This is a genomic window from Luteimonas suaedae (assembly GCF_008312895.1).
Classification (GTDB): domain Bacteria; phylum Pseudomonadota; class Gammaproteobacteria; order Xanthomonadales; family Xanthomonadaceae; genus Luteimonas; species Luteimonas suaedae.
This window is the reverse complement of the sequence record NZ_VSSP01000010.1, coordinates 56,983-113,744: the sequence shown is the minus strand read 5'-3', so window position 1 is coordinate 113,744 and position 56,762 is coordinate 56,983. Positions and strand designations below refer to the sequence as shown.

49 protein-coding genes (2 of these 49 only partly in view) are annotated in these 56,762 nt (G+C 70.0%); 31 read left to right on the top strand and 18 right to left on the bottom strand.

What is annotated here, in order from left to right; genetic code table 11:
• A protein-coding gene (locus FXO19_RS14650) for a hybrid sensor histidine kinase/response regulator (RefSeq protein ID WP_149195851.1) crosses the window boundary here: on the bottom strand, positions 1 to 2,431 show its 5' portion. 209 nt of this gene lie to the left of the window's left edge; the window shows 2,431 of its 2,640 coding nt (coding positions 1-2,431); the start codon lies at positions 2,429 to 2,431; its stop codon lies beyond the left edge, outside the window.
• Positions 2,432 to 2,549: 118 nt separating this feature from the next.
• On the opposite strand from FXO19_RS14650, the gene FXO19_RS14645 reads away from it, so the two are divergent.
• From FXO19_RS14645 to FXO19_RS14630, 4 genes are all read left to right on the top strand, one after another.
• Positions 2,550 to 3,926: a dicarboxylate/amino acid:cation symporter gene (locus FXO19_RS14645; RefSeq protein ID WP_149195850.1), complete on the top strand. Its 1,377-nt coding sequence runs from the start codon at positions 2,550 to 2,552 to the stop codon at positions 3,924 to 3,926.
• Positions 3,923 to 4,954, top strand: a complete 1,032-nt coding sequence (locus FXO19_RS14640; protein WP_149195849.1) for an alpha/beta hydrolase — start codon at positions 3,923 to 3,925, stop codon at positions 4,952 to 4,954. The genes FXO19_RS14645 and FXO19_RS14640 overlap by 4 nt, the downstream gene beginning before the upstream one ends.
• A gap of 40 nt (positions 4,955 to 4,994) precedes the next feature.
• Positions 4,995 to 6,491, top strand: coding sequence for an OprO/OprP family phosphate-selective porin (locus tag FXO19_RS14635; RefSeq protein WP_149195848.1), 1,497 nt, complete (start codon positions 4,995 to 4,997; stop codon positions 6,489 to 6,491).
• A 97-nt stretch (positions 6,492 to 6,588) separates the two neighbouring features.
• Complete coding sequence (locus FXO19_RS14630; RefSeq protein ID WP_149195847.1) at positions 6,589 to 8,898, top strand: NADP-dependent malic enzyme; 2,310 nt, start codon at positions 6,589 to 6,591, stop codon at positions 8,896 to 8,898.
• 169 nt (positions 8,899 to 9,067) lie between these two features.
• Here the strand turns inward: FXO19_RS14630 and FXO19_RS14625 are convergent, their stop codons facing one another.
• Positions 9,068 to 9,508: a response regulator gene (locus tag FXO19_RS14625; RefSeq protein WP_149195846.1), complete on the bottom strand. Its 441-nt coding sequence runs from the start codon at positions 9,506 to 9,508 to the stop codon at positions 9,068 to 9,070.
• Positions 9,505 to 11,307, bottom strand: coding sequence for a sensor histidine kinase (locus tag FXO19_RS14620; protein WP_149195845.1), 1,803 nt, complete (start codon positions 11,305 to 11,307; stop codon positions 9,505 to 9,507). Before FXO19_RS14620 ends, FXO19_RS14625 begins: the two co-directional genes overlap by 4 nt.
• 794 nt (positions 11,308 to 12,101) lie before the next feature.
• On the opposite strand from FXO19_RS14620, the gene aceE reads away from it, so the two are divergent.
• Both aceE and FXO19_RS19310 read left to right on the top strand, forming a co-directional pair.
• The gene (gene aceE, locus FXO19_RS14615; RefSeq protein WP_149195844.1) at positions 12,102 to 14,792 is read left to right on the top strand and encodes a pyruvate dehydrogenase (acetyl-transferring), homodimeric type; all 2,691 of its coding nucleotides are present in this window, start codon (positions 12,102 to 12,104) and stop codon (positions 14,790 to 14,792) included.
• Positions 14,793 to 15,046: 254 nt separating this feature from the next.
• Positions 15,047 to 15,184 carry a hypothetical protein gene (locus FXO19_RS19310; RefSeq protein WP_187775802.1) on the top strand — a complete coding sequence of 46 codons (138 nt, stop codon included), beginning with the start codon at positions 15,047 to 15,049 and terminating at the stop codon, positions 15,182 to 15,184.
• A 208-nt stretch (positions 15,185 to 15,392) separates the two neighbouring features.
• On the opposite strand, the gene FXO19_RS14610 is transcribed toward FXO19_RS19310, so the two are convergent.
• The gene (locus tag FXO19_RS14610) at positions 15,393 to 15,824 is read right to left on the bottom strand and encodes a hypothetical protein (protein WP_149195843.1); all 432 of its coding nucleotides are present in this window, start codon (positions 15,822 to 15,824) and stop codon (positions 15,393 to 15,395) included.
• 417 nt (positions 15,825 to 16,241) lie between these two features.
• Between FXO19_RS14610 and FXO19_RS14605 the strand changes: the two genes are divergently transcribed.
• From FXO19_RS14605 to hemC, 7 genes are all read left to right on the top strand, one after another.
• Positions 16,242 to 16,844, top strand: a complete 603-nt coding sequence (locus FXO19_RS14605; protein ID WP_149195842.1) for a hypothetical protein — start codon at positions 16,242 to 16,244, stop codon at positions 16,842 to 16,844.
• A gap of 365 nt (positions 16,845 to 17,209) precedes the next feature.
• Positions 17,210 to 18,733 (top strand): OpgD/OpgG family glucan biosynthesis protein, encoded by a 1,524-nt coding sequence (locus FXO19_RS14600; protein ID WP_223115518.1) that lies wholly within the window; start codon positions 17,210 to 17,212, stop codon positions 18,731 to 18,733.
• Positions 18,721 to 20,604 carry a glucans biosynthesis glucosyltransferase MdoH gene (gene mdoH, locus FXO19_RS14595; RefSeq protein WP_149195840.1) on the top strand — a complete coding sequence of 628 codons (1,884 nt, stop codon included), beginning with the start codon at positions 18,721 to 18,723 and terminating at the stop codon, positions 20,602 to 20,604. The genes FXO19_RS14600 and mdoH overlap by 13 nt, the downstream gene beginning before the upstream one ends.
• Before the next feature lie 64 nt (positions 20,605 to 20,668).
• A complete protein-coding gene (locus tag FXO19_RS14590) occupies positions 20,669 to 21,334 on the top strand; it encodes an alpha/beta hydrolase (protein ID WP_149195902.1) in 666 nt (221 codons plus the stop codon).
• A gap of 69 nt (positions 21,335 to 21,403) precedes the next feature.
• A complete protein-coding gene (locus tag FXO19_RS14585; protein ID WP_149195901.1) occupies positions 21,404 to 22,381 on the top strand; it encodes a sensor histidine kinase in 978 nt (325 codons plus the stop codon).
• Between the two features lie 27 nt (positions 22,382 to 22,408).
• The gene (locus tag FXO19_RS14580; RefSeq protein ID WP_149195839.1) at positions 22,409 to 23,137 is read left to right on the top strand and encodes a LytR/AlgR family response regulator transcription factor; all 729 of its coding nucleotides are present in this window, start codon (positions 22,409 to 22,411) and stop codon (positions 23,135 to 23,137) included.
• A gap of 345 nt (positions 23,138 to 23,482) precedes the next feature.
• Positions 23,483 to 24,391: a hydroxymethylbilane synthase gene (gene hemC, locus FXO19_RS14575; protein ID WP_149195838.1), complete on the top strand. Its 909-nt coding sequence runs from the start codon at positions 23,483 to 23,485 to the stop codon at positions 24,389 to 24,391.
• 263 nt (positions 24,392 to 24,654) lie between these two features.
• Here the strand turns inward: hemC and FXO19_RS14570 are convergent, their stop codons facing one another.
• Positions 24,655 to 25,455: a DUF481 domain-containing protein gene (locus tag FXO19_RS14570; protein ID WP_149195837.1), complete on the bottom strand. Its 801-nt coding sequence runs from the start codon at positions 25,453 to 25,455 to the stop codon at positions 24,655 to 24,657.
• 78 nt (positions 25,456 to 25,533) lie between these two features.
• Here FXO19_RS14570 and FXO19_RS14565 point away from each other — a divergent pair, with 78 nt between their 5' ends.
• Positions 25,534 to 25,824: a hypothetical protein gene (locus FXO19_RS14565; protein ID WP_149195836.1), complete on the top strand. Its 291-nt coding sequence runs from the start codon at positions 25,534 to 25,536 to the stop codon at positions 25,822 to 25,824.
• Here the strand turns inward: FXO19_RS14565 and FXO19_RS14560 are convergent.
• From FXO19_RS14560 to FXO19_RS14535, 5 genes are all read right to left on the bottom strand, one after another.
• Positions 25,818 to 26,777 (bottom strand): dimethyl sulfoxide reductase anchor subunit family protein, encoded by a 960-nt coding sequence (locus tag FXO19_RS14560; protein ID WP_149195835.1) that lies wholly within the window; start codon positions 26,775 to 26,777, stop codon positions 25,818 to 25,820. The genes FXO19_RS14565 and FXO19_RS14560 overlap by 7 nt on opposite strands.
• 349 nt (positions 26,778 to 27,126) lie before the next feature.
• Entirely contained in the window at positions 27,127 to 27,996 is an 870-nt protein-coding gene (locus FXO19_RS19635) for a 4Fe-4S dicluster domain-containing protein (protein WP_305067723.1), read from the bottom strand.
• Between the two features lie 16 nt (positions 27,997 to 28,012).
• Positions 28,013 to 29,776, bottom strand: a complete 1,764-nt coding sequence (locus FXO19_RS14545; RefSeq protein WP_149195834.1) for an SLC13 family permease — start codon at positions 29,774 to 29,776, stop codon at positions 28,013 to 28,015.
• A complete protein-coding gene (locus FXO19_RS14540; protein ID WP_149195833.1) occupies positions 29,773 to 32,946 on the bottom strand; it encodes a molybdopterin oxidoreductase family protein in 3,174 nt (1,057 codons plus the stop codon). The genes FXO19_RS14545 and FXO19_RS14540 overlap by 4 nt, the downstream gene beginning before the upstream one ends.
• A 184-nt stretch (positions 32,947 to 33,130) precedes the next feature.
• Complete coding sequence (locus FXO19_RS14535; RefSeq protein WP_149195832.1) at positions 33,131 to 33,784, bottom strand: hypothetical protein; 654 nt, start codon at positions 33,782 to 33,784, stop codon at positions 33,131 to 33,133.
• A gap of 393 nt (positions 33,785 to 34,177) precedes the next feature.
• Between FXO19_RS14535 and FXO19_RS14530 the strand changes: the two genes are divergently transcribed.
• From FXO19_RS14530 to FXO19_RS14460, 15 genes are all read left to right on the top strand, one after another.
• Entirely contained in the window at positions 34,178 to 35,149 is a 972-nt protein-coding gene (locus tag FXO19_RS14530; protein WP_149195831.1) for a helix-turn-helix transcriptional regulator, read from the top strand.
• Positions 35,149 to 36,042, top strand: coding sequence for a patatin-like phospholipase family protein (locus tag FXO19_RS14525; protein ID WP_149195830.1), 894 nt, complete (start codon positions 35,149 to 35,151; stop codon positions 36,040 to 36,042). Before FXO19_RS14530 ends, FXO19_RS14525 begins: the two co-directional genes overlap by 1 nt.
• A gap of 345 nt (positions 36,043 to 36,387) precedes the next feature.
• Positions 36,388 to 36,717: a hypothetical protein gene (locus FXO19_RS14520; RefSeq protein ID WP_255516449.1), complete on the top strand. Its 330-nt coding sequence runs from the start codon at positions 36,388 to 36,390 to the stop codon at positions 36,715 to 36,717.
• Between the two features lie 507 nt (positions 36,718 to 37,224).
• Positions 37,225 to 39,333, top strand: a complete 2,109-nt coding sequence (locus FXO19_RS14515; protein ID WP_149195829.1) for a prolyl oligopeptidase family serine peptidase — start codon at positions 37,225 to 37,227, stop codon at positions 39,331 to 39,333.
• Positions 39,334 to 39,413: 80 nt separating this feature from the next.
• Positions 39,414 to 41,570: a S9 family peptidase gene (locus FXO19_RS14510; protein ID WP_149195828.1), complete on the top strand. Its 2,157-nt coding sequence runs from the start codon at positions 39,414 to 39,416 to the stop codon at positions 41,568 to 41,570.
• A gap of 97 nt (positions 41,571 to 41,667) precedes the next feature.
• Positions 41,668 to 42,066: a YbaN family protein gene (locus FXO19_RS14505; protein WP_149195827.1), complete on the top strand. Its 399-nt coding sequence runs from the start codon at positions 41,668 to 41,670 to the stop codon at positions 42,064 to 42,066.
• A 52-nt stretch (positions 42,067 to 42,118) separates the two neighbouring features.
• Entirely contained in the window at positions 42,119 to 42,406 is a 288-nt protein-coding gene (lptM, locus tag FXO19_RS14500) for an LPS translocon maturation chaperone LptM (RefSeq protein ID WP_149195826.1), read from the top strand.
• Positions 42,407 to 42,410: 4 nt separating this feature from the next.
• Positions 42,411 to 43,277: a diaminopimelate epimerase gene (gene dapF, locus FXO19_RS14495; protein WP_255516451.1), complete on the top strand. Its 867-nt coding sequence runs from the start codon at positions 42,411 to 42,413 to the stop codon at positions 43,275 to 43,277.
• Positions 43,274 to 43,948 (top strand): DUF484 family protein, encoded by a 675-nt coding sequence (locus FXO19_RS14490; protein ID WP_149195825.1) that lies wholly within the window; start codon positions 43,274 to 43,276, stop codon positions 43,946 to 43,948. The genes dapF and FXO19_RS14490 overlap by 4 nt, the downstream gene beginning before the upstream one ends.
• 206 nt (positions 43,949 to 44,154) lie before the next feature.
• Complete coding sequence (xerC, locus tag FXO19_RS14485) at positions 44,155 to 45,102, top strand: tyrosine recombinase XerC (RefSeq protein ID WP_149195824.1); 948 nt, start codon at positions 44,155 to 44,157, stop codon at positions 45,100 to 45,102.
• A gap of 155 nt (positions 45,103 to 45,257) precedes the next feature.
• A complete protein-coding gene (gene hslV / locus FXO19_RS14480; protein WP_149195823.1) occupies positions 45,258 to 45,809 on the top strand; it encodes an ATP-dependent protease subunit HslV in 552 nt (183 codons plus the stop codon).
• A 96-nt stretch (positions 45,810 to 45,905) separates the two neighbouring features.
• The gene (gene hslU / locus FXO19_RS14475; RefSeq protein ID WP_149195822.1) at positions 45,906 to 47,288 is read left to right on the top strand and encodes an ATP-dependent protease ATPase subunit HslU; all 1,383 of its coding nucleotides are present in this window, start codon (positions 45,906 to 45,908) and stop codon (positions 47,286 to 47,288) included.
• Between the two features lie 61 nt (positions 47,289 to 47,349).
• Complete coding sequence (locus tag FXO19_RS14470; protein WP_149195821.1) at positions 47,350 to 47,748, top strand: type II toxin-antitoxin system PemK/MazF family toxin; 399 nt, start codon at positions 47,350 to 47,352, stop codon at positions 47,746 to 47,748.
• A 150-nt stretch (positions 47,749 to 47,898) separates the two neighbouring features.
• Positions 47,899 to 48,366 carry an AAC(3)-I family aminoglycoside N-acetyltransferase gene (locus tag FXO19_RS14465; protein WP_149195820.1) on the top strand — a complete coding sequence of 156 codons (468 nt, stop codon included), beginning with the start codon at positions 47,899 to 47,901 and terminating at the stop codon, positions 48,364 to 48,366.
• 256 nt (positions 48,367 to 48,622) lie between these two features.
• The gene (locus FXO19_RS14460) at positions 48,623 to 49,024 is read left to right on the top strand and encodes a VOC family protein (RefSeq protein WP_149195819.1); all 402 of its coding nucleotides are present in this window, start codon (positions 48,623 to 48,625) and stop codon (positions 49,022 to 49,024) included.
• Positions 49,025 to 49,108: 84 nt separating this feature from the next.
• On the opposite strand, the gene FXO19_RS14455 is transcribed toward FXO19_RS14460, so the two are convergent.
• The 5 genes from FXO19_RS14455 to FXO19_RS14435 all read right to left on the bottom strand — a co-directional run bounded on the left by FXO19_RS14455 (position 49,109) and on the right by FXO19_RS14435 (position 52,548).
• Entirely contained in the window at positions 49,109 to 49,555 is a 447-nt protein-coding gene (locus tag FXO19_RS14455; RefSeq protein WP_149195818.1) for an OsmC family protein, read from the bottom strand.
• Positions 49,556 to 49,599: 44 nt separating this feature from the next.
• Positions 49,600 to 50,685: a hypothetical protein gene (locus FXO19_RS14450; protein ID WP_149195817.1), complete on the bottom strand. Its 1,086-nt coding sequence runs from the start codon at positions 50,683 to 50,685 to the stop codon at positions 49,600 to 49,602.
• Positions 50,686 to 50,727: 42 nt separating this feature from the next.
• A complete protein-coding gene (locus FXO19_RS14445) occupies positions 50,728 to 51,453 on the bottom strand; it encodes a helix-turn-helix domain-containing protein (RefSeq protein ID WP_149195816.1) in 726 nt (241 codons plus the stop codon).
• Between the two features lie 154 nt (positions 51,454 to 51,607).
• A complete protein-coding gene (locus tag FXO19_RS14440) occupies positions 51,608 to 52,060 on the bottom strand; it encodes a nucleoside deaminase (protein WP_149195815.1) in 453 nt (150 codons plus the stop codon).
• Positions 52,057 to 52,548, bottom strand: coding sequence for a GNAT family N-acetyltransferase (locus FXO19_RS14435; RefSeq protein WP_149195814.1), 492 nt, complete (start codon positions 52,546 to 52,548; stop codon positions 52,057 to 52,059). Before FXO19_RS14435 ends, FXO19_RS14440 begins: the two co-directional genes overlap by 4 nt.
• A 123-nt stretch (positions 52,549 to 52,671) precedes the next feature.
• Here FXO19_RS14435 and ubiE point away from each other — a divergent pair, with 123 nt between their 5' ends.
• Positions 52,672 to 53,430: a bifunctional demethylmenaquinone methyltransferase/2-methoxy-6-polyprenyl-1,4-benzoquinol methylase UbiE gene (gene ubiE, locus FXO19_RS14430; protein WP_149195813.1), complete on the top strand. Its 759-nt coding sequence runs from the start codon at positions 52,672 to 52,674 to the stop codon at positions 53,428 to 53,430.
• A gap of 6 nt (positions 53,431 to 53,436) precedes the next feature.
• Here ubiE and sugE read toward each other — a convergent pair whose 3' ends face one another.
• The 3 genes from sugE to FXO19_RS14415 all read right to left on the bottom strand — a co-directional run bounded on the left by sugE (position 53,437) and on the right by FXO19_RS14415 (position 56,074).
• Complete coding sequence (gene sugE / locus FXO19_RS14425; RefSeq protein WP_149195812.1) at positions 53,437 to 53,778, bottom strand: quaternary ammonium compound efflux SMR transporter SugE; 342 nt, start codon at positions 53,776 to 53,778, stop codon at positions 53,437 to 53,439.
• Between the two features lie 365 nt (positions 53,779 to 54,143).
• Positions 54,144 to 55,337, bottom strand: a complete 1,194-nt coding sequence (locus FXO19_RS14420; RefSeq protein ID WP_149195811.1) for an MFS transporter — start codon at positions 55,335 to 55,337, stop codon at positions 54,144 to 54,146.
• A complete protein-coding gene (locus FXO19_RS14415; protein ID WP_149195810.1) occupies positions 55,334 to 56,074 on the bottom strand; it encodes an SDR family NAD(P)-dependent oxidoreductase in 741 nt (246 codons plus the stop codon). Before FXO19_RS14415 ends, FXO19_RS14420 begins: the two co-directional genes overlap by 4 nt.
• A gap of 102 nt (positions 56,075 to 56,176) precedes the next feature.
• On the opposite strand from FXO19_RS14415, the gene FXO19_RS14410 reads away from it, so the two are divergent.
• On the top strand, positions 56,177 to 56,762 hold the 5' portion of the coding sequence (locus tag FXO19_RS14410; protein WP_149195809.1) for a TetR/AcrR family transcriptional regulator. Its footprint extends 35 nt past the window's final position; the window shows 586 of its 621 coding nt (coding positions 1-586); the start codon lies at positions 56,177 to 56,179; its stop codon lies beyond the right edge, outside the window.

The following is a 56,762-nucleotide window of genomic DNA, read 5'->3' as shown; positions in this document are numbered from 1 at the left end:
CGTCGAGCAGCACGAGGTCGGGCGCGTCGTCGGCAGCGGCCGCGGCCAGCGCCGCGTCTGGGCCGTCGGACAGCGGCACGTCACAGTCCCAACGCCGCAGCAGCAAGCGCGTGGCGGCGCAGACGTGCGGATCGTCGTCGATGCACCAGACGCGGCAGCCGCGCAGTGGCGAGCCGTCGTCGGCCGGCGACGGCTCGAGCGGCGGCGGCAGCGATTCGATGCCGGTGGCGGCCAGTGGCACCACGACCACGAACGCGCTGCCGATGCCGGGCCGCGATCGCAGGTCGACGTGGTGGTCGAGCAGCCGCACGATGCGTTCGACGATCGCCAGTCCGAGGCCGGCGCCGCGGTCGCCGGCGGTGCCGGCGTCGAGCCGGCGGAACTCCTCGAAGATCTCGCGTTGCCGGTTCGGCGGAATGCCCGGCCCGGTGTCGTGCACCTCGATGCGCAGCAGGTCGCCGTCGCGGCGGCAGCCCAGCAGGATGCGGCCGCGCGCGGTGTAACGCACCGCGTTCGACAGGAAGTTCTGCACCACGCGCCGCAGCAGGGCCGGATCGCTGCGTACCCAGGCGCGCGTGGGCACGTGATCGAGCTGAAGGCCACGCGCGCGTGCCAGTACGCCGGTCTCGCTCGCCAGCCCGTCGAGCATCGGCCCGAGCGCGAAGTCGCGCACGTCCGTCCGCAATGTGCCGGACTCCAGGCGCGAGATGTCGAGCAGGCTGGCGAGGATGTCGTCCTGCGCCGCCAGCGCACCGTCGATGTGGTCGGCGATCTCGCGCGTGTCGTCGTCGCGCAGGCGTGCGCGCAGCCCGGACACGAACATGCGCGCCGCGTTGAGCGGCTGTAGCAGGTCGTGCACCGCGGCGGCCGCGAAGCGGCCCTTGTAGCGGTTCGCGGCCTCGGCCTCGGCGCGCGCCTGTTCCAGGTCGGCGGTGCGCTCGGCGATGCGCCGCTCCAGCGCGTCGGCCAGGGTGCGCAGCTCGCGTGCAGTGGTCTTGTAGGTGGTGATGTCGGCGTAGCTGGTCACGAAGCCGCCGTCGGGCAGCGGGTTGCCGCGGATCTCCAGCACCGTGCCGTCCTCCTTCTCGCTCTCGCGCATGTGCGGCTTGCCGTTGCGCAGGTGGGCGAGCCGGCGCTCGATCGCCTCTTCCACCGGGCCCGGGCCGAGCAGGCCGCGGCGGGCGTTGTAGCGGAACACCTCCTCGATCGGGGTGCCCACGCGCACCAGGTCGGGCGGGAAGCGGAACAGGTCGATGTAGCGCGCATTCCAGGCCACGATGCGCAGCTCCGCATCGATGATCACCACCCCCTGCGGCAGGTGCGCCAGTCGCCGGCTCAATCCGGTGTCGGCCTGCTGCGCCGCGTCGACCAGCCCGTCGCGGGCGGTGCGCAGCTCCTCGGCATGCTGGCGCACCAGCGTCTCCAGTTCCTCGCGGCTGCGCCGACGCAGCGCCGACAGCCGCAGCCGCTGCTGCAGGAACAGCAGCACGAACACCAGCGCCAGCCACGAGGCGCCGGCGATCGCCGCCCATTGCCGCGCGGCCGCGGCCACCGGTGCGGCGTCGTGTAGCAGGTGCAGCGTCCAGCCGGTGTCGGCCACCGGCTCGCGCCGCCACAGCCACTGCCCGGGCATGGCGGGCGCATCGATGCGCACCAGCAGGTCGCCGTCGCCGAGTGTGCGCAGGCGGCGGCCCGCGTACGCGCGCAGCGGTTGGCCCTGGTACTGGCGCGTGGCGGTGAGCTCGGCGCTGGCGCGCGCGTCCAGCGGCGCCAGCGTGCGGTAGCGCCAGTCCGGATCGCTGGCCAGGAACACCACGCCGTGCGCATCGCTGGCCAACACCGTGTCGGCGTCGCGCGGCCATGCCTGCTCGATGGCCGACAGCTCGATCTTGATCACCACCACCCCGATCGCGCGGCCGCCGTCGTCGCGCAGCGCCTCGGACAGGAAGTACCCGGGCACGCCGGTGGTCACGCCGATGCCGTAGAAGCGCCCGCGGCCCTCCCGCAGCGCCTGCTGCACGTAGGGCCGGAACCCGTAGCGCTCGCCCACGTTGCTGCCGGGCTCGCGCCAGTTGCTGGCGGCCACGGCGGTGCCATCGGCATCGATCAGCGTCAGCGTGGATGCGCGGGTGGTGCGATTGGCCTGCTCCAGGCGCAGGTTGAGCTGGCGGCGCGTGGCCGCGTCCACCGGTGCGGCGACGGCCTGGCGCAGGTCCGGGTCCAGCGCCAGCAGCTGCGGTAGCGCGCGGTAGCGTTCGATCTGCTGCGCCAGCGCCTGCCGGTGCAGGTCCAGCTGTTGCCGCGCCAGTCGCGACTGGTTGTCCAGTTCGCGGCGCTCGCCGCCACGCCAGGCCAGCGTGGTGCACAGCACCAGGCCGCCGGCCACGAGCAGCGCGACCGGCAGCAGCCGGCGGGTTCGGAGGTGGCGCATCGGCGGCGATTGTACTGCCGCCATCGCGCTACGACGGGCGTCTAGTCCCAATGCGTTATCGGCATCGGCGCGCGGCGGCGGTACAACGATGGCCCAGTCGCGCAGTGCACGGTCCCGCATGCATACCGCTCCAGCCCCAGCGCCCGCTCCAGTCCCGGTCCGGGTACCGCTCTATCGCCAGCTGTACGTGCAGGTGATCGTGGCGATCGTGCTCGGCGCGCTGCTCGGACATTTCGCGCCGGCGCTGGCCGAGCAGTTCAAGCCGCTCGGTGACGGTTTCATCAAGCTGGTCAAGATGATCATCGCGCCGGTGATCTTCCTGACCATCGTCACCGGCATCGCCGGCATGACCCGGCTGAGCACGGTCGGCCGGGTGTTCGCCAAGGCGATGGCGTACTTCCTGTTCTTCTCCACCCTGGCGCTGATCGTCGGCATGATCGTGGCGCACACGGTCAAGCCCGGCTCGGGCATGAACATCGATCCGGCCTCGCTCGACACCGGTGCGGTGGAAGGCTTCGTGCAGGCCTCGCACGAGATGACGCTTACCGGCTTCCTGCTCGACGTCATCCCGTCCACGCTGGTGGGCGCGTTCGTCGACGGCAACATCCTGCAGGTACTGTTCGTCGCGGTGCTGTTCGGCATCGCGTTGGCCATGGTCGGCGAGAAGGGGCGCCCGGTGCAGGCGTTCCTGGAGGCGCTGATCACGCCGGTGTTCAAGCTGGTGCACATCCTGATGAAGGCCGCGCCGATCGGCGCGTTCGGTGCCATCGCCTTCACCATCGGCCGCTACGGCGTGGAATCACTGGCCAACCTGGCCTGGCTGGTGGGGACGTTCTACGTCAGCGCGCTGCTGTTCGTGCTGGTGGTGCTGGGCACGGTCTGCCGCCTGTGCGGCTTCTCGATCCTCAAGCTGTGCCGGTATCTCAGGGCCGAGCTGCTGCTGGTGCTGGGCACCTCGTCGTCGGAATCGGCGCTGCCGTCGCTGATGGAGAAGATGGAAAAGGCCGGCTGCGAGAAGTCCGTGGTCGGGTTGGTCGTGCCCACCGGCTACTCGTTCAACCTCGACGGCACCAACCTGTACATGACCCTGGCGGCGTTGTTCATCGCACAGGCCACCAACATCGACCTCACGCTCGGCCAGCAGGTCACCCTGCTGCTGGTGGCGATGCTCAGCTCCAAGGGCGCGGCCGGCGTGACCGGCGCCGGCTTCATCACCCTGGCCGCCACGCTTTCGGTGGTGCCGACGGTCCCGATCGCGGGCATGGCGCTGATCCTGGGCATCGACCGCTTCATGAGTGAATGCCGCTCGATCACCAACTTCATCGGCAACGCCGTCGCTACCGTGGTGGTGTCGCGCTGGGAAGGCGCGCTGGACCCGGTGCAGCTCGAGCGCGCATTGGACGGCGCCGCCGATGCCGAATACATCGCCGATGCCGGCGGCGCGCCCCGCGGGCGCGTGCTCGAAAACACCACAACCGGGGAGAAGACCGCATGAGATTCCGCTGGATACACGGGGCCGCGCTGCTGGGCCTGATGGCCGCCGGCGCCTGGGGCGCGCCGGTGGCGGCCCAGACGGGCGGCGTGCAGACCATGCCGCTGTGGCCCGAGGGCCACCTGCCGCAGGTGGTGCAGGGGCCGGAGCTGGTGGGCAACGAGGGCAGCGCCATGGGCGCGGTGACCCGCGTGTCCGAGCCGCGCTTGGAAATCCACCGCCCGGCGCAGCCCAACGGCGCCACCGTGCTGATCCTGGGCGGTGGCGGGTTCTTCCGCATCCAGGTGGGGACCGCGGCGCGGCCGATGGCGCAGTGGCTGTCGTCGATCGGCGTCACCGCCGCGGTGCTGTACTACCGACTGCCGGTGGACGGTTGGCCGGCCTCGGCGCCATTCGCCGACGGCCAGCGCGCAATGCGCCTGCTGCGCGCCAACGCGGCCGAGCTGGGCATCGATCCGGGCAGGATCGGGGTGATGGGCTCGTCGGCCGGGGCGACCCTCGGCGGTATCCTCGCCACCCGCTTCGACCACGACTTCTATCCCGCGCTCGATGCTGCCGACGCGCTGCCCTCGCGCCCGGACTTCCTGGCCATGCTGTATCCGGTGGTGACCCTGCGCGCACCGTACGACACCACCCGCACCCGCCGCGAGCTGGGCACCCAGCCCGACGCCGTCGAGGCGTATTCGGTCGAGTCGCACGCACGCGCCGACATGCCGCCGGTGTTCCTGGCCCACGCCGCCGCCGACCCGATCGCCGACGTCGCCCACAGCCTGCTGCTGTTCGACGCGGCACGCGAGCAGGGCGTGGACGTGGAGATGCACATCTTCGACCGCGGCGGCCACAGCTGGGGCCTGGGCCGGCCCGGCACCCAGACGGCGCAGTGGCCGCGCCTGTTCGCCACCTGGGCGCGCGCGCATGGATTCATGTCCGCGCCGCCCGCGCGCCTGCAGCCGCTGGCCGGCGATACGCCGGCGCCGATGCCCACGACGGCCGAAGACGACGCGCTTTCGCCGGAAGACGACGAGGACTGAGCCCGTGTTCCGACGCGACCCGAATGCCATGGAGACTCCGATGAACCGCACACCCACCCGTCCCGGCGCACCGACGCTGCTCGCCGCCGGCGCGCTGCTCGGTCTGGCCGCGCTGCCCGCCCTGGCCGCCGACCCGGTCACCGACGCCGAACTGCGCGCACTGGTCGCCCAGCAGTCCGAGCAGATCCGCCAGCAAGCCGCCCAGCTCGACGCCCTGAACGCGCGGTTGAGCGCGCTCGAGGGCGGCGCCCCGGCGCCCGCCGCCGCCACTGCATCCGCGCCCGGCGATCCGGTGCAGGCCCAGGTGGATGCCGCCGTGGCCGACACCCGCCAGGACGACATGGCCATCCTGCAGGCGCAGGTGGCGCAGCTCGCCGCGGGCGGCGGCACCGGCGGCGGCAACACCAGCTGGCGCCGCGGCGGCCCCGAGTTCCGCAACGCCGATCGCAGCTTCACCTTCCATCCGCGCGGGCGCGTGCTGGCGGACTTTTCCTCCACCCGCGGTTCGGACTACGACGAACGCAACATCAACGGCACCGAGATGCGCCAGGTGCGCGTCGGCGCCGAGGGCAGCATGGGCCCGCTGGGCTACAAGATCGACGCCGAACTGGCCGACAACGACGTCAGCATCAAGGATGCGTACCTGTCCTGGGATACCCGCCTAGGCGCGCTGCCGGCAGAGTTCTATGTCGGCAACAAGCTCAAGGACCGGGCCATCGACAGCGCCACCACGCTCACCCGCGTGCCGTTCATGGAGCGCAACGCGGTGGCCTCGGTGGGCATGCCCGACAGCGGCTACTTCGGCCTGGGCGTGCAGATGAAGCTGATCGGCCAGAACTGGCACTACACCCTGGGCGTGACCGGCGACGACATCGGCAACGCGGGCAGCGAGAGCGACTCGCTCAGCTACACCACGCGCGCGCACTGGAACCCGATCAAGCGCAGCGCGGGTTTCCTGCACCTGGGCGGCTGGTACGTGTACCAGGACCACGGCGTCGACGCCGACCGCATCAACAAGGTGCCGCGCATCGCCTCGGGCTTCAACGACAACGTGCGCGTATCGGCCAGCGCGATCGAAGGCGTGACCCGCGAGAACATCTGGGGCGCCGAACTCGGTGGCACCTGGCGCAACTTCTGGGCCTTCGGTGAATACACCGAGCGCGACATCCACTCGTCCACCGACGACGACGTCACCCACACCGCCACCTCCGCCTACGCCGGCTGGCTGATCACCGGCGAGAAGCCCGGCTTCAGCAGCCGCTCGGGCGTCTGGGGCACCACGCGCGTGGCGCGCCCGGTCACCGACGGCGGCATCGGCGCCTGGGAGCTGGCTACCCGCTACGACAAGTACGACTTCACCGACGCCGCGCGCGGCGGCGAGGGCGACGCGTGGACGCTGGGCCTGAACTGGTATCTCAACAACTGGTCGCGGCTGATGCTCAACTACGTGCACTGGACCACCGAAAACAACGTCGGCGCCTACCGGGGGCCGGATTCGGGCAACTCGCTCAACGTGCGCGCGCAGGTGGTGTTCTAGCCCCGCGCGGCGCGGCGCCGGGACGGCCCGCAGCCGCCCGGTGGCGCGCAGTTTGCGCGTTAGAATCGCGTGCACAGACCCACGAGCGCCGAAGCCGATGTCCGAAAAACCCAGCAGCACCGAAACCGCCGAGGATTTCCGCAACGCCGCGCTCGACTACCACCGCCTCGCGCCCCCGGGCAAGATCAAGGTCGGCGCCACCAAGCCGATGCTCACCCAGCGCGACCTGGCGCTGGCGTACTCGCCCGGCGTAGCGTACGCGTGCGAGGCGATCGTCGCCGATCCCAACGCCGCCAGCGAGCTGACCGCGCGCGGCAACCTGGTGGCGGTGATCAGCAACGGCACCGCGGTGCTGGGCCTGGGCGACATCGGCCCGCTGGCCGGCAAGCCGGTGATGGAAGGCAAGGGCGTGCTGTTCCAGAAGTTCGCCGGGATCGACGTGTTCGACATCGAGGTCGACGAGCGCGATCCCGACAAGCTGGTCGACATCATCGCCTCGCTCGAGCCGACCTTCGGCGGCATCAACCTCGAGGACATCAAGGCGCCGGAGTGCTTCATCGTCGAGCACAAGCTGCGCGAGCGCCTCAACATCCCGGTCTTCCACGACGACCAGCACGGCACCGCGATCATCGTCGGCGCCGCGGTGATCAATGCGCTGGAGATCGCCGGCAAGCAAATCGAGGACGTGAAACTCGCCACCGCCGGCGCCGGCGCCGCCGGCATCGCCTGCCTGGACATGCTGGTGGCGCTGGGCATGAAGCCCGAGCACATCCTCGCCGTCGACCGCCACGGCGCGCTCTACACCGGCCGCGGCGACATGGACCCGGACAAGCAGCGCTACGCTCGCGACACCGACAAACGCAGCCTGGCCGAGATCGTCGAGAGCGCCGACATCTTCCTCGGCCTGTCCGCCGGCGGCGTGCTCACCGCCGACATGGTGGCGACCATGGCCGAGCGCCCGATCATCCTGGCGCTGGCCAATCCCTACCCGGAGATCCTGCCGGAGGAGGCGAAGCGGGTGCGCCCGGACTGCATCATCGCCACCGGCCGCAGCGACTATCCCAACCAGGTCAACAACGCGCTCTGCTTCCCGTACATCTTCCGCGGCGCGCTCGACGTCGGCGCCACCGGCATCGACGAGGCGATGAAGCTGGCCTGCGTCAAGGCGATCGCCGAGCTGGCCAAGATCGAGGCCAGCGACCTCGGCAGCGCCTACGGCGGCGACCTTCCCACCTTCGGCCCCGACTACATCATCCCGCGCCCGTTCGACCAGCGCCTGCTGACCATGCTGGCGCCGGCGGTGGCCAGGGCGGCGATGGACTCGGGCATCGCCCTGCGCCCGATCGCCGACCTCGACGCCTACCGCGAGCGGCTCGGCCAGTTCCTCTACCGCACCGGCCTGGTGATGAAGCCGGTCTACGACCGCGCCCGCAGCGACCGCCAGCGCGTGGTCTACGCCGAGGGCGAGGAGGAGCAGGTGCTGCGCGCGGTGCAGACCGTGGTCGACGAGAAGCTCGCCTTCCCGATCCTGATCGGCCGCCCCGACGTGATCGAGAACCGGATCGAGCGGATGGGCCTGCGGCTGCAGGCTGGGCGCGATTTCGAACTCACCAACATCAACGACGACCCGCGCTTCAACGAGTACTGGCAGCAGTACCACGCCATCACCGAGCGCCGCGGCGTCACCCCGGACTCGGCCAAGAACCTGCTGCGCTCGCGGCCGTCGCTGATCGCCGCGTTGATGGTCGAGCGCGGCGAGGCCGACGCGATGATCTGCGGCCTGGTCGGGCGCTTCCACAAGAAGCTCGGCTACATCCGCAGCGTGTTCGCGCTCGATCCGGGCGTGCAGAGCACCTCGGCGATGACCGGCGTGGTCAACGACCGCGGCCTGTGGTTCTTCCTCGACACCCACGTGCAGCTCGACCCCAGCGCCGAGCAGATCGCCGAGAGCACCCTGCAGGCCAGCTACCGGCTCCGGCTGTTCGGCATCGAGCCAAAGGTGGCGCTGCTGTCGCACTCCAATTTCGGCAGCCACGACAATCCCAGCGCCGCCAAGATGCGCCGCGTGCGCGAGATCCTCGTCCAGCGCAAGCCGGATCTGGAAGTCGACGGCGAGATGATGGCCGACACCGCCTGGGACGAGATCCTGCGCCGGCGCATCTTCCCCAACACCACGCTGGCCGGGCGCCCCAACCTGTTCGTGCTGCCGAACCTGGACGCGGCCAACATCACCTACAACATGGTGCGGGTGATGACCGACGGCGTGGCGCTGGGCCCGATCCTGATGGGCATCAGCCGTCCCGCGCACGTCATGACCCCCACCTCCACCCCGCGGCGGGTGATCAACATGACCGCCATCGCCGCCGTCGAGGCGCAGATCCGCAAGGCCCAGCGCGGCGGGGGCTGACCCGCAGCTCTTCGTAGGAGCGCGCCATGCGCGCGATGCCGCGGGTGCCGGCAGGATCCTGCGAATGCCGCGATTCCGGACCGGCAGGCGCGCCGGTCGGCAGAATTTGCGGGCGGCGAACTGCCCGCGGCATCGCGCGCATGGCGCGCTCCTACGGAACCGGGACGCGTCAGTCCTCGTCCGGTGATTCGTTGAGCACCGCCCAGAACCGGCCGAGGGTGCGTACCGCCTCGAAGAAACGGTCCGCGTCCACCGGCTTGACCACGTACGCGTTCACCCCCAGGTCCCAGCTGCGCGCCAGGTCGCTCTCCTCGCGCGAGGACGACAGGATCACCACCGGCAGGCGCTTGAGGTGCGGGTCGTTGCGCAGTTCCGTCAATACCTCCAGCCCGTCCATGCGCGGCATCTTGATGTCCAGCAGCAGCACCGCCGGCAGGCCCTCTTCGCGGTCGGCGTGGCGGCCGCGCCGCCGCAGGTAGTCCAGCGTCTCCACGCCGTCCTCGACGTGCACGATGGGATTGGCCAAGTGCGCCTCGCGCAGCGCGTCGATCGTCATCTCGGCGTCGTGCGGGCTGTCTTCGGCCAGCAGGATGGTACGGATTTCGGTCATGTCGAAGTCCCGGCAGGTGCGGGCGCGTCGCCCGCGGCGGAAAGGATGAAGTGGAAGGTGGCGCCTTCGCCGGGCGCGGCCTCGGCCCAGATGCGCCCGCCGTGGCGGACCAACACCCGGCGCACGCTCGCCAGCCCGATGCCGGTGCCGGGGAACTCGTCGACCGCATGCAGGCGCTGGAACACGCCGAACAGCTTGTCGGCGTACTTCATGTCGAAGCCGGCACCGTTGTCGCGCACGTGGAAGCGGTGGTTGCCGTCGTCGCGCACGCAGCCGATCTCGATCACCGCAGGCTCGCGGTCGCGGCTGTACTTGACCGCGTTGCCGAGCAGGTTCAGCCACACCTGGCGCAGCATGTTCTCGTCCCCGGTCACCACCGGCAGCGGGCCGATGCGCCATTCGATGCGGTGGCCGGGCTTGTCGGCGGCGTTGTTGGCATCGAGCATCGCGCGCGTCTCCGCCACCAGCGACTGCATGTCGACCAGCTGCAGCCGCAGTGCGCTGCGGCCCAGGCGCGAGTACACCAGCAGGTCGTCGATCAGCGCCGACATGCGCCCGGCCGAGCCGACCATCACCTCCAGGTAGTGCCGGCCCTTGGCGTCGACCGCATCGCCCAGGTGCCGCTCCAGCTTGCCGCCGAAGCCGGCGATGTGCCGCAGCGGCGCGCGCAGGTCGTGCGAGACCGAATAGCTGAAGGCCTCCAGTTCGCGGTTCACGTCCGAGACCTGTTCCACCTTGCCCTGCAGCTGGCGGTTGAGCTCGTGGATCCGCTGCTCGCTGGCCTTCTGCGGGCTGACGTCGCTCACGGTGATCAGCACCACCGCGTCGGCGCTGTCGGGCAGCGGCATCCGCCGGGCGTTGATCAGCATCGTGCGTTCGATGCCGTCCACCGTGCGCTGCTGTTGCTCGTGGTCCCACAGCTCGCGTCCGCGGGTGAGCACGTCCGACAGGCGGCGCAGGATCTCGCCGTCTTCCCAGGCGCCGCCGCCGATCGCGGCCAGCGGCCGGTCCTGGATGTCCTCCTGCACGCCATAGAGTTCGGCGAAGGCGGCGTTGTGCATCACCACCCGCATCGCGCCGTCGACCAGCACGATCGGCTCGCGCACGGTGTCCAGCACCACCGTGGCGCGCGCGCTGGCACGTGATGCGGTGCGTTCGGCCTCCACGCGGCGCCACAGTTGCCGTGCCGAGAACCAGACCACGCCGCCGAGCAGCAGCAGCTGCGCGATCATCGCCGCCCAGCTCGCCATCGTCGCGCGCTGGCCGATGCGCTCGGCCCGTGCCTGGCGCATTTCCAGCCGCGCCTGTTCCTCGGTGATGATCTCCTCGATCAGGCGCTGGATCGGATAGTCCGTCACCAGCCGCTCGATGGCTTCGGGCGTCGCGCCGGCGCCGGCGTCGACGATCCGTTCGGCCTGGTGCACCCGCAGCGCGATGTTCGATTGCAGACCACCGATCCGCACCTGCTGGTCGGCGTCGTCGCGGGTCAGGCGCTGCACCTCCAGCACCGTCGGCGCGATCCTTTCGCGGCTTTCGGCGATGCGGGCGCGCACCGATTCGTTGTCCACCCCGTTCGCGATCGCCAGCGCGCCCGCCTCCAGGTTGCGCACGTCCGAGGCCAGCGCGTGCATGGCCGCGGCCACGTTGTGGGTATGGGTCACCCGCTGCCAGGCCTCGCGGCTGTCCAGCGTCGCCTTGCGCAACAGCATGAACGGGGCCACCACGATCAGCACGATCGCCGCGCCCAGCGCGAGCAGCCGCCATTGCGGGAACGGATTGTGGCCAATCGTGGAATGCATCGATGAATGGAACCGCCAGCCGTGGAATTGCGACGTTCGGGACATCGGCACACGGCTCAGGCCCCGCTCCCCGGATCGCGGATCACCGCCGGGCCATTGCGGCCGGCCGGCACGCGACCGTATTGCCTGCGGCGCCATCTTGGTGTCCGCGGAACCGTGCATGATCGACGCCCGGCGTTAAGACCGCGCGATGACGCGCGCGATCAGCCGCCGTCCAGGCGTGCTTGCACGGAAACCGATCGCGGACGCAACCGCGCGGCCGACGGATCCGTGCGGCGGCGCAGGAGCGCACCAAGCCCCGCTCCCTCGGGGCGACGATGCGCTCAAAGCCCATCTCCCACTGGGGCCGACAGTGCAAGCTTGTGCACCAGCGGCGCGCGCGAGGTGGAGCGCCCGCGCCGCTGGCGCGGAGCGGAGGCTGGGTGAGGACGAACAAGCCCCTCTTCCTCCGGGGCGAGACCGCACGGCTTGCGCGCCACTGGCACGCGTGCGGTGGCGCGCCGTGCCGCTGGGGCGGGACGGGGCGCGGAGCGGAGGTTGGGGTGGGGGGTACGGCGAAGGCGCGATGATTCGGGCGCCTGCCGCTTCGCCGTACCTTGCGGTGGGCTAAGGCCCACCATGATCGTCCGCGCCGGCCCGTATCGAACGCATCCACCCAGCACCGCACACCCGCCCCACGCTCTCCGTCCCCTGTCCCGCGGACAGCCGGACCGGCCGCGACCGCCTGCTAGAATCCCGACTCTAATTTCACGACCAATGCGCGGCCGGCGGGCCGCGGCGGAGCACGCCCCCACATGAACTGGCTCAACGACATCCTGCAGAACGATCCCGACCCCACCGAGACCCGCGAGTGGGTCGAATCGCTCAAGGCCGTCATCGACGCCGACGGCCCGGAGCGTGCGCACCAGCTGCTCGACAACATGGTCGAGCTCACCCGCCGCGCCGGCGCGCACCTGCCGTTCGCGCCCACCACCGAATACATCAACACGATCCCGCCGCACCTCGAGCCGCGGATGCCCGGCGACGCGCAACTGGAGTGGCGCATCCGCTCGATCATCCGCTGGAACGCGATGGCGATGGTGGTGCGCGCCAACCGCAAGCCCGGCGACCTCGGCGGCCACATCGCCAGCTTCGCCAGCTCCGCCACCCTGTACGACGTTGGCTTCAACCATTTCTGGCGTGGGCCCGAGGGCGAGCACCCCGGCGACCTGCTGTACGTGCAGGGCCACAGCTCCCCCGGCATCTACGCGCGCTCATTCCTCGAGGGCCGCTTCAACGAATCGCAGCTCGATCACTTCCGCATGGAAGTCGACGGCCGCGGCATCAGCTCCTACCCGCACCCGTGGTTGATGCCGGACTACTGGCAGACGCCCACGGTGAGCATGGGCCTGGGCCCGATCGCCGCCATCTATCAAGCGCGCAACTGGAAGTACCTGGAAGCGCGCGGCCTGATCCCCAAGACCGACCGCAAGGTGTGGTGCTTCCTCGGCGACGGCGAGACCGACGAGCCCGAGTCCCTCGGCGCCATCTCGGTCGCCGGCCGCGAGGGCCTGGACAACCTGGTGTTCGTCATCAACTGCAACCTGCAGCGCCTGGACGGCCCGGTGCGCGGCAACGGCAAGATCATCCAGGAGCTCGAAGGCGGTTTCCGCGGCGCCGGCTGGAACGTCACCAAGCTGGTCTGGGGCAGCTACTGGGATCCGCTGCTGGCCAAGGACAAGGACGGCATGCTGCGCAAGCTGATGATGGAGACCGTCGACGGCGAGTACCAGAACTGCAAGGCCTTCGGCGGCGCCTACACCCGCGAGAACTTCTTCGGCAAATACCCCGAGACCGCGGAGATGGTGGCCAACCTCTCCGACGACGACATCTGGCGCCTCAACCGCGGCGGGCATGACCCGCACAAGGTCTTCGCCGCCTACGACAACGCGGTCAAGACCAAGGGCCAGCCCACCGTGATCCTGGCCAAGACGGTCAAGGGCTACGGCATGGGCAGCGCCGGCGAGGCGCTCAACCCCACCCACCAGACCAAGAAGCTCGACGACGAGGCCGTGCGCGCCTTCCGCGACCGCTTCAAGATCCCGGTGGACGACGACCAGCTCAAGGACGGCCAGGTGCCGTTCTACCATCCGGGCGAGAAGTCCGACGAGGTGAACTACCTCAAGGAGCGCCGCAAGCAGCTCGGCGGCTACCTGCCGCAGCGCCGCCGCAAGTCCACCGACTCGCTCAAGGCGCCGAAGCTCGAGGTGTTCGACCGCCTGCTCAAGTCCACCGGCGAGCGCTCCATCAGCACCACCATGGCCTTCGTGCAGGCGCTGGGCATCGTGCTGCGCGACAAGCAGGTGGCGCCGCGCGTGGTGCCGATCGTCGCCGACGAGGCGCGCACCTTCGGCATGGAGGGCATGTTCCGCCAGCTCGGCATCTACGCCCCGCAGGGCCAGAAGTACAAGCCGGTCGACCGCGACCAGCTCATGTACTACCGCGAGGACGCCGCCGGGCAGGTGCTGGAGGAGGGCATCACCGAGGCCGGCGCGTTCTCGTCGTGGCTGGCCGCGGCCACCAGCTACAGCACCAACGACCTGCCGATGCTGCCGTTCTACATCTACTACTCGATGTTCGGCTTCCAGCGCATCGGCGACCTGGCCTGGATGGCCGGCGACATGCGTGCGCGCGGCTTCCTGCTCGGCGCCACCGCCGGCCGCACCACGCTCAACGGCGAAGGCCTGCAGCACGAGGACGGCCACAGCCACCTGCTGGCCGGCGCCATCCCCAACTGCCGTGCCTACGACCCCACCTTCGGCTACGAGGTCACGGTGATCCTGCAGCACGGCATGCAGCGCATGTTGGAAGAGCAGGTGGACGAGTACTACTACCTCACCCTGATGAACGAGAACTACGCCCACCCGGACATGCCCGAGGGCGCCGCCGAGGGCATCATCAAGGGCATGTACCTGCTCAAGGACGCGGGCAAGCCGAAGAAGGGCGAGCATCGCGTGCAGCTGATGGGCAGCGGCACCATTCTGCGCGAGGCCATCGCCGCGGCCGAGCTGCTGGACAAGGACTTCGGGGTCACGGCGGACATCTGGTCCTGCCCCAGCTTCAACGAGCTGCGCCGCGACGGCCTGGACGCCGCCCGCCACAACCGCCTGAACCCGGAGGCGAAGAACAGGCGCAAGCCCTACATCACCAGCCTGCTGGAAGGCCGCCAGGGCCCGGCCATCGCCGCCACCGACTACGTTTACGCCTTCGCCGACCAGGTCCGCGCCTTCGTGCCGATGGACTACACCGTGCTGGGCACCGACGGCTTCGGCCGCAGCGACACCCGCGCCAACCTGCGCCGCCACTTCGAGGTGGACCGGTTCTACATCGCCCACGCCGCCATCGACGCGCTGGCCAAGGACGGCACGATGACGGCCAAGGACGTGTCGCGGGCGATCAAGCTGTACAAGATCGACGTGGAGAAGCCGAATCCGGTGGCCGTCTGATCACGGACTGGCGAAGTTGAAAGAAGGCGGCCGAATGGCCGCTTTCTTTTTTATACGAAGTGATGTTGCCGCACTATGCTTTGCGAAGAGATTCGAGTCGATGAGTGACGCCCTCATCTGGTCTGGCCTGAACTGAAATCCGGCCTTGGGTCGAGGGTGAATCCGACGGCACGCGCGTTACGACTTCGGCAGTAGCCGAGGAGTACACCGACGTCGTGCGTGCCCTGTGCGAGGCCAGTACCCGGGATGACGCGATGCTGGACACCTTGCGCCAGCGCTTCGACGCGCGCCTGGCGTTGTTGCAGGAGGCCGATGCGGGCACCCGCCTGCGCAGCGTGATGCGCGGTCCTGCGAAGCTGGGCGGCAAGGTCAAGGCCGGGGCCAGTCATTGACGACTCGCCCGGTGCTCTAGGTCCTGGCGGAGTGAACGGCGCGGGCAAGAGTTCGGGCCGATTCTGCATCGCCCACGCCGCGACCGAGGCGCTGGCGAGGGGCGGAAAAATGACGCCAAAGGAGCGATCAGGTAGCGCCCGTCGGGTGTCTTGCGCTCGGGCACCAGCCGTATGGTCGTCGATGCAGAGCCCGTGGCGCGTGGCGGGTCTACGGCTTATCCGAGCGAGGAGCCGGATTATGCGACTGCAGCCGGTGCCATCCTTCGCTGGCCTGTGCCTGTTCCCGCGCAACCTGCCCCGCCGTGCGGCAGACTCGCTGCACGCGGTTCGTTCCCGTCTTTTTCTCGCGCGTGCATACGAGTCGCTCGTTTTCCGCGTCCATCGCGATGGAATGGATCCATTCGAGGTCGTTGGACAGCTCGGTGATCTCGGTCGGGTTCAACTCCTCCAACGTCCCGACATCGGCCAGGCGCTCGAATACCTTGTCCTGCCGCGCGATCACTGCATTCCGCTTCGATGCGTCGATGGCATCCCATCCGCGCTTCTCGGTCAGGATGTCCTGCCTGATATCCCGTTGCTGCTGGAGGATGTCCGCTGCGGATTGCGTATGGTCCTGGGCGAAGGCGGCCGGGGCGACCATGAAACACGCCACGAGGAGCACCCCTGTCCAATTCCTTCTGGAGTTATGCATTGCGATCTCGCTACCAGGCCGGGTCTCAATCTCAAAATTACCACTTGCGATCGCGCCTGCATATCCGCCGGGTTGCGGCCCCGCGTGCGGCGAGCAGGGCCAGGCGCTGCGATCCGGTCTCGCCCGCCTGCGGCTCGAGTGTGGCGGCGGCGACCCGCGCGGGCCGCTGGAGTTGTGGCAGGCCCGCCCGGGGACGGCCGATGCGCACCACCCTGCCCGTGGTAACGCCGGTGCGGTCCGCCGTGCAGGGCGATGCGGTCGGGTGGCCGATGCAGGCCGCTTCACGGAACTCGACGCCGCCCGCCGCCATCATCGGTGTCCCGGGCCGCCGATGTCGTGAGGCGGTCGCAACGCACGAGGTCCTCCATGTTCGCCAGGAAGTTTTTCGCTCTCGAACCCGGATCCATCGCGAAAGCGGTCGCCATCGCCCTGGTCTCGGGCGGTTTGCTGGCGGCATGCGCGCCTGCCGATGAAGAGACGCAGGCCGCCACCGAAGCACCGGCGTCCGCCCCGGCGCCGGCGGCCGTGAGTGACGCCACGCAGGAAGCGGCCGCACCTGCGCCTGCCGCTGCGGATGGCACGGTCGGCGGTGATGGATCGAAGATCCAGCTCGATGCACTGACCGAAAGCGATGTGGCGGGCGCAGACCTGGGGGGCGAACTCGCGTGCAGTTTCTCCACCGGGGACGCGCAGCCGATCCTGTACGCCACGGGCGTGGTCGCGTCGGACGATCCGGCGCAGGGCGTCGTGAAGGTCTCGGGCTACGTGGAGCCCATTCGCGCGCCTGGCGGCTTCGATGGCATGACCCGGAGTCCCACGTTCACCGGCCAAGGCAAGACGATCCACATCGTCGAGACCGGTGCCGCGATCGGCGGCGGCGAATCGCCGCCGCGCCCGGCGACGCTGACCTACCAGCGCGCCGATGGTGCGAGCCGCACCTTCGAGGGGCGCTGGCAGTGCGGGCCCTGAGTCCGGCGTCGCTGCATATCTAGGACATCGGACGGCGTCGTCGGAACACGGCGCTGTTGTCGCTTTCACAAGCGGGGAAGCGGAGCGCCAACCTGCTGCCGCCCGGCCCGGCTGCGACCGCCGCTGCGCATCCCCGGCGCTGCCCGGCGTCGCTCCCACACGCGTGGGTCGCTCCCATACTGTGGATCGAGCGTGCCCACCATGGCATCGCGACAGGGCGTGCCATTGCCCGCCCCGCGGCGTTCGGGATCGGCGGCCGGCCATGGCCGGCCGCTTGTCGGCGGCCGCCGCCCGCTGCATCGGCTTAGCGGAAAAATCACAGGCCAATCCCGATCATGCGCAGTCGAGGATTCGAGGATTTCCGTGTGAAGCGACGACAACTGCTGTCCGCCGCGCTTTTGGGGCCGCTGGCGTTCGGACCAGCAGCGCGCGCGTTCGCGCAATCGGCTGCCGATCCCGGCGCGGCGACAGCGTTCGACGACGGTACCGTGCCCGCGCTGGCGCGCCGGTTGGCGGCCGCGCCCTACCGGGCGCCGGCGGCGGACCTGCCCGCGGCGCTCGATGCGATCGGCTACGACCAGTACCGCGACTTCCGCTACAAGGCGGCCCGCGCGCTGTGGCGCGAGGAAGGCCTGCCGTTCCAGGCGCAGTTCTTCCACCGCGGCTTCCTGTTCAAGGAGCGAGTGGCGATCCATGTCGTGCAAGGGCGCCGTTCGCGGCCGTTCGCGTTCACCACCGACCTGTTCGATTACGCGCCGCAGCCGGTCCCCGAACTGGGTGACATCGGCTTCGCCGGCTTCCGCCTGCACGCGCCGCTGAACGATCCCGCGCGCTTCGACGAACTGTGCGTGTTCCTTGGCGCCAGCTACTTCCGCGCGCTGCCGCGCGGGCTCGGCTACGGGCTTTCGGCGCGGGGACTGGCGCTGGGGACCGGCGAGCCGGAGCCGGAGGAATTCCCGGCGTTCCGCGCATTCTGGCTCGAGCAGCCGGACGCGGATGCCGATCACATCGTGGTGCACGCGCTGCTCGACAGCCCATCGGTGGCTGGCGCGTTCCGCTTCTGCATCGTACCGGGTGCGGAAACGGTGTTCGATGTCGACGCGCGGCTGTTCCCGCGCCGCACGCTCGCCCACGCCGGCATCGCGCCGCTGACCAGCATGTTCCACTTCGACGCCGGCGACCGCGCCGGCGTCGACGACTGGCGCCCGGCGGTGCACGACTCCGATGGCCTAGCGCTGCTGACCGGCGCCGGCGAGCAGGTGTGGCGGCCGTTGGCCAACCCGGTGACGCTGCAGCACAGCGGCTTCCAGGAGCGCGATCCGCGCGGCTTCGGGCTGATGCAGCGCAAGCGCGCGGCTGCCGATTTCCTTGACGCCGAGGCCGCCTACGAGAACCGGCCGAGCCTGTGGGTCGAGCCGCTCGACGACTGGGGCGAGGGCGAGGTGCACCTGGTGGAGATTCCGACCGCCGACGAGTACCACGACAACATCGTCGCCTTCTGGCGTCCGCGCGCGCCGTTGGCCGCCGGCCGCGAGTCGCGCTGGCGCTACCGCCTGCACTGGTGCGATCGCCACGAGTGGAAACCGGCGCTGGCAACGGTCGTCGCCACCCGAGCCGGCAGGACCGCCGACGGCGCGCGCCTGTTCGTGATCGACTGGCAGGGCGAGTCGCTGGCGCGACTGGCCGACGATGCCGATCCGCCGCTGCAGGCCAGCGCTTCGGCCGGCGAGCTGCGCAATGCGGTGGCCTACCGCAATCCGCACACCGGCGGCTGGCGTTCCAGCTTCGAACTGGTGCCCGGCGACGCCGCCGCGATCGAGCTGCGGCTGGTCCTCGGCGAGCGGTCTCGGCCGCTGTCGGAGACCTGGCTGTACCGATGGACGGCATGAGTCCGGTGCCCGCCCCGCTGCCGCCGGAAGCGCCGCTGCCGATGCCGGTGCAGTCGCTGCGCGACGGCCGCGTCGCGCCACGGCACCTGCCGAGCGCGCCGCCGGCCATGCGCTGGCGCCGCGGCGCGGTGATCGGCATCGCCGCATTGCTGACCTTCGTCGCCACCTATCAGATCTGGTGGCTGCTGCGGGCCGACGGGATCGACCTGCTCGAAGCACTGCTGCTGGTGATCTTCGTGGCGCTGTTCGCCTGGATCGTGCAGACCTTCGTCGGCACCCTGGCCGGATTCGTGGTGATGCTGCAGCGACGGCCGGGGCGGTTGGGACTGTCGCCGCAGGCGCCGCTGCCGGCGCCCGCATCGTCTACCGCATTGCTGCTGCCGACCTACCACGAGGATCCGGCGCGGCTGATGGCCGGGCTGCAGGCGATGTACGAGTCGCTGGTGCAGACCGGGCACGCGGAGAAGTTCGACTTCTTCGTGCTCAGCGACAGCCGGCGGCCGGAGGTCCAGGCCGCCGAGGCGCGCGCGTTCGCGGCGCTGCGCGCGCGCCTGGGCGAAGGCGCGCGGATCTGGTATCGGCTGCGCGAGGACAACCGCGAGCGCAAGGCCGGCAACATCGCCGAGTGGGTACGGCGCTGGGGCGGTGCCTGGCCGCAGTTCGTGATCCTGGACGCCGACAGCCTGATGACCGGCGACACCCTGGTGCGGCTGGCGGCCGCGATGGAACGGCACCCGGACGTCGCGCTGATCCAGACCCTGCCGCTGATCGTCAACGGCAATACCCTGTTCGCGCGCACGCAGCAGTTCGCCGGGCGCATGTTTGGGCAGGTGATGGCCTACGGCGTGGCCTGGTGGCACGGCGCTGAAAGCAACTACTGGGGCCACAACGCGATCATCCGCACCGCGGCGTTCGCCGCCCATGCCGGGTTGCCGCCGCTGCGCGGCCTCGCGCCGTTCGCCGGCCACGTGCTCAGCCACGATTTCGTCGAGGCGGCGCTGCTGCGCCGCGGCGGCTGGGCGCTGCACATGGTGCCGGGCCTGCCCGGCAGCTACGAGGAAGGGCCGCCGTCGCTGACCGACATGCTGGTGCGCGACCGCCGCTGGTGCCAGGGCAACCTGCAGCACGCCGCGGTGCTGCCGGCGCGCGGGCTGCACTGGGTCAACCGCTGGCATCTGCTGATCGGCATCGGCCATTACCTGACCGCGCCGCTGTGGGCGATGCTGATGCTGGTCGGCATCGCTATCCCGCTGCGGCAGGAATTCGACGACAGCGGCGACGGCTATTCGGTGGCCGCCTATTGGCTGGCGCAGGACGCGGACCGCTTCCTGTGGGTGTTCGTGCTGACGATGTCGATGCTGCTGGCGCCGAAGCTCCTGGGCTACGTGGCGAGCATGGCCGATCCGGCGACGCGGCGCGGCTGCGGCGGTGCGCTGCGGGCGGCGGTCGGCGTGCTGCTGGAGATCGTGCTCGCCGCGCTGATGGCGCCGGTGACGATGTACGTGCAATCGCGCGGCGTGGCCGGCGTCCTGGCGGGCAAGGATTCGGGCTGGGATCCGCAGCGCCGCGACGATGGCAGCCAGCCGCTCTCCGGACTGCTGCGCAGCTACGGTGGCGCCACCCTGATGGGCGTGGTGTCCGGGGTGATCGCGTACGCGGTATCGCCCGGTCTGGCGGCGTGGATGTCGCCGGTGATCGTCGGGCTCGGGCTGTCGATTCCGATCGTGATGCTCACGTCCTCGCGCGCGGTCGGACAGCGCCTGCGGCGCTGGCGCCTGCTGTGCACGCCGGAGGAGCTGGCGCCGCCGCCGCTGCTGCTGCGCGCGAACACCCTGCGTACGGCGCCGCCTGCCGTGCTCGAACCAGCGTGACCATGGCGGGGGCACGGAACGCACGCCGTGCATAATGCGGATCGCTCCCGATGCCGTACTCGCCATGCTCGAAACGCTCGAACGCGACACCGCCCCCGATCCGCGCTGGAGCGTGCTCTGGCTGCACGGCCTCGGCGCCGACGGCCACGATTTCGTGCCGATCGTGCCGGAACTGGTCCGTCGCGACTGGCCGCCGCTGCGCTTCGTGTTCCCGCATGCGCCGGTGCGCGCGGTGACGATCAACAACGGCATGCGCATGCGTGCCTGGTACGACATCCGCGACGCCGATCTCGCCAACCGCGCCGACGAGCAGGGCGTGGACGAATCGGTGGCGCAGGTGGAGGCGTTGATTGCGCGCGAGGTCGAGCGCGGCGTCCCGGCGGAGCGGATCTTCCTCGCCGGCTTCTCGCAGGGCGGCGCGATCACGCTGGCCGCGGGCTTGCGCCGGAGTGCGCCGCTGGCGGGGCTGATCGGCCTGTCGACCTATCTTCCCGGCGCGCAGGCGGCCGCGGCCGTGCCGCCGGACGCGGCGACGCGGCAACCGGTGTTCATGGCCCACGGCACCCAGGATCCGGTGGTGCCGCATGCGGCCGGTGCGCATAGTGCAGCGCTGCTGCGCCGGCGCGGTTTCGACGTCGAATGGCATGCCTATCCGATGCCGCATTCGGTCTGTGCCGAGGAGATCCGCGATCTCGGTGCCTGGCTGTCGGCGAGGCTGGCGGGCCACTGAGCGGTGAGCGATCCGCGCAACCGCGAACCGTGGCTGCCGGATCTGTGCCGGCTGCCGCGGCTGGCGGCGATGCTCGGCCTGGCGCAGTTGGTGGTGGTGGTGGTGGCGCTGGTACCGGACGGCGCGCCGGGTTGGAATCTGCCACGGCTGCTGTCGGCCAGCGGCTATGCGCTGTGGCTGGCGCTGGCGGCCTCGGTGCTGCTGTGCGTGTCGCGGCGCACGTTGTCGGCGCTGCCGCGGCGCCTCGGCGCGCTGGCGGCGGTGGCGCTGTCGACCCTGGTGGCGGCGGTCGCGGCGGCGGTGGTGCATGCCCTGTTCGCCAGCGTCGGCGAGGCCGAGGCCTGGCCCGGATTCTGGCGCTTCGTCGGCGGCTCGTGCGCGGTGGTGGCGCTGATCACCGCGCTCGCGCTGCGCTACTTCTACGTGATCGACGGCTGGCGGGCGCAGGTCAACGCCAGCGCCCGCGCCCAGGCCGACGCGCTGCAGGCGCGAATCCGCCCGCATTTCCTGTTCAACAGCATGAACATGATCGCCGGCCTGCTGCGGCGCGATCCGGCCGTGGCCGAGCGCGCCGTGCTCGACCTGTCCGACCTGTTCCGCGCCGCGCTCGGCGCCGGCGAGGGCGATTCGTCGCTGGCCGAGGAAGTGCGGCTGGCCGAGCAGTACCTCGCCATCGAGCAGCTGCGCGTGGGCGAGCGCCTGCAGGTGCAGTGGCGCAGGACCGAGCCGTTGCCGTGGACGCTGCCGATGCCGCGGCTGGTGCTGCAGCCGCTGCTGGAGAACGCCGTGCTGCACGGCATCTCGCGGCTGCCGCGGGGCGGCTGCATCGCGATCGAGCTCGTGGCGACCCCGGACACCCTGTACCTGCGGGTGCGCAACCCGTCGCTGCCGCCGTCGGCGCCGGCGCAGATGCCGCAGCAGGGCGCCGGCCACGCCCAGCGCAGCATCGCCCACCGCCTCAGCTATGCCTTTGGCGCGCGCGCGCGAATGGCCTGCGACTGGCGCGACGGCTACTATGCCTGCGAGATCGAGCTGCCGCTCGACTGAGACGCGAAGCGCGGGAGGGCGCCTGACGTGAAGGTCGTGATCGCCGACGACGAGCCGCTGGCCCGGGAGCGGTTGCGCACGCTGCTGGCGCAGCAGCCGGGCGTGGAGCTGGTGGCCGAGGTCGGCGACGGCCACGCCGCGCTGCATGCCTGCGCCGAGCACGACGCCGACCTGATCTTGCTCGACATCGCCATGCCCGGCATCGACGGCCTGGAGACCGCGCGCCACCTGGCCGCGTTCGAGCCGCGCCCGGCGGTGGTGTTCTGCACCGCCTACGACGCGCACGCGCTGTCGGCGTTCGAGGCCGCCGCCGTCGACTATCTGGTCAAGCCGGTGCGGCCGGAGCGGCTGCATGCGGCGCTCGAGCGTGCGCGCACCTTCACCATTGGCCGCGACCATGACGGCGGCGCCAGCCTGCACCGGAGCCGTACCCACCTGTGCGCACGCCTGCGCGGCAGCCTGCGGCTGATCCCGGTCGAGGAGGTGTATTACCTGCAGGCCGAGGAAAAGTACGTGGTGGTGCACCACGCGCGCGGCGAGGACCTGATCGAGGAATCGCTGAAATCGCTCGAGCAGGAGTTCGGCGAGCGCTTCATGCGCATCCACCGCAACTGCCTGGTCGCGCGGCACGAACTGGTGGAGGTCCGCCGCGACCACGACGGCCACGTGCACGCGATGCTGCGGCACGTGCAGCAGCCGCTGGAAGTCAGCCGCCGTTGCGTGGCGCAGGTGCGCGAGGTGATCCAGCGACTGTGAGCGATCGGCCGGGGATCGGGAATCGGGAATCGGGAATCGGGCTCCGGCAGCGGCAGAACTTCGAGATCGTCATCCCGGCGCAAGCCGGGATCCAGGCAGGCGACTCGTCCGGACGGCGGCGGGCCTAGATCCCGGCCTGCGCCGGGATGACGGCAAAAGCCGCATGCTTGCGGCACGGACCACGGACCACGGACCACGGACCCACGGACCCACGGACCCACGGACCACGGCTACGAGCCACGACCTGCGACTCGGTTGACGGTCGATGGTCGACGACCCTCCATTCGAGCCCGGCGTTCACGCCAGCCCGCCGCGGCTCGCGCCCCGACCGGCGATAATGGGTCGATGAAGACCCTCCGCATCGCCACCCGCAAGAGCCCGCTCGCCCTGTGGCAGAGCGAACACGTCGCCGCGCGCCTGCGTGAGGCGCATCCCGGCCTCGAGGTCGAACTGGTGCCGATGAGCACGCGCGGTGACGAGGTGCTGGACCGGTCGCTGGCGGCGATCGGCGGCAAGGGCCTGTTCCTCAAGGAGTTGGAATCGGCCATGCAGCGCGGCGAAGTCGATTGCGCGGTGCACTCGCTCAAGGACGTGCCGATGGCGCTGGAGCCGGGTTTCGCGTTGCCGGCGATCCTGGCGCGTGCCGACTCCGCCGACGCCTTCGTCAGCGCCGCCCATGCCACGCCGATGGCGCTGCCGCCGGGCGCGCGCGTGGGCACTTCATCGCTGCGGCGGCAAGCGCAGTTGCGCGCGCTGCGCCCCGATGTGCAGCCGCTGGACGTACGCGGCAACGTCAACACCCGCCTGACGAAACTCGATGCCGGCGACTACGACGCCATCGTGCTCGCCTGTGCCGGGCTGCAGCGGCTCGGCCTGGAGCGGCGCATCCGCATGCGGCTGGACGCGCCGGACTGGCTGCCGGCACCGGCGCAGGGCGCGATCGCGGTCGAATGCCGGGACGACGATGCCGGCGTCGCCGCCCTGCTCGCCGTGCTCGACGACCGCGACACGCGCCTGTGCGTGGAGGCCGAGCGCGCAATGAACCGGGCCCTCGAGGGTAGCTGCCACGTGCCGGTGGCGGCGCTGGCCCTGCTGGAAGGGGAGCGGATCACCCTGCACGGACTGGTCGGCAGCGCCGCCGACGGGCAACTGGTGCGCGCCTGCGGCAGCGATACCGCCGACGCGCGCGAACAGCTCGGCGAACGCGTCGCCCGCGACCTGCTCGCCGCCGGCGCCGACCGCCTGTTGGCCTAGGGCCTGTTAACGCTTCCCGAGCAGGTCGCGTTGCGCCGCAGTGGCCGCCAGGTGGTGTTGCGCGGCGCCGCGCCTTGCTGACTGCAAGGTCAAGCCGCGCGGCGCCGCATGGCGGCCACTGCGGCGCAACCCGAAGGGCCGGGCCTGAGGCCGCGCGGTGCGGCGTCATCACTCAGTTGCGTATCGACATACGCGCCTTCGTTCTTCCTTGCCCCGCACACCCTCAGGCCCGGCGCAACCTGCTCGGGAAGCGTTAACAGGCCCTACCTGAAGGTGTAGACCAGGTTGATCGTGGTCAGGGTGTCGGTGTTCTTGATCCCGACCTGATCTTCGACCTCGGTGTTGTGGCGGGCCTGCAGCGCGGCCTTCAATGCCAGCGATTCGTTCATCGACACCGCGACGCCGAGATCGTTCTGGGCGAAGGTGTTTTCGTTGCCGGACTCGATCAGCAGTGTATTAGTCAAGCGGGTGTTTTCGGTCAGCCGGCGCTCGAAATCGAGCAGCCCGCGCACGATGAAGTCGCTGCGGATCTCGCCGCTCTCGGCGTGGCGCGCACGGCGGTAGCCGGGGCCGATCTCGGTCAGCAGCTTGGTGCGGTCGTTCTTCAGGAAGTGGTGCCCGTAGCCGAACGAGAATGTGCCCTGGTAGTCATAGAGCGAGAAGTCGTCGCGCTCGTAGCGCGCCGCGCCGAACCAGTTGTGCATCTCGTTGACCTTGATCGCGGTGGTGCCGCCGATCTGGTAGCGGTTGGCGCTGGTGGTGTAGCGGGTCTCGGCAATGCCGTCGCCGTCGAAATCGCCGGTGACGTCGCTCTTGGCACGTAACGCCGACAATGTCAGCCGGTGCTTGCTGCGCACGTCCTCCTGCGAGAACAGCAGCTTGCTGTTGAGGTTCTCGGAGCGGCGGTTGCCGCGGCTCATGGCCAGGCCGAGTTCGCCGGTCAGGTTCCAGATCTGCGCGTCTTCCTCGTAGGCCGGCGGTGGCGTCTGGGCGCGCAGCGGGCCGGACGACAGCGCGAGAGCGAGGAGGGCGAGCGGGGCCAGCAGGTGGCGGGAGTCGGTCATTCAACTGGTTCCTAGTGCTAGGCGTGAAGCGCGGGATTTGCAGATGAGACGGGCATGTTCAGGCGACGAAGACGGCGGGTGAAGCGATCGCTGCCGCGCATCGAAGCTGGCGACACCGGCGGCGTGGATCGCTCGATTCGGCGGCGGGCCAAGGCATCACAGGGCATGCATCGCGGCATTCTGCAAAGTGCCGGCGTCCGTGGGCTTGGCTGCATGAATACGGGAACGGATCCGGCAGACCGTCGGGTCGCGAGCATCGTGGGTTCTCGCGGAACGGCCGCGTGGAAACGATTCCATTATGCCGTCATCGGCGCCGGTTCCCAAGTCGCCCGGCGCCCGTGCGTCTGCGCGCCGATGACCGCTCAATAGTAGAGCGTGACCAGATGCCGCGCCTGGGCGAAGAACAGCCAGCGTTCGACGAACGCGCCTGCCAGCAGCGCGAGGGCGGACGCGGCCAACAGCGGCGCCGCCGGCGTCGAGCTCGAGAGCGCCAGCAGCCAGGCCAGCCCGGGCGCCGCGACCAGCAATACCGCGACCAGCCAACGCAGCCTTCCCGCGTGCCGCCGCGCCACCGTGAAGGCCATCTCGCGGGTGATGAAGTTGGCCTCGGTATGCGGTCGCTCGAAGACCGCGACCGTGCGTCCCGGCAGGCCGACGGCGTCGCCGCGCGTCGCCGGCGACGGCTGCCGGTCGATCGCGCGCCAGTACAGCCATTTGCTCGCCAGCAGCAGCGCACCGAGTGCGGTCAACGTGGCCGTCATCGCGGTCGCGGCGGTACCCGCCGGCAGCAGCAGTGCCATCAGCCAGAACAGCAGTGCCAGCCCGGTCAGCAGCGCGAACAGCAGATAGACCGGGACCACCAGGGGATGGTGCCAGGCCGGGATCGGCGGCAGCGAGGCGTAGATCATCGCCGTGCATGCCACCGTCGCCAGCGACAGCGTCGCCAGAAGCAAGCCGCACAACCCGAGTGCGAGCGCGCGTTCCGGGCCGGGCTCGACCCATAGCAGCAGCGCCGCCAATGCCAGCGCCGGAACGACGGTGGCCATCGCCAGCATGCCTTCGCGCGACAGCCAGGAGGTGCGCCACTGCGACAGCGCCCGCCAGGCCCGCTGCGGCTTGCCCAAGTGCGCCAGCGAGCTGAGCAGGCCGACCGTGCTCAGCACCAGGCCGAGCAGCAGCGACCACCAGTGCAATGCTTCCAGCATCGGCATCACGTCGGCGCGTGCATGCAACAGCAGCACCGACAGACCGAGCCACGCCAGCAGGCCGTAGCCGGCGCCGGACAGGGTGGTGAAGAAGATCACCGAGAGGGCGGGATGCATCGATGGTTCCCTGGCAGACGATTCCGCGCGACATCGTACAGGGACGTGGCAGCGGACCTGATTGGGCCGGGAATCGGGAATGGGGAATCGGCAGCGGCAACGGCAACGGTACGGCAACGGCAGAACTTTGAGGTCGTCATTCCGGCGCAGGCCGGAATCCAGACCTCGCCGCCATCCGTAATGAGTCGCCGGCCTGGATCCCGGCCTTCGCCGGGATGACGGTGCGGGGCGGACGACCGTGCGGGGCGGACGGCGGTGCGGGGGCGGATGACGGTGCGAGGCGGACGACGGTGTGGGCGGACGAAGATGCGGATCGGAATGGCGGGAGGCGCTCGATTCCTCCCGCCCGTCAACGTTTGAGAATGCGGTTCAACCAGTGCAGCGGCGTCTTCGCTGCGGCCGACGATTCGCGGGGTGCCGCCGCATCGTCGCTGCCGCGACGCGGGCGCGGCGGCAGGTAGCGGTTGACCGGGGCGTAGCCGAGCTCCGGCATCAGCGCCACGCCGCCGCGTTCGGCCACCAGCTTCGACACGTCCGAATCCGGATCACCGAGATCGCCGAAATGGCGCGCACGGGTGGGGCAGGCCTGCACGCAGGCCGGCACCCGCTCGCTCTCGTCGAGCTGCTCGTTGTAGATGCGGTCCACGCACAGGGTGCATTTCTTCATCACCCCGTCGACCTCGGAGTATTCGCGCGCGCCGTAGGGGCAGGCCCAGCTGCAGAGCTTGCAGCCGATGCACTTGTCCTCGTCGACCAGCACGATGCCGTCCTCGGCGCGCTTGTAGCTGGCCCCGGTCGGGCACACGGTCACGCAGGCCGGGGTCTCGCAGTGCAGGCAGCTGCGCGGGAAGTGCAGGGTCATCGCCGGCTGCGCGTCGTCGCCACCGTTGTCGGCGCAGTGTCCGCCCGCCTTGTGGGCGCGATGGAAGTCGCGACCGGCATCGCCCGCAGTCGCGACTCCCGGCGCTCCCTCAGGTGTTCCCGAAGTCGTGTCTCCAGCCTCCGCCGGTCCGCTCGCCGCGACCTCGTAGCTGTGCACGCGGTTGAGCCACACCCCGGACGGCGCCTTGCCGTACGGTTGCTCGTCGACCAGCGGGCCGGCGATGCCGCCGGCGTTCCATTCCTTGCAGCTGGTCGCGCAGGCATGGCAGCCGACGCAGGTGTCCAGGTCGATCACCAGGCCCATCTTCTTCTTCGATGGCGGCGGCAGTGCGGTCACGGGCGGGACATCTCGATCAAAACGGGAAGTAGCGCGGGATCAGCAGCCCCGCCATGACCAGGAAGATCACGTTCAGCGGCAGGCCGACCTTGACGAAATCGGTGAAGCGGTAGCCGCCGGCGGTATAGACCATGGTGTTGGTCTGGTAGCCGATCGGCGTGAGAAAGCTGGTCGAGGCCGCGAACGCCACCGCGACCAGGAACGGCTTGCTGTCCAGGCCCAGCGCATCGGCGGTGGCGATCGCGATCGGCACCACCAGCGCCGCCGACGCGTTGTTGCTCATCGCCTCGGTCAGCACCGAGGTCAGCACGTAGATCGCCATCAGCGTGGCCACCGGGCCGAAGCCGCCGACCACGGTCACCGCATGTTCCGCGATCCAGCCGGCGGCGCCGGAATTCTGCAGCGCGATCCCCATCGGCAACACGCCGGCCAGCAGGATGACCACGCGCCAGTCGATCGCGCGATAGGCGTCCTCGGGCTTGAGGATCTGCAGCACCACCAGCGCGATGCAACCCAGGATCGCCGAGCCCACGATCGGCAGCCAGCCGAGCCCGGCGACGGTCACCACCGCCGCCATCACCGCGATCGCCAGCAGCGCGCGGCCGATCGATGAGCGATCCTGCTCGCGCTCGCCCAGCACCAGCAGTCCGGGATCGGAACGCATCGCTTCCAGCGACTTCTCCGGTGCGTCCAGCAGCAGCACGTCGCCAACCGCCAGCGGTACCCGGTCGAGCGGCTGCCGGATCGCCAGCCGGTGCCGGTGCAGGCCCTGCACCCGCACGCGATAGGTGTGGCCGAAGCGGACCGCTGCCAGGGTCTGGCCGATCAGGTGCGAGCCGGGCGCCACCATGGCTTCGGCGTGCAGGCGCCCGTCCTCGGCATCGCCGTCGAGTTCGCGGCTGACTTGGTCGTAGTCGAGCTTGAGCTTCTTGCGCGCCTGCTCGATGTCGCGCCACTCGCCGCGCAGCAGCAGGCGATCGCCGGCGCGCACCTCCTCGCTGCGTGGCGACGGCACCGGCTGCCGGCCGCGGAAGATCTCGAGCACCACCACGTCACCGGCGTCGTCGGGCAACATCTCGCCGCCGCGCTTGCCGATCGCGGACGAGCGCTCGGTCGCCAGCAGTTCCACCACGTAGCGTCCGGCGTGGCCGCTGTCGGCCTGCTCCGGAACGCCGAGGTCGGGCAGCAGGAAACGCCGCGCCACCATCATGTAGGTGACGCCGACGGCGACGAAGATCACCCCCATCGGCGCGAACTCGAACAGGGTGAAGCCGGTCTCGCCCGACTGCCGCGCCAGCGAATCGACCAGCAGGTTGGTGGAGGTGCCGATCAGCGTGCACACGCCGCCGAACTGGCCGGCATAGGACAGCGCGATCAGGTATTTCGACGGCGGTTGCCGGTTGGCCACCGTCGCCGCGATCACCAGCGGCAGGAACACCGCCACCGCCGCGGTGTTGTTGATGAAACCGGAGATCACCGCCGTCAGCAGCATCATCGCCAGCGCGAACAGCCATCCCCAGCGGATCCGTGCCAGCAGCGCACCGAGCCGCTGCAACGAGCCGCCGCGTTGCAGCCCGGCGCTGAGCACGAACATCGCCGCCACCGTGATCGTGGCCGGGCTGCTGAAACCGGACAACGCCTGGTCGGTGGACACCAGCCGCAGCGCCAGCAGGCTCGCCAGCACCAGCAGCGCCACCACCTCCACCGGCAGCTTCTCGCTGACGAACAGATAGACCGCGCCGGCGATCACGGCGAAGGTCAGCCAGGCATCCATGGTCATCGCGCGCGTTCCCCGCGGTTCCGTCGGCGTAGCGGCGCACCATAGCGCAGTGGGCGGTCGTCATCGACGGCGCCCGGCAGTGGCGCGAACTGCGGCTGCGTGCAGTCGTCGACGGCGGTGACCGGGCGCAGGTTCACCCGCAGGTCGAACCAGGCCGCCTGGCCGGTGACCGGGTCGGCGTTGGCGTAGTCGCCGCGCGGGGTACGGTCGGAAATCAGGTGGTTGAGCAGGAAGCCGCGCTCGCCCTCCGGCGCGTCCTTCGCCAGTTTCCACGCGCCGCGGCGCTTGCCGATCGCGTTCCAGCTCCACACCGTGTCCGGCTGCACGTTGCCGGCGAACTTCGCCTGCACGGTGATGCTGCCGTGGTGCGAGATCACCTCGACCCAGTCTTCGTCCCCGATCCCGTATTTCGCCCCGGTGTCCGGATGCAGGTACAGCCAGTTGCGGGCGGCGATCTGCCGCAGCCAGGCGTTCTGCGACCCCCAGGCGTGATACATGAACATCGGCCGCTGGGTGATGGCGTGCAGGGGGTAAGGATCCTCGTCGCCCCCGCGCAGGCGGGGGCCCAGTGCCTTTTCGTCCCTCGAGCATGAAGTCGCTGGATCACCGCCTGCGCGGTGATGACGCTCCGGAGAGGCCCGCGCCGTGCCGAGCTGCGCGCCCTCGAAAGGCTCGTACCACAGCGGCAGCGGATCGAAGTACGTCTCCACCCGCTGGCGATGTTGCGGCGGCGGCACGTGCGCGCCGTGCCCCTGCGCGGCCAGGCGGAAGCGCTGCAGGGGCTCGGCATACAGCTGCAGCGCGATGGCATCGCCGGCGCCGAGAAAGCCCTTGCCCTGCGCCCATTGCAGATAGCCGCGGTTGGCCATCTTGAAGTAGCGCGCGTGTTCCGGGATCTCCTCGCGCCAGTAGCCGCCGTTGTCGATGTAGCGCTGCAGCTGGTCGGGATTGGGTGCGCCCTTGCCGTGATGCGTGCCGTCACCGCGCCAGCCGGCCAGCAGCCCGACCCCGGGCGCACGCTCGTGACGGACGATGTAGTCGGCGTAGTCGCGGTAGTTCGGCGTGCCGTCGGCGTCGATCATGCCCGGCAGGCCGAGCCGCGCGCCCAGGTCGAGCAGTACCGACTGGAAGCCGCGCACATCGCGCGGCCGGCCGTCGGCGCCGGCCTGGGTGGCGGGCTCGAACACCGGGTGCCGGATCGCGTCGGCGGCGCCGTCGGCGTCGGAGATCGGCCGGTCCAGCAGCGAGATCGCGTCGAAGCGTTCCAGGTACGTGGTGTCGGGCAGCACCAGGTCGGCGTAGGCGACCATCTCGCTGGCGTAGGCGTCGGAATAGATGATGTGCGGGATCCGGTATTCGCCGTCGTCGCCCTTGTCGGTGAGCCATTGCATGGTCTCGCCGGTGTTCATGGCCGAGTTCCAGCTCATGTTGGCCATGAACAGCATCAGCGTGTCGATCGGGTACGGATCGCCGGCATGGGCGTTGCGGATCACCGTATGCAGCATGCCGTGCGCCGACAGCGGATAGTTCCACGAGAACGCGTGGTCGATGCGCCGCGGTTCTCCGCGCGCGTCGACCAGCAGGTCCTCGGGCGCGTGCACGAACCCGAGCGGCGGCGCATCGAGGCTGCCATCGTCGCGGCGGGTCTTGCCGGGACGGTTCGGCGGCGGCACCGGCTTCGGGTACGGCGGCTGGAAGCGGAACGAGCCGGGCGTGTCCACCGCGCCCAGCAGCAGCTGCAATACGTGCAGCGCGCGGCAGGTGTGGAACCCGTTGCTGTGCGCGCTGATGCCGCGCATCGCGTGCATCGCCACCGGCCGGCCGACCATCTCGTCGTGCTCGCGGCCCCAGGCGTCGGTCCAGGCGACCGGCAGCCGCACCGGGTGCTCGAACGCGGCCGTCGCCAGTTCGCGCGCGATGCGGCGGATGGTCGCGGCGGGAATGCCGCAGCGCTCGCTCACCGCATCGGGCGAATACTGCGGATCGAGATAGCGCTCGGCGACCAGCTGGAACACCGGCACCGCGGCGCGGCCGTCGGCAAGCGTGTATTCGCCGACCACGAGCGGAGAGATGTCGATGGCATCGGCTTCCACCAGCCGCCAGTGCAGTTGCTCCCTCTCCCCCGCTCGCGGGGGAGAGGGTTGGGGTGAGGGGGGCTCTTGGCCGGGTACGCCAGCGGTCGCCTTCTGCCGCTCCGCCTGCCCCCTCACCCAACCCTCTCCCCCGCTTGCGGGGGAGAGGGCTTCATCTTCTGCGCGGGAGAAGGAGTGGTCCTCAGAGGTGGCGGGATTGTCGACACGCGCCGCGCACAGCGGCCGCCCTTCGCCGTCGCGCGCGAACAGCCCGTCGTCGGCCGCACCCGGATCGCGGATCACCAGCCAGTGCGCATCGGCGTAGCGCACCAGGTAGTCGAGGTCAACGTGGTCGTTGCGCAGCAGTTCGTGGATCAGCGCGAACGCGAACAGCCCGTCGGTCCCGGGGCGGATGCCGATCCACTCGTCGGCGATCGCGCCGTAGCCGCTGCGCACCGGGTTGATCGCGACGATCTTGGCGCCACGCTCCTTGAGCCTGCCGAGCCCGAGCTTGAGCGGGTTGGAGTCGTGGTCCTCGGCCACGCCCCACAGCATCAGGTATCGGGTGTGCGCCCAGTCCGGCTCGCCGAATTCCCAGAAGCTGCCGCCCAGCGTGTACAGCCCGCCGGCGGCCATGTTGACCGAGCAGAAACCACCGTGCGCCGCATAGTTGATGGTGCCGAACTGCTGCGCCCACCAGCCGGTCAGCGCCTGCGACTGGTCGCGGCCGGTGAAGAAGGCGAGTTCGTCCGGATTGCGTTCGCGGATCGGCTTCAGCCAGCCGGTCGCGATCTGCAGCGCCTCGTCCCATTCGATCTCGCGGAACTCGCCGCTGCCGCGCTCGCCCAACCGCAGCAGCGGCCGGGACAGCCGTGCCGGCGAGTAGTGCTGCATGATGCCCGCCGCACCCTTGGCGCACAGCACGCCCTGGTTCACCGGATGCGCGGGATTGCCCTGGATGTAGCGGATCTTGCCGTCCGTCGTCCACACCTTGATGCCACAGCGGCAGGCGCACATGTAGCAGGTGGTGGTCCTGACCTCGTCGCCCGGCGAGGGGGAGAGATCCAGGACCGGCTCGTTCGGTGCGGGCGCAGGCATGGCGGCTATTGTGCCCGTGCGCCGGGGGAGCGGCGAGCGGCGCGCCGCGCCTGTTGCGGAAAACCCCGTGATTCTTTGAAGCAAACCCCGGCTCGGCCGGGAAGCTGTCAGGAGTTCGACCCTTTTGGTGGGCAAGGCCCACCCTATGCGGGGTATGGGGTGGGCCTTGGCCCACAGTGATCGTCTATTCCGGCGCTTCGATGCGGATCGACGCGTCGTTGAAGCGCGAATAGCGGGCCGTGGTGGTGGCCTGCGCGTCCGCGACGACCTGCATCTGCAATGGATAGCCGTCGCTGCCGATCCACAGGATCGCCGGGGGATTGTCCGGATCCTCGTGGACCATGCGGTACTTGCGTGCAGGCTTGCCGGCGACGCTGTCGGCGCCCAGCGGCTCGATAGTGGTGCCCTGCTGTCCGGCGGCGATCCGCCCGCGGTCGCGGAATTTCTCGAGCATGCCCGCCTGCAGCGGCACCTGCGTGCTCTGGCCCTGCATCTGCATGTACATGCGGTCGCCGAGGATGGTCTGGGTGATGCCGTTGGGCATGGTCATGCGGAAACGGTCCGGGGCGACGTGCTCGAGCATCAGGTTGCCGGCCGCGGTCTCGATGTCCACCGCATAACTGGCCGCCGCCTGCATCCGTTCGATTGCGGCCATCACGTCCGCGCGTGGATCGGACAGCGGATTGGCCGCCGCGGCCGCGCCGGCCACCCTTTCCGCGAATGTCGCGGATGCCACGACCGGATCGGCCGCGGTGCCGGCCGCCGGCGGCTTCGCGTCGCAGGCGCCCAGCAGGAGCGTGGACAAGGCGATGACTGCGGTGGATGCGCGTGCTGACATGTGAACCTCCATGGTCGTCCGGATACCTGGCATACGGATTCCGGCGTGCGCAAAGGCCAACTCACCGTACAGCTGCCGCAGCCGGCGCAATTCCTCCTGCAGCAGCGCGCCATCGCCGCCGGGCCCAGGCCGACCAGGTTGCGGTGGATCTGCGGGCAGGGATCGGTCGTGTAGTCCCGGCCGCCGACCAGCCGGCCGATGCGCTCTACCACGGCGGCGGGCGAGGGCCGCAGGCGCATCCGGAAGCGCTCCGGCGCCTGCGCCGCGGGTCCGGCAAGGCGCATGAAACGGCGGTTATCCGCTGCAACCGTCGCCTCCGGCCCGGCGGCCGGCCCCGGGGGAGGACGTCCGCGCCGCTGCCCCGCGGCCCGACTTGCCCCCATAATCGGGCCCATGGACCGCTACGAACGCATTCTCTCGCTGCACCGCACGCTCAAGCACGCGCGCTATCCGGTCACGGTGGCGCGGCTGCAGGACGAGCTCGGCTGCTCGCGCGCCACCGTCTACCGCGACCTGGCCTTCCTGCGCGACGCGCTGATGGCGCCGATCGTCGGGGACGGCGAGGCCGGCTTCCGCTACGACGCCGACGAAGGCGGCCGCTTCGAACTGCCCGGGCTGTGGCTGAGTTCGGACGAGCTGCACGCGCTGCTGGCCGCGCAGCAGCTGCTGTCGCGCAGCGGCGGCGGGGTGTTGTCGAACGCGCTGGCGCCGTTGCAGCAGCGCATCGAGAAGCTGCTCGACGAGCACGCCGCCGGCAAGCAGTGGCCGGTCGAGCGGGTGCGGGTGATCCCCCACCATTCGCGCAAGATGGACGAGCAGGCGTTTCGTTTCGTCTGCTCGGCGGTGCTCGAGCGCAAGCAGCTGAGCTTCGAGTACCGCGCGCGCTCCACCGACGAGCGCACCCGGCGCACGGTCTCGCCGCAGCGGGTCACGCATTATCGCGGCAACTGGTACCTGGATGCCTGGGATCACGATCGCGACGGTCTGCGCAGCTTTTCCGTCGATCGCATCAGCGGCGCGCGCATGCTCGACGCCGCCGCCCGCGACATCGACGAGGCCGAGCTGGACCGCCACCTGGCCGGCAGCTACGGCATCTTTTCCGGCGAGCCCAAGGGCTGGGCGACGATCCTGTTCAACGCCCGCGCCGCGCGCTGGGTGGCGGACGAACACTGGCATTCGCAGCAGCAGGGGCGCTACCTGCCGGACGGCAGCTACGAGCTGAAGGTGCCCTACAGCGCCGCGCGCGAACTGCTGATGGACGTGCTGCATTACGGCGCCGACGCCACCATCGTCGAGCCGCCGTCGCTGCGCGAGCAGGCGCGTTCGCTGCTCGCCCTGGCGCTGTCCAACTACGAACGCGACTGATGCCCGCCGCCGGGCCCGCGCCCGCCCGCGAGAAGGTCGCGCTGGCGCTGGGCGCGGGCGGCGCGCGCGGGCTGGCGCAGATCGGCGTGATCGAGGTGCTGGAGGAGCGCGGCTTCGAGATCGTGACGATCTCCGGCGCCTCCAGCGGCGCGCTGGTCGGCGGCATCCACGCGGCGGGCAGACTGCGCGAGTTCGACGCCCGGCTGCAGGCGATGTCGCGGCGCGATTTCCTGCGCCTGCTCGACCCGGTGTTCGGGCGTTCCGGAATGCTGCGCGGTGACCGCCTGGTGAACGCGATGCGCGAGGTGGTCGGCGATCCGCTGATCGAGGACTTGCCGGTGCGCTTCACCGCCGTCGCGGTGGACCTGCAGCGCCAGCGCGAGGTCTGGCTGCAGACCGGTCCGCTGTGGGACGCGCTGCGCGCCTCGTTCGCGATTCCCGGCCTGTTCCTCGCGCACGAGGTGCATGGCCGTGAACTGGTCGACGGCGGCCTGCTGGCGCCGCTGCCGATCGCCGCCACGCGCCTGTCCGACGCCCATCGCCTGATCGCCGTCGACATGCACGGCTGGCCGCGGCGGCCGCCGGGCGAACCGGCCGCGAACGGCTCGCCGGTGCAGGATCATGCCGACGCGGTCGATGCCGGCGCCGGCCATCGCCCCTTCTGGCGCCGCGGCCGCGATGCCCGCGACATGGGCCTGGTGGAAGTCATGTCGCGCGCGCTCGACACCATGCAGGCGCAGATCTCGCGCGTGCAGCTGGCGCTGGACCCGCCGGAACTGGTGATCCGCATCCCGCGCGACGCCTGCCAGTTCTATGAGTTCTGGCGCGCGAAGGAGCTGATCGCCATCGGCCGCCACGAGGCCACCCGCGCGCTCGACGCCGCGGGGTACTGAACCGTCGGCGCCTGGGCTGTCTCGACATTCACTTCCTCCGCCCGCTTCTGTAGGAGGGGCTTCAGCCCCGACCGCGCCAGGCAGACCCATCGGCGGCGACCACGATGAGTGCGCCGCCGCGCGTTGCGAAGGAAAACAACGGCAGACGTATTTCCTAGCATCCGAACGCGGTCGGGGCTGAAGCCCCTCCTACAAGGGCAACGGCATGGAAAGCGTATGCCCCGGCACGCGGGCAGTCGCCCGCCATGGACCTTCGGGAACGCCGCCGCCGTCCTCCGGCCGCAAGTCGCAGTCGTTGCGACCGGGCACCGGCAGGCTGCGCGCATCGACTCCAGGAGCGCAGCCATGCACACCGCACCGATGCCGCCGTCCCCGTCCGCCCCGACCCTGCTGGCCGCCGTGCTCGGCGGCGCGCTGTTCCTCGGCGCCATCGCACTGCTGTCGCTGCCGCCGCTGCGCGCCGGTGCCTTCGCGCTGGGCGCGGCGCCGCTGTGGCTGCTCGGCATGCCGCTGGCCAGCCTGGCGGCGCTGGCTGCCCGTTACCTGGTGACCCTGTCGCACCGCCGCAGCCCGGCTTCCTCCTCGTCGCCGGGGCTGCGGCGGTGGCGGCCTTCGGCGCCGCAGGCCCGCCGCCGGGTCGCCGTGCCGCGCCCGCGGCTGCCCCGCGCCGCCTGAGCCACACGGCCCACTCGGACACTTCGTCCACGGAATCCCCGCTCGCACGGCGCGCGGGGAGACGGCGGATCGCACCGAACGGGTGCGGGCGTCAGCCAAGCGCGGCCCCGCGTCCGGCAGGCGCCAACAGGCGATCGTCCGGTGCTCCCGGGCTGTCTCGACACGCGTTCCGCCGACCTCTGTAGGAGGGGCTTCAGCCCCGACCTGCCGAGGGCCGCGGTGAGGCACCAGGGCGCATGCGGTGCCGGGACCGGACGCTGTCTGTGGGTTGTTGCGCGCTCCGCTCGTTTCCCGGGGTCGGGGCTGAAGCCCCTCCTACATCGGCGGGCATGGGGAGCGACCGCCGAGACCGCCAAAGGGGCACGTACATGGGCGTCCGGCGTCTTCGGGTCGTCGGACGCGATCTTCCAGCCGAAGGTGAGCGGCACGACGATCGGCACGGCGGCGCGGGCCGGCGGCTGTGCTAGCGTTCCCGGTTTCAGTCGAAACCGTTCGCGGAGCCTCCGAATGTCGAAACTGCCGTCCTTCTGCCTCGCCGCCGGCGTCGCCCTCGGCCTGGCCGCCGGTGCCGCCGCCGCCCAGACCATGGAGGCCGAGATGTCCGACCCGTACCAATGGCTCGAAGAGGTCGAAGGCGACAAGGCGCTGGCCTGGGTGCGCGAGCAGAACGCCAGGGCGGAAGCCGAATTGGCGGACACCCCCGCCTTCAAGGCGCTCGAGGCCGAGCTGCTGGCGATCTACGACTCCGACGAGCGCATCCCCGAGGTCGAGAAGCGGGGGGAGTTCTACTACAACTTCTGGAAGGACAAGGACCACGAGCGCGGCATCTGGCGCCGCACCACACTGGACGAATACCGCAAGCCGAAGCCGCAGTGGGAAGTGCTGCTCGACCTCGACGCGCTCAACGCCGCCGAGGGCGAGAACTGGGTCTGGCACGGCGCCGACTGCCTGCGCCCGGACTACACGCGCTGCCTGATCGCGCTCTCGCGCGGCGGCGCCGATGCCGACGTCACCCGCGAGTTCGACCTGGCGGCGAAGGAGTGGGTCGAGGACGGCTTCTTCCGCCCCGAGGCCAAGGGCGGGTTGCAGTGGATCGATCGCGACACGGTGTACGTCTACACCGACTTCGGCGAAGGCAGCCTCACCGGGTCCGGCTACCCGCGCATCGCCAAGCGCTGGCGCCGCGGCACGCCGCTGGCGCAGGCCGAGCTGGTGTACGAGGGCGAGCCGGAGGACATGTACATCGCCGCCTTCCGCGATCTCACCCCCGGCTTCGAGCGCGACCTGGTCAGCCGCACCATCGCCTTCTACAACGACGAGCTGTACCTGCGCGGTGCCGACGGCACGCTGGCGAAGATCGACGCGCCGAACTCCGCCAACAAGGGTCTGCATCGCGAATGGCTCACACTCGAGCTGCGCGAGTCGTGGGACGTCGGCGGGTGTGAGTACCCGGCCGGTTCACTGCTGGCGGCGCGACTCGACGACTTCATGGCCGGCGGGCGCGCGTTCGAGGTGCTGTTCGAGCCCAGCGAAACCACCTCGCTGGCCGGCGTCACCTGGACCCGCCACCACGCCGTGCTCAACGTGCTCGACGACGTCAAGAACCGGCTCTTCGTGCTGACGCCGGGCGCCGACGGCTGGGACCGCAGCGCGTTCGCGGGCGCGCCGGAGATCGGTGCCGTGGCGGTCAGGGCGGTCGACGACGTCGAATCCGACGCGGTGTGGCTCACCGTCACCGACTACCTCACCCCGAGCACCCTGTCGCTGGCCGAGATCGGCGAACAGCCGGAACAGCTCAAGGCGATGCCGGCGTTCTTCGACGCCTCCGGGCATGTCATCGAGCAGCAGTTCGCGACTTCGAAGGACGGCACCCGCGTCCCGTACTTCCTGGTGCGGCCGAAGGACCTGGAAGCCAACGGCCGCAACCCGACCCTGCTGTACGGCTACGGCGGCTTCGAGATCTCGCTCACGCCCGGCTATTCCGGCGGCATCGGCAAGGGCTGGCTGGAGAAGGGCGGCACCTACGCCGTGGCCAACATCCGCGGCGGCGGCGAGTACGGCCCGCGCTGGCACCAGGCCGCGCTTAAGGCCAACCGCCACAAGGCCTACGAGGACTTCGCTGCGGTGGCGCGCGACTTGATCGAGCGCCGCATCACCTCGCCCGCGCACCTGGGCATCCGCGGCGGCAGCAACGGCGGCCTGCTCACCGGCAACATGCTCACCCAGTACCCCGAGCTGTTCGGCGCGGTGGTGATCCAGGTGCCGCTGCTGGACATGCAGCGCTACCACAAGCTGCTGGCCGGTGCCTCGTGGATGGCCGAATACGGCAACCCCGACCTTCCGGAGGAGTGGGCATTCATCCGCACGTTTTCGCCGTACCACCTGTTCGAGGCCGATCGCGACTATCCGCCGACCCTGCTGCTCACCTCGACCCGCGACGACCGCGTCCATCCCGGCCACGCACGCAAGATGATGGCGCGGATGTCCGAGGCCGGAAAGGACGTGCGCTACTACGAGAACATCGAGGGCGGCCACGGCGGCTCGGCCAGCAACCGGCAGGCCGCGCACATGGACGCGCTGTACTTCACCTTCCTGTGGCAGCAACTGCAGGACTGACCCTTGTCGCGCTCCCCGGCGCATGCCGGCGGGGCGCGGATGTCCCGATCCGTTGCAACACGCACCTGCGGACCCCATCCATGAACCCGTGCCCCTTCCTCCTTCCCGCGCTGCTGCTGATGACCACGACCGCTCTCGCCAACGATGACATGCCCGCCCCGCCCGACGCCGCGCAGAAGCCCTACGAGGTCAAGGCGCCGCATGGCGCCGTGCGCAACGACGAGTACTACTGGCTGCGCGACGATACCCGTCAGGACAAGGCCGTCATCGCCTACCTGCAGGCCGAGAACGCCTATGTCGATGCGGTGATGGCACCGCTGAAGCCGCTGCGCGATGCGCTGTACGAGGAGATCGTCGGCCGCATCAAGCAGGACGACAGCTCGGTGCCGTACCGCGAGCGCGGCTGGTGGTACTACACCCGTTTCGAGACCGGCCGCGACTATCCGGTCCATGCCCGGCGCCGCGACGCCGACGGGCTCGACGCCGCGACGATCCAGCGCGCCAACGATGCCGGCGATACCGCCGGCGAGGAAGTCCTGCTCGAGGTGAACGCGCTGGCCGAGGGCAAGGACTACTACAACGTCGGCGACTGGGAGGTCAGCCAGGACAACCGCATGCTGGCCTACGCCGACGACACCAGCGGCCGTCGCCAATACACGGTGCGTTTCAAGGACCTGGAGACCGGCGAGGTGTTGGCGGACGCCATCCCCGGGGTGTCGGCCAACCTGGTCTGGGCCGACGACAACCGCACCCTGTTCTACATCGAGAACGATCCCGAGACCCTGCTCACCAAGCGGGTGAAGAAGCACGTGCTCGGCACGCCGGTGGCAGACGACGTGCTGGTCTACGAGGAGCCCGACGACAGCTTCTACATGGGGATCGACCGTACCCGCGACGACGCCTTCATCTGCATCCAGGTCGAGAGTACGGTGTCCTCGGAGATGCGCTGCGCGCCGGCCGCCGATCCGCGTGAATTCGCGGTGTTCGCGCCGCGCCAGCGCGACATCGAGTACAGCGCTGACCATCACGGCGGCCGCTGGGTGGTCCGCACCAACCAGGACGCGCCCAACTTCAAGGTCATGACCGCGCCGACCGACGCGCGCTCGCGCGAGCAGTGGCAGGAATGGCTGCCGCACAGCGACGACGTCTTCATCGAGGGCTTCGAGCTGTTCGACGGCTTCACCGCCATCGAGGAGCGTTCCCAGGCGCTGGAGCGGGTGCGGGTGATCAAGCCCGACGGCAGCGAGGAATACGTGAAGGCCGACGAGCCCGCGTACTCGATGGGCCTGTCGGTCAATGCCGAGCCCGACACCGAGTGGCTGCGCTACGGCTATACCTCGATGACCACGCCGTCGACCACCTACGAGGTCAACGTGGCCACCGGCGAGCGCCGCCTACTCAAGCAGCAGCCGGTGATCGGCTACGACCCGGCGCGGTACGTCACCGAGCGCCTGTGGGCCGAGGCGCGCGACGGTACGAAGATCCCGGTGTCGCTGGTCTACCGCAAGGGCTTCGAGAAGAACGGCGAGGCCGCGCTGCTGCAGTACGCCTACGGCAGCTACGGCGCCTCGATGGACCCGGGCTTCAACCAGACCGTGGTCAGCCTGCTCGACCGCGGCATGGTGTACGCCATCGCCCACATCCGCGGCGGCCAGGAGATGGGCCGCAAGTGGTACGACGACGGCAAGCTGTTCAACAAGGTCAACACCTTCACCGATTTCATCGACGTCACCGACTACCTGGTGCAGGAAGGCTACGCTGCGAAGGATCGCGTCGCCGCCTATGGCGGCAGTGCCGGCGGCCTGCTGATGGGCGCAGTGGCGAACATGGCACCGGACAAGTACCGCGTGATCCTGTCGCAGGTGCCGTTCGTCGACGTGGTCACCACCATGCTCGACCCGAGCATTCCGCTGACCACCAACGAGTACGACGAGTGGGGCAACCCGGAGCAGAAGGACTATTACGACTACATGCTCTCGTACTCGCCGTACGACAATCTGGAGGCGCAGGCCTATCCGGCGATGTTCGTCGGCACCGGGCTGTGGGACTCGCAGGTGCAGTACTGGGAACCGGCCAAGTACGTCGCCCGGCTGCGCGACCTCAACACCGGCGAGGGCACCGTGGTGTTCCGCACCAACATGGACGCCGGCCACGGCGGCAAGTCCGGCCGCTTCCGCCGCTACCGCGAACTGTCGGAGATGTACGCCTTCCTCATCGACCGCCTCGACGTGCGCTGAGGCGTAATCCCGGCCCCGTCATTCTTCTCGTCATTCCCGCCTTCGCGGGAATGACGATGTTTACAGTGGACGTGCGCTGCACGGATATCATGCAGTCATGACCGAACGCGCGCGCTTCCGCTGGGCCTGGTGGCTGCTGGCCTACACCAGCCTCGGCCTCGGCCTGGTCGGCGTGTTCGTGCCCGGCCTGCCGACCACGGTGTTCATCCTGATCGCCGCCTGGGCCGCGGCCCGCGGCTCCGAGCGCCTGCATCGCTGGCTGCTGGTGCATCCGCGTTTCGGCCCGATGATCCGCGACTGGCAGGCGCACGGCGCGGTCAGCCGCCGCGCGAAATGGATGGCGACCGCCGCGATGGCGGCCTGCGCGGCGATCCTGCTGCTGGTCATGCCGTTGTTCCCGGCGCACCGCTGGTGGATGACGGCGCTGCCGGTCGCCTGCATGGCGATCGTCGCGGCCTGGCTGTGGTTGCGGCCGGAACCCCCGGATGCCGGATGAACGGATCGGCGCAAGCGTTTCTCGCCGCGGCCGCTGCGGCTACACTGCGGGCATGAACGCACGTCGCCTTGCCATCGCCATCCTCCTGCTGTTGTTGCTGCCGCTCGCCGCCTGCGGCAACAAGGGCGACCTGGTGCGTCCGCCACCGGACGGCACCGGAACCGAAGCCGCGCCCGTCGAAGGCGAGGACTCCGAAGACGACAGCGACGCGCCACCTCCCGTGGACGACGCCGACGACGACGGCACCGCGCCCAGCGTGGACATGCTGCCGTCGCCCGACATCGACGACATCGAAGAAGACGACAGCGGCAACGACGACACCGACGGTGGCGGCGGCTGAGGCCATGGGCGACGGCACGCCGCGGCCGGGTGCGGGCCTGCGTTTCAGCAAGATGCACGGCGCCGGCAACGACTTCGTGGTGCTGGACCTGCGCGACGGCGCACCGCCGCCCACGCCGGCGCTGTGCCGGGCGCTCGCCGACCGCCATACCGGTGTCGGCTGCGACCAGATCCTGACCGTGGAGCCGGCGCGCAGCGCCGACGCGGCGGCCGGTTATCGGATCTTCAACGCCGACGGCTCCGTCGCGCGCCAGTGCGGCAACGGCGCGCGCTGCATCGCCGCCTGGTTGCTGCGCGACGGCGCTGCGCAGGGCCCGCGTTTCCTGCTCGACAGCCCGGCCGGGACCCATGCGGTCGAATGCCTCGACGGTGGCGATCTGCGCATCGCCATGGGCGTGCCCGACTTCACCCCGGCCTCGGTGCCGCTTGCCGGCTTCGATTCGGCGCAGGACGCCTACACCCTCGACCTCGACCTCGACGGCGCGGCGGTGACGTTCGGCGCGGTGTCGATGGGCAACCCGCATGCGGTGATCGAGGTCGATGCCGTCGACGATGCACCGGTCGCCGTTCTCGGCCCGGCGCTGCAGCGGCATGCCGCGTTCCCGGAGTCGGTGAACGTCGGCTTCGCCGAGATCGCCGCGCGCGATCGCGTTCGCCTGCGCGTGTACGAGCGCGGCGTCGGCGAGACCCTGGCCTGCGGCAGCGGCGCCTGCGCCGCCGTCGCGGTGCTGGTGCGGCGCGGCCGCATCGACCGCGAACTCGACGTCGTGCTGCCGGGTGGCACCCTGCGCCTGGCCTGGCCGCGCGACGCCGACGAGATCACCATGGCCGGACCGGCCATATTCGTTTACGAAGGGGAGTGGATCGCATGAGCGAGACCATCGAGAAGATCGGCGTGCACGAGATTGCCGCCTGGCTGCGGCGCCATCCGAAGTTCCTGCAGCAGTTTCCGGATCTGGCGCTGAGCCTGGTGGTGCCGCGTGAGGACGGCCCGGCCGCGTCGCTGGCCAGCTACCAGCTGGAAGTGCTGCGCGACAAGAACCGCGAGCTTTCGCGGCGGCTGCAGGACCTGTACGCCGTGTCGCAGGAGAACGAGCGCCTCGCGGTGCGCACGCACCAGCTCACCCTGGCGCTGATGCGGCAGGTCGACGCCGCCGGCACCGTGCGCGCGATGGCGGCGTCGCTGGCCGAGGACTTCAACGGCGATCTGGTGCGGATCGTGCTGTTCGCGCCGGTGCCGGGCCTGGACGATGCCGAGTGGCTGCAGGTCATCGCCCGCGACGACCGCCTGCTGCAACCGTTCGCCGATTGCCTGAAGAGCGACGAGCCGCTGTGCGGCCGCTTGCATCCGGACAAGCAGGCGGTGCTGTACGGCGCCCGCGTCGACGAGGTGCAGTCGAGCGCGCTGCTGCCGCTGGAGGGCATCGGCCTGGTGGCCGTCGGCAGCCGCGAGCCGAACCGCTTCTATCCCGGCATGGGCACGCTGTTCCTGCGCATGATGGGCGAGGCGTTCGCCGTCGCCCTCAAGCGCTTCGACGCCTGACCGGCCGAACGAATCGCCACCCCGGCGAACGCCGAAATCCGGCCTGCGGCCCGCCCGGCCCCACGAAGCCACCCGGAACCCATGACTCCCGCCGGCACCAGCAACCACGCACCCGTCACGGCCCCCAGCCCCGTCATCCCGGCGCAGGCCGGGACCCAGGCCCGCGACCCCGCCGCCCGGCCGCCATCGAAGCGCGGTAAAACCCGATGACCCCCGCCGACATCCGCGACCGCCGACCCGAAACCGCGCCAGCCGCAGCGGTGGCCGACTACCTCCGCCACCTCGAAGTCGAAAAGCGCATGTCCCCCCACACCCTCGACGCCTACCGCCGCGACCTGCGTGCGCTGGCCGAATGGGTCGACCAGCACGGGACCGGCGACATCGTGCAACTCGACAACGCCCGCCTGCGCGACTTCGTCGCCGCCGAATACCGCCGCGGCCTGTCGTCGAAGAGCCTGCAGCGGCGCCTTTCGGCCTGCCGCAGCTTCTATCGCTGGCTGCTGCGCCACGGCCGCATCCAGGCGGATCCCAGCGCCGGCATCCGCGCGCCGAAGGGTGCGCGCAAGCTGCCGCAGGTGCTTGATCCCGACGAAGCCAAGGCCCTGGTGGAAGTGCCCACCGACGTGCCGCTGGGCCTGCGCGACCGCGCCATCCTGGAGCTGTTCTATTCCTCCGGCCTGCGCCTGTCGGAACTGTGCACGCTGCGCTGGCGCGACCTGCAGCTCGACGACGGCCTGGTGACCGTGCTCGGCAAGGGCAGCAAGCAGCGCAGCGTGCCGGTCGGCTCGCACGCGCGTCGCGCCCTGGCCGAATGGCGCGCGGAGACCGGCGCCGCCGCCGATGCGCCGGTGTTCCCCGGCCGCGGCGGCAAGCCGATCACGCCGCGCGCGGTGCAGTTGCGCCTGCGCCTGCTGGCGCAGCGCCAGGGCCTGTTCAAGCGCGTGCATCCGCACCTGTTGCGGCACTCATTCGCCAGCCACGTGCTCGAATCCTCCGGCGACCTGCGCGGCGTGCAGGAACTGCTCGGCCACGCCGACATCGCCACCACCCAGATCTACACGCACCTGGACTTCCAGCATCTGGCCAAGATCTACGACGACGCCCATCCGCGTGCACGCCGCCGTCGGACCAAGGAACCCGGCGATTCCGACTAAGGCCCCCGCGGTTTTTCATAGAAGCGCGCCATGCGCGCGATACCCCCGAACGCAAAGCCGCGCCCGAAACACGATCCCAGGCATATCCCGCTCCCGCAGCCCCTTGCCTCCGCCCGTCTCCATCCCCACACAAGGGATTCGACCCCGGAGACCGCATGGATCCCAGCCGCAACCCCGACGTGTTCCACGCCACCACCATCGTCTCGGTGCGCCGCGGCGACCGTGTCGCCATCGCAGGTGACGGCCAGGTGACGCTCGGCAATACCGTGATGAAGGCCAACGCGCGCAAGGTGCGCCGCCTGGGCAAGGACGGCCAGGTGCTGGCCGGCTTTGCCGGCGCCGCCGCCGACGCCTTCACCCTGTTCGAACTGTTCGAATCCAAGCTGGAGAAACACGGCCAGCTGCTGCGCGCGGCGGTGGAGTTCGCCAAGGACTGGCGCACCGAGCGCCGCTTCGGCAAGCTCGAGGCGCTGCTCGTCGTCGCCGACAAGGAGACCTCGCTGATCATCAGCGGCACCGGCGACCTGATCGAGCCCGAGGACGGCCTGGTCGCGATCGGTTCCGGCGGCCCTTATGCGCTGTCCGCCGCGCGCGCGTTGCATGCCCACACCGAACTCGATGCCAAGGCCATCGCCGTCGAGGCGCTGAAGATCGCCGGCGACGTGTGCATCTATACCAACCGCAATGTGGTGGTCGAAGAGCTGTGAATCGGGAATAGGGAATAGGGAATCGAAAGAGCCCTCCTTCCCGCCCGCGGCAGCCTCGTGCCTTTACCCAATCCCCATTCCCGATTCCCGATTCCCATGAGCGAAGCGAATTCCACCATGACCCCGCGCGAGATCGTGCAGGAGCTCGACCACCACATCGTCGGCCAGCAGCAGGCCAAGCGTGCGGTGGCGATCGCGCTGCGCAATCGCTGGCGCCGCATGCAGCTCGACGACGATCTGCGCAACGAGGTGATGCCGAAGAACATCCTGATGATCGGCCCCACCGGCGTCGGCAAGACCGAGATCGCCCGCCGCCTGGCCACCCTGGCCAACGCGCCGTTCGTCAAGGTCGAGGCCACCCGCTTCACCGAGGTTGGCTACGTCGGCAAGGACGTCGAGCAGATCGTCCGCGACCTGGCCGACACGGCGGTCAAGCTGTATCGCGAGCAGGCCAAGCAGCGCGTGCGCACCCGCGCCGAGGAGCGCGCCGAGGACCGTATCCTTGATGCGCTGCTGCCGCGGCGCGAATCGCCGGCGCCCGCCTTCGGCTTCGGCGCGCAGCAGAGCGCCACCGTCGACATCGGCGCCGAGCCCGCGCAGCAGGAGTCCGACACCCGACAGAAGCTGCGTCGCCAGCTGCGCGCCGGCGAACTGGACGATCGCGAGATCGAGCTCGAGCTCAGCATGAAGGTGGGCGTCGACATCATGGCCCCGCCCGGCATGGAGGAAATGGGCCAGCAGCTGCGGCAGATGTTCTCCAGCCTGTCCGGCGGCAAGACCCAGAGCCGCAAGCTCACCATCAAGGCTGCGCGCCCGCAGCTGATCGAGGAGGAGGCCGGCAAGCTGATCAACGAGGACGAGGTGCGCGACGCCGCCATCGAGGCCTGCGAACAGCACGGCATCGTCTTCATCGACGAGATCGACAAGGTCGCCAAGCGCGGAGAGAACATCGGCGGCGGTGACGTCAGCCGCGAAGGCGTGCAGCGCGACCTGCTGCCGCTGGTGGAAGGCTCCACCGTCAGCACCAAGTACGGATCGGTCAAGACCGACCACATCCTGTTCATCGCCTCCGGCGCCTTCCACGTCGCCAAGCCCAGCGACCTGATCCCGGAACTGCAGGGCCGTTTCCCGATCCGCGTGGAACTGGCGGCGCTGACCAAGGAGGATTTCGTCCGCATCCTCACCGAGCCGCGCGCCGCGCTCACCACCCAGTACGTCGAGCTGATGAAGACCGAGGGCGTGGAGCTGCGCTTCGAGGCCGAGGCGGTCGACCGCCTCGCCGAGATCGCCGCCCAGGTCAACGAGCGCCAGGAAAACATCGGCGCCCGCCGCCTGCACACCGTGCTCGAGCGCCTGCTCGACACCCTCAGCTTCGAGGCCCCCGACAGGAGCGGCAGCGTGGCCATCGACCGTGCCTACGTCGACGCGCAACTGGGCGGGCTGGTGGAGGATCCGGACCTGAGCCGTTACATTCTCTGACCACCCGCGCGCCGATTGGCTTGACGCAAACATCGGGCCATTGATGCAGTCGGATTCGTATATGGACAGAGAAGCGAAAGAGCAGGCGATACGGCACGGATTCCCGATCAACCGGGGCGACATCTTCTGGGTTGCGCCCGACGAGTCGAAAGGCGCCGTGCCGGGTTCGCCGCATCCTCACGTCGTCGTGCAGGATGACGTCTTCAACCACTCCAGGATCGCCTCCGTCGTGGTCTGCGCGCTGACCACCAATCTCAATCGCGTATCCGAGCCCGGCAGCATCCTTCTGGAGTCCGGCGAAGGCGGCCTGGGCAAGCAAAGCATCGTGATGGCCTCCCAGGTCTCGTCGCTCTACAAGAACCGCCTGGGCGAGCGCATCGGAGCGCTGTCCAGCCAGCGTGTCGATCAGGTCGTTGCAGCGCTGCGCTTCCTTCAGGCATCTTACTTCCGCGGCCGCTAGACGGCGGCGCGGTGGCCCGCAGAACCGAACCCGCGCAGCCAGAACGCGCTGATCCGATTGTGCGAACGGCGGTCTTGTGATGCCCGTGGCGCACCAAGGGCCCATCCGGGATCGGACCAGTGCAGGGCTCGAGCGAAAGAGGTTGTCCGCATGACTCCATATGAAGTGCGCCGGCTGACGCCTGATGACATCGCGTTGATGCACGCGATGCTGCACATGTTCGGCGCGGCGTTCGACGACGTTCCGACCTATTCTGGCCACCAGCCGGACACGGGCTATCTCGCGCAACTGTTGGCGAATCCCGGCTTTGTCGCCGTCGCGGCTCTGGACCGGTTGGAGCCCGTGGGAGGGCTCGCGGCCTACGTGCTGCCGAAGTTCGAGCAGGCCCGCAAGGAAATCTACATCTACGATCTGGCCGTGAAGCAAACGCATCGCCGCCGTGGGATCGCGACCGCGTTGATCAACGAACTCAAGCGCATTGCTTCGGAAATTGGCGCCTACGTTATCTACGTCCAAGCCGATTACGGGGACGATCCTGCCGTGGCGCTGTATACCAAGCTGGGGGTGCGGGAGGACGTCATGCACTTCGACATCGAGCCGGAACCGCCGCCGGGCTGAAGCGCCCCCGCGCCAATCTTTGCTTCGTGCCATCACCGGTCCTACAGCGGGCAACCAGGTGGCGCACTCCTCTTCTGTGGGAGTGCTGGCGGCATGCCGCCACCGGGAAGCCGCGACTACGCTGCGTCCGGTTGCCACGACTTCCGTGGCTCCCACAAGGGGCGGTCCATGACGGCAGACCAGCGAGGCTTCGCAACCCGCCGTCCCGCGGGCTTGGCCTGGGTGCTATTTTTCGGAGTCCATCGGGAGCCGTTCAGTGAAGCAATCCATCGGTCTCGTTTCGCTCGTCGTCCGCGACTATGACGAAGCGCTGGCGTTCTTCGTCGGCAAGCTCGGGTTTCGGCTGGTCGAGGACACCTTCGTTCCCGAGCAGTCCAAGCGATGGGTCGTGGTGTCGCCGCCCGGCGCGACCGGGAGCGGACTGCTGCTGGCACGAGCGTCGAGCCCGGAGCAGGAATCCCGCATCGGCGCGCAGACCGGTGGCCGGGTGTTCCTCTTCCTGTACACAGACGACTTCTGGCGCGACTACGCAGCCTACCGCTCCAGGGGTGTCGTGTTCGTGCGCGCGCCGAAGGAGGAAGCATACGGCACCGTCGCCGTGTTCCTCGACCTGTACGGCAACATGTGGGATCTGTTGCAGCCGCGCAGCGGGACGTGAGGGCGCCCAAAGGCGGCGCCGGCATTTCGAAACGAAGCCGGTCCTGCGGGTGCCGCCTCTCCGCCGGTTATCGATGCGGGCAGCCTACGAAACGACCTCGACCTCGGTCTTCACCGAGTTGGCAATGAAGCAGTGCTCGTGCGCCTGGGCGTGCAGGCGCGCCAGGGCGTCGGCGTCCGGCGCGGCGCCGTCGGCGAAGACGATCGTCGGGCGCAGCGTCACCCGGGTGATGGCCAGCCGGCCGTCGGCGTTCTTCTCCAGGATGCCGGCGGCGTCGTCCTCATAGCGGTCCACGGTCCAGCCCTTCTTGGCCGCGATCGCCAGCAGCGTGAGCATGTGGCACGAGGAGAGCGCCGCGACCAGCGCCTCCTCCGGGTCCACGGCCTGTTCACTGCCCAGGTAGCCGGGCGCGGCGGAGGCGGCGATGCGCTGGCCGCCGTCGAATTCCCAGATGTGATCGCGCGGGTAGCGCTGGTATTCGAACGGCGTGTCGCCGCGGGTCCAGCGGATCGAGGCGCGGTGCTCGGACATGCGTCAGCTCCTGTGCGGGGGAGCGCTCATGGTAGCGCCGGCGGTCACCGGTGCGGCGCGTCCGGCGCCGGCCTGGACATCGCCGCGGCCTCGCGGCGTGCGCTGTCCTCGAGCAGCAACTCGTGGGCCGCCGACTGCAGCCGCGTCAGGGGTACGGCGTCCGGATCTGCGTCCAGCTTCGTGCGCAGGTCCGCGACCACGCGCTTGTTGGCATAGGTGTGCGGCGAATCGGTGTCGTCGCTCTGGGCGGTCATGAAACCACGCAACCGCTTTTCGCTCACGGTCTCGGCCATGGACAGTTCCACCAGCTTGGCGCGGTATTCGAGTTCCCACGGCTGCAGGTCGGGGAATCGGTTCTGGTCGGCGAAATGCTGGGCTTCGTGGCCAAGAAAGACGACGCGGAACTTCTCGCTGTCGAGTCCCTCGCGATAGACCGGCACCACCGCGAACAGTTTCTCCGCGGTCGCCCAGCCGCCGTTGGAGCCGTAGTCGCAGCGACCGTACGCGCTCCAGCCGAGCGCTGCGAAATCGTCCAGCAGGTCGACGCGCACGCGCTGCTGGCCTTCCGGCAGATCGACCTCGAACGCACGCTCGTCCTGCCGTCGCCACAGCATCAGCTCGCGCAACGGCGGCGTCCGCCCCAGCACGGCGTGATAGCCGCGCTGCGCGAGCGCCGCCGACAGCGGCTGTTCCAGTGCGTCGAGATCGTCGCCGGCAGTTTCCACGTCCGCGGAGGCGAGCAGGGCACGCAGCTCCCGCGACAGCGCCCGCTCGAGTTCGGCGCGCTTGACGGGCGCGGTCAGGGCGCGCCACCAGTACGTCTGATAGGCCGCGAGCACATCCCGGACCAAGGGATCGTCGACCGCGGCGGCGAGGTACGGCGGCGCGCGCCGGTCGAAACGCCCGAGCATGCAGGCGCGTTGGTCCCGGTCGGGACCGCGGAACGCATCGGCAGGCACGGCGGAAAGCGCCCGCAGCGCCCGCGCCACGTCGCCTTGTAGCACCGCGCTGTCGGCCTCGGCGACCGCGGCGCGGGCGGCGGGCGCGCTTTCCGGGAGCGGTCGCGCCTGTGCCGTTGTGCCTGGCGCGACGAGCAAGGCAAGGCAGGCCAGGAACAGGATCGTCTTCATCGCATCGGCTCCGTCGAAGGCGGGCGGCCGCATGCGGATCGTTCAGGCCGCCCCTGGACGCGATTGCATCATCGCCGGAGAGCCGGCGTCTTGAACGGATTTGATCTCGCGGCGCAGCGCGGACGGCGTGGCGCCGGTGTGCAGGCGGCACAGCCGCGTCAGATGGCTCTGGTCGGCGAACCCCGCCTGCGCCGCGATCGCCGCCAACGAGGCATTGCCGGCCAGCAGCGCCAGTGCGCGACGCCAGCACAGCTCACGGCGCGCGGCCTGGGGTGACATGCCGTGCGTGCGCTTGAAGCCGCGGCTGGCGTGCGCGAACGACACGCCCAGTTCGGCGGCGATCGCGCCGACCGGCGCATCGCTGTCCCGCAGTTCGCGCAGGAACGCGGACTGCCAATCCGGCAGGGCGAACCGCTCGACCGCAGTCGCGGCGGCAGCGAGTTCTTCGATGCGCTCGGGCGCGCGCGCCAGGGTCTCGCGTGCTTCCTTCAGGTGATGCACGCGCAACACACGGACGTCGCATCCGTGGCCGTTGGCGGGCAGCTCGAGGTTGAGCACTCGGACCTTGGCGCCGCCGAAGCGGTTGCCATGCGCATGCCAGGGCGGATGCAGCACGAGCGTACCGGGCTCGCAGCGCCAAGCGCCGTCAATGCTGGTCTCGACATGGCTGCCGTCGAGCACCAGCGCCGCGTAGCCGCCGCGATGGCGATGCGTCGGCAGCGTGGAGGCGCGGTCATGACGCGAGAGATAGGCAGCGGCGGCATGCATGGCCCGATCATCCGCCGGAGGACCATTGCCGGCATCGACCGGAAGTCATGCCACAGACCGACGAGTCTCCGCCGGACCTTCCAGAGAAGCCTGCCGTGCGCCGGACGCATGCGCCGACCGGGTACGGCCGACAATGGTTCGCCCCGCGACGGCGTCAATCCTCGCCGATGTCCTCGTTCCACACCTCTGGGTGTGTGGCGATCCAGTCGCCGAGCATGCGGATGCAGCTGGCGTCGTTGAGGTCGACCACTTCGGTTCCGTGCTCGCGCAGCCAGTCCGTGCCGCCCTGGAAGTTGACCGACTCGCCCACCACCACCGTGCCGATGCCGAACTGCCGCACCAGGCCGCTGCAATACCAGCACGGGGCAAGGGTGGTGACCATGACGGTGTCGCGATAGCTGCGCTGCCGGCCGGCCTTGCGGAAGGCGTCGGTCTCGCCGTGCACCGACGGGTCGCCTTCCTGCACGCGGCGGTTGTGGCCGCGGCCGAGCAGGCGGCCGTCGCGGTGGAACAGGGCGGCGCCGATCGGGATGCCGCCCTCGGCCAGGCCCCGGCGGGCCTCGGCGACGGCGATCTCGAGCATGGCGGCGTAGTCGGGGGCGGTCATGTCGTGCTCTCCGGCGCGCGCGCGCGGCGCAGCATGCGGACATGGGGGATGTCGTCTTCCAGGAAGGGTTCGGAACAGGGCACGAAGCCGTGCCTGCCGTAGTAATCCTGCAGGTGCGCCTGCGCGCCGATCTGCACGTCGGCGCCCGGCCATTGCAGGTCGATCGCGCGCAGCGCCTCGCGCAACAGCGGTTCGCCCAGGCCGCGACCGCGGAACGGCGCTCCGATCAGGACACGGCCGAAGCTGACCTGCGGGAAGGCGAGCCCTGGCGGCAGGATGCGCAGGTACGCCGCCAGCGTGCCGTCTTCCGTCAGTCCCAGCAGGTGCAGGGCGTCGGGATGGCGGTCCTTGCCGTCGGGATCGAGGTAGGCGCAGTTCTGTTCGACCACGAACACCTCGGCGCGCAGCTTGAGCAGGCCGTAGAGCGCGTCGAGGTCGAGTTCGCGGAAGCGTCGGATCTGCCAGCGCAGGGGAAAGGGCGTTTGCATGCCGGAGATGATGCCATCGCGCGGGTCCTCGCTCCTCGGTGGCGGCGTTTTGTCATTCCCGAGAGAGGTCGGGGCTGAAGCCCCTCCTACAGGCGGGGGGGCGAACGATGCGATAATCGGCCCATGAGCGCATCCGACAAGTCCGGCACCACCCACTTCGGCTTCCGCGAAGTGCCGGCCGCCGAGAAGCAGAAGCTGGTCGGCGAGGTGTTCTCGTCGGTCGCCGGCAACTACGACCTGATGAACGACCTGATGAGCCTGGGCATCCATCGGGTATGGAAGCGTTATTTCGTCGCCACCGCGCAGGTCAAGCGCGACGACCGCGTGCTCGACCTGGCCGGCGGCACCGGCGACATCGCCGCGCTGCTGCGCGAGCGCGTCGGTGACGACGGCGCGCTGGTGCTCGGCGACATCAACGGCGCCATGTTGCGGGTCGGCCGCGACCGCATGACCGACCGCGGCCACGTGCGCGGGTTCGAGTACGTGCAGTGCAACGCTGAAACGCTGCCGTTCCCCGATGCCAGCTTCGACCTGGTCACGATCGCCTTCGGCCTGCGCAACGTCACCGACAAGGACGCGGCGCTGCGCGAGATGCATCGCGTGCTCAAGGTGGGTGGCCAGGCGCGGGTGCTGGAATTCTCCCGGGTACAGGCGGACTGGTTCCGGCCGCTGTACGACTTCCACTCCTTCCAGGTGCTGCCGCGGCTGGGCAAGCTGTTCGCCCGGGACGCCGACAGCTATCAATATCTCGCCGAATCGATCCGCAAGCATCCGCCGCAGGATGAATTGAAGGCGATGATGGAAGGCGCCGGATTCGCGCGCTGCCGCTACCGCAATCTCTCCGGCGGCATCGTCGCCATCCATGACGGCTACCGGGTGTGACGGCCCCTAGGTCTCGATGAACCTGAGGCCGACCACGCCGACCAGGATCAGCAGCAGGCAGCCCAGCCGTGCCGGTGACGCGCTCTCGCCGAGGGCGAGGATGCCGACCGCGGCCACCCCGAGCGCGCCGATGCCCACCCACACCGCGTAAGCGGTGCCGGCCGGCAGGTCCTTGAGCGCAAAGGTGAGCAGGGCGAAGCTGATCGCCGCTGTCGTCAGGCCGAGCACGCTGGGCCAGAGCCGGGAGAATCCGTCGCTCTGCTTGAGCGCGATCGCCCAGACGATCTCGAGCAGGCCGGCGACGATCAGCAGGATCCAGGCGAGCGTGGTTGTCGATGGCGTGTGCATGGTGGGTGATTTATCCGAAGCAGATCCCCGGCTCTGCCCGGGGACTGTTAAAGGTTGACGCCAGCCTTCGCAGGGGAGGCTTTTTCCGGCGGCCGGCTTTGCAGCTCCTCTCCCTTCGGGAGAGGGGGTGGGGTGAGGGTACGGCGAAGCGACAGTGGGCTGAACCATTCCGCCTTCGTCGTACCCTTATCCGGCCCCTCGACCAAAGCACTCGGGGCAGGTGCTTCGGGCCATCTCGCTTCGCGCCCAGCCCTACGCAGCGCGCAGGGCGTTCAGGGGTGCGCGAGCCAGTGGCTCGCAAACGCACCCCTTCGCCCCGAAGGGGAGAAGGGGAATGCGCCTGTCGCCTTCAGCCGATCGGGATCTCATCCGGATGCCGCCGAGCGCAGCGCAGCGGCCACGGCGAGCGCGCAGAGCGCCAGTGCGGTACCCGCGAATCCGATCGCGCCGACGCCGAACTGCGCGATCGTCCAGCCGCCCGCGATCGCGCCGCCGGCGATGCCGAGATTGCACGCCGAAAGGTTGAGCGCGGCGGCGAAGGCCGGTGCCGTCGGCGCCGCGAGCATCGTCCGCACCTGGCACAGCAGCAGTATGGCTGCCTGCGCCATGCCCCAGATGGCCAGCAACGGCGCGAACAGCAGCGTATCGCCGCCCGTCAATGAAAGGGCGGCCAGGATCGACGCCAGCAGCAGCGCCACGCCGATGCTGGCCGTGACCGGCCCGCGGTCGGCCAGGCGTCCGGCGATCCAGTTGCCGGCGATGCCCATCGTGCCGAAGACCATCAGGACGATGGCGATGCCGGTGCTGCCGTAGCCGGCGACCGCCTCCAACCACGCCGCCAGGTAGGTGTAGGCGGCGAACGTCGCCGCAGTCAGGCACGCCGACAGCAGCAGATGGGTCTGGAACCGGCCACGTCGCAGGATCGCGACCTGGGCCCGGACCGGCCCCGGCGTGGAAGCATCCAGCCGCGGAAACGCCGCGGCCAGCCATGCCGCCGCCGCGGCCGCCGCCAGTGCGAGCACGGCGAAGCTCGCCTGCCAGTCGACGCGATCGGCCAGCAGCACGCCCGCCGGTATCGCCAGGGCGAGCGCCGCCACCACGCCGATGTAGACGCGCGCCACGGCGCGGCCTGCCCGGCCCGGACCGGCCAGCCGCGCGGCCGCCGCGCTGCCGACGCTGATCAGCACCGGCAGGCTCGCCCCCTCGACCACACGGACCGCGAGCACGAGCGGATAGCCCGGCAGCCATGCGATCAACAGATTGCCGGCGGCGAAGCACAGCAGCACCGCAACCAGCACGCGATGCGGCGCCAGCCGCGCGCCCAGCAGCGTCAGCGGCGCTCCGAACAGGGCCGCGGACAGCGCGAAACCCGACACCAGCGCACCGGCCGAGGCGATCGGCACGCCGAGATCGCGCGCCATGCCCGGCAGCAGCCCCACCACGAGGAATTCCGTGGCCACCACCACCGCGGTGGCGAAGGCGAGCATCGTGGCCACGCCGGCGCGCGATGCGGGTGCCGCGATCGTCGATACCGCCTGCGATCGCGGCACTGCGTTCACGCGCTGAACCCGCCGTCGACCGAGATCGCCGCGCCGGTGACGAAGCGCCCGCCGTCGCCGGCCAGGTGCGCGACCATCGCCGCGACATCGTCCGCGCTCCCGAAGTGCCCCAACGGCAGCCCCTGTCGTTGCGCGTCGGCGGCCTCGGCATCGGCCGGATTCATGTCGGTGTCGACCGGGCCGGGATGAACGACGTTGACGGTGATACCGCGCGCACCGAGATCCTGTGCCAGGCCCTTGCTCAGCCCCGTCAGCGCCGCCTTGCTGGCCGCGTACACGGTCATGTTGGGGCCGCCGGTGCGTTCGGCCAGGCAGCTGCCGATGTTGATGATGCGTCCGCCCTGGCGCATGTGGCGCGCGGCCGCCTGCGCAGCGACGAAGGAGGCGCGCACGTGGATCGCCATGGCGCGGTCGAAGGTCTCCAGCGTGACCGCTTCCAGCGGCTCGTACGGGAAGATGCCGGCATTGTTGACGAGGATGTCGATCCGGCCGAGCTCGGCCACGGTGCGCTCCACCGCGGCGGCCACCGCCTGCGGATCGGCGCTGTCGGCGGCGATCGCCAGCGCCCTGCGTCCGCTCGCCTCGATCGTCGCGGCGATCGCGCCCGCGCGTTCGGCCGAGCTGACGTAGGTCAGCGCGACATCGGCGCCTTCGCGCGCCAGCCGCGTGGCGATCGCCGCGCCGATGCCGCGGCTGCCGCCGGTCACCAGTGCGGTCTTGCCGGTCAATTGCGTCATGTGGTTTCCTTTATGTACCTAATGGTAGGTAAATGATGCGCGCTTGAATCCGTGCGTCAAGGGATTTATGTTCAACTCGGTATGAAAAAGAACGTTCCATCCATGAGCGTCCGTGGCCGCCCACGCGGCTTCGACCGCGATGCCGCGCTGTGCGCGGCGATGCACGTGTTCTGGGAGCGCGGCTACGACGGCGCCTCGATCGGCGAGTTGACCGCGGCGATGGGCATCAACCGCCCGAGCCTGTACGCCGCCTTCGGCGACAAGCAAGCCCTGTTCGCCGAGGCCGTGGCCCGCTACGAGCAGGAAGAGAACGCCACCGCCCGGGCGATGCGCGAGCAGCCGACGGCGCGCGCGGCGGTGGAGGCGATGCTGCGCGACAACGCCGATGCCTACTGCAATCCCGCCACCCCGCCGGGCTGCCTGGTGGTGAACGCCGCCGCCAGCTGTGCACCCGAGCACACCGCCGTGCGCGCCCGCCTCGCCGCCAGCCAGCGCGCGGTATCCGAAGCACTGCTGCGCCGGCTGCGACGCGCGGTCGGCGAGGGCGAACTGCCGCCGAGCGCCGATGTCGGCGCGCTCGCCGGCTACTACGACGCGCTGCTGCAGGGCCTGTCGTTGCAGGCGCGCGCGGGTGCGTCGCGGCGGCGCCTGCAGCGGATCATCGACCACGCGATGCATGCGTGGGATG

Bases quoted from the DNA above. Each gene is read 5' to 3' on its own strand.
- FXO19_RS14645 (WP_149195850.1), top strand. From the start codon at position 2,550: ATGCATACCGCTCCAGCCCCAGCGCCCGCTCCAGTCCCGGTCCGGGTA.
- FXO19_RS14640 (WP_149195849.1), top strand. From the start codon at position 3,923: ATGAGATTCCGCTGGATACACGGGGCCGCGCTGCTGGGCCTGATGGCC.
- FXO19_RS14635 (WP_149195848.1), top strand. From the start codon at position 4,995: ATGAACCGCACACCCACCCGTCCCGGCGCACCGACGCTGCTCGCCGCC.
- FXO19_RS14630 (WP_149195847.1), top strand. From the start codon at position 6,589: ATGTCCGAAAAACCCAGCAGCACCGAAACCGCCGAGGATTTCCGCAAC.
- FXO19_RS14625 (WP_149195846.1), bottom strand. From the start codon at position 9,508: ATGACCGAAATCCGTACCATCCTGCTGGCCGAAGACAGCCCGCACGAC.
- FXO19_RS14620 (WP_149195845.1), bottom strand. From the start codon at position 11,307: ATGCATTCCACGATTGGCCACAATCCGTTCCCGCAATGGCGGCTGCTC.
- aceE (WP_149195844.1), top strand. From the start codon at position 12,102: ATGAACTGGCTCAACGACATCCTGCAGAACGATCCCGACCCCACCGAG.
- FXO19_RS19310 (WP_187775802.1), top strand. From the start codon at position 15,047: ATGCTGGACACCTTGCGCCAGCGCTTCGACGCGCGCCTGGCGTTGTTG.
- FXO19_RS14610 (WP_149195843.1), bottom strand. From the start codon at position 15,824: ATGGTCGCCCCGGCCGCCTTCGCCCAGGACCATACGCAATCCGCAGCG.
- FXO19_RS14605 (WP_149195842.1), top strand. From the start codon at position 16,242: ATGTTCGCCAGGAAGTTTTTCGCTCTCGAACCCGGATCCATCGCGAAA.
- mdoH (WP_149195840.1), top strand. From the start codon at position 18,721: ATGGACGGCATGAGTCCGGTGCCCGCCCCGCTGCCGCCGGAAGCGCCG.
- FXO19_RS14590 (WP_149195902.1), top strand. From the start codon at position 20,669: ATGCTCGAAACGCTCGAACGCGACACCGCCCCCGATCCGCGCTGGAGC.
- FXO19_RS14585 (WP_149195901.1), top strand. From the start codon at position 21,404: ATGCTCGGCCTGGCGCAGTTGGTGGTGGTGGTGGTGGCGCTGGTACCG.
- hemC (WP_149195838.1), top strand. From the start codon at position 23,483: ATGAAGACCCTCCGCATCGCCACCCGCAAGAGCCCGCTCGCCCTGTGG.
- FXO19_RS14570 (WP_149195837.1), bottom strand. From the start codon at position 25,455: ATGACCGACTCCCGCCACCTGCTGGCCCCGCTCGCCCTCCTCGCTCTC.
- FXO19_RS14560 (WP_149195835.1), bottom strand. From the start codon at position 26,777: ATGCATCCCGCCCTCTCGGTGATCTTCTTCACCACCCTGTCCGGCGCC.
- FXO19_RS14545 (WP_149195834.1), bottom strand. From the start codon at position 29,776: ATGACCATGGATGCCTGGCTGACCTTCGCCGTGATCGCCGGCGCGGTC.
- FXO19_RS14540 (WP_149195833.1), bottom strand. From the start codon at position 32,946: ATGCCTGCGCCCGCACCGAACGAGCCGGTCCTGGATCTCTCCCCCTCG.
- FXO19_RS14535 (WP_149195832.1), bottom strand. From the start codon at position 33,784: ATGTCAGCACGCGCATCCACCGCAGTCATCGCCTTGTCCACGCTCCTG.
- FXO19_RS14530 (WP_149195831.1), top strand. From the start codon at position 34,178: ATGGACCGCTACGAACGCATTCTCTCGCTGCACCGCACGCTCAAGCAC.
- FXO19_RS14525 (WP_149195830.1), top strand. From the start codon at position 35,149: ATGCCCGCCGCCGGGCCCGCGCCCGCCCGCGAGAAGGTCGCGCTGGCG.
- FXO19_RS14520 (WP_255516449.1), top strand. From the start codon at position 36,388: ATGCACACCGCACCGATGCCGCCGTCCCCGTCCGCCCCGACCCTGCTG.
- FXO19_RS14515 (WP_149195829.1), top strand. From the start codon at position 37,225: ATGTCGAAACTGCCGTCCTTCTGCCTCGCCGCCGGCGTCGCCCTCGGC.
- FXO19_RS14510 (WP_149195828.1), top strand. From the start codon at position 39,414: ATGAACCCGTGCCCCTTCCTCCTTCCCGCGCTGCTGCTGATGACCACG.
- FXO19_RS14505 (WP_149195827.1), top strand. From the start codon at position 41,668: ATGACCGAACGCGCGCGCTTCCGCTGGGCCTGGTGGCTGCTGGCCTAC.
- lptM (WP_149195826.1), top strand. From the start codon at position 42,119: ATGAACGCACGTCGCCTTGCCATCGCCATCCTCCTGCTGTTGTTGCTG.
- dapF (WP_255516451.1), top strand. From the start codon at position 42,411: ATGGGCGACGGCACGCCGCGGCCGGGTGCGGGCCTGCGTTTCAGCAAG.
- FXO19_RS14490 (WP_149195825.1), top strand. From the start codon at position 43,274: ATGAGCGAGACCATCGAGAAGATCGGCGTGCACGAGATTGCCGCCTGG.
- xerC (WP_149195824.1), top strand. From the start codon at position 44,155: ATGACCCCCGCCGACATCCGCGACCGCCGACCCGAAACCGCGCCAGCC.
- hslV (WP_149195823.1), top strand. From the start codon at position 45,258: ATGGATCCCAGCCGCAACCCCGACGTGTTCCACGCCACCACCATCGTC.
- hslU (WP_149195822.1), top strand. From the start codon at position 45,906: ATGAGCGAAGCGAATTCCACCATGACCCCGCGCGAGATCGTGCAGGAG.
- FXO19_RS14470 (WP_149195821.1), top strand. From the start codon at position 47,350: ATGGACAGAGAAGCGAAAGAGCAGGCGATACGGCACGGATTCCCGATC.
- FXO19_RS14465 (WP_149195820.1), top strand. From the start codon at position 47,899: ATGACTCCATATGAAGTGCGCCGGCTGACGCCTGATGACATCGCGTTG.
- FXO19_RS14455 (WP_149195818.1), bottom strand. From the start codon at position 49,555: ATGTCCGAGCACCGCGCCTCGATCCGCTGGACCCGCGGCGACACGCCG.
- FXO19_RS14450 (WP_149195817.1), bottom strand. From the start codon at position 50,685: ATGAAGACGATCCTGTTCCTGGCCTGCCTTGCCTTGCTCGTCGCGCCA.
- FXO19_RS14445 (WP_149195816.1), bottom strand. From the start codon at position 51,453: ATGCATGCCGCCGCTGCCTATCTCTCGCGTCATGACCGCGCCTCCACG.
- FXO19_RS14440 (WP_149195815.1), bottom strand. From the start codon at position 52,060: ATGACCGCCCCCGACTACGCCGCCATGCTCGAGATCGCCGTCGCCGAG.
- FXO19_RS14435 (WP_149195814.1), bottom strand. From the start codon at position 52,548: ATGCAAACGCCCTTTCCCCTGCGCTGGCAGATCCGACGCTTCCGCGAA.
- ubiE (WP_149195813.1), top strand. From the start codon at position 52,672: ATGAGCGCATCCGACAAGTCCGGCACCACCCACTTCGGCTTCCGCGAA.
- sugE (WP_149195812.1), bottom strand. From the start codon at position 53,778: ATGCACACGCCATCGACAACCACGCTCGCCTGGATCCTGCTGATCGTC.
- FXO19_RS14415 (WP_149195810.1), bottom strand. From the start codon at position 56,074: ATGACGCAATTGACCGGCAAGACCGCACTGGTGACCGGCGGCAGCCGC.